This window comes from Streptomyces sp. XY431 (assembly GCF_001279805.1).
GTDB classification, from domain to species: Bacteria; Actinomycetota; Actinomycetes; order Streptomycetales; family Streptomycetaceae; genus Kitasatospora; species Kitasatospora purpeofusca.
The window spans coordinates 1-51,695 of sequence record NZ_LGDO01000402.1 but is presented as its reverse complement, the minus strand read 5'-3'; the positions used below and the strand labels follow the sequence as shown (position 1 = coordinate 51,695).

Below are 51,695 nucleotides of genomic sequence, written 5' to 3'. Positions count from 1 at the left end.
GCGGCCGGGGCGGGGGTGGACGGGGCGTCGCCCAGGCCCCCCCCCGCGTCGCCGCCCCCACCGACCCCGGCCTGCCCTTCGACCTCCTCGACATCCCCGACGTCCCCCACACCGCTTTCGGCTGGCCCGTCGTCCCCGACGGCCTGCGCCGACTCCTCACCGGCCTCCGCACCCGCTACGGCACCGCCCTCCCACCCGTCACCATCACCGAGAACGGCTGCTCCACCACCGAGGACCTCGACGACACCTTCCGCATCGACTACCTGTCCACCCACCTCGACGCCCTCGCCACCGCCGCCGCGGAAGGCGTCGACGTCCGCGGCTACTACACCTGGTCCCTCCTCGACAACTTCGAATGGGCCGAGGGGCTGTTCAGTCAGCGCTTCGGCCTCGTCCGCGTCGACTTCGCGACCCAGCGGCGTACACCGAAGGCCTCCTACGCCTGGTACCGGGACCTGATCGCCTTCCACCGGGCGCGCTGTGCGAAGGAAGGGGCGGTGCCTTCTCCGTGAAGTCACCGAGTCGGGTCGGAGGAGTGGCGCGAGGTCGAGCTCCGTCACGACCGTCGGCGGTGGTCGTCGGTCCCGTGACGGCGGACCGCGGGCGTCGTGGGGCGCCCGCGGTCTGCTGCTGCCGCTACCGGACCGCCGCCAGGGAGCGGGGTGCCTCGGGGGTGGGCTTCGGCTGGTAGTACTCCGTGTGTCCTTCGACGTGGAGGTGGGGCAGGCGGCGGTCCAGCCAGCCGGGCAGCCACCCGTCGGCGTCGGTGCGCAGGGCGCGGGATCAGTCCTCGTCGGAGAAGACGTGCGTCTCGCGGGTGAAGGGGCGGGGGACGACGGCCAGGCGGTCGGGCGGCCAGAGGTCGTCCCGCTCGTTGAGGCTGAGTTCGCCGCCGCGCCGCATGAGCCAGACGACCTCGTAGTGGTACTGGAGCACAGCGTCGCCCGGGACCCGGTCCAGGAGGCCCGCGACCACCCGGACGACGTCGTCCTCCTGCCCCGACAGGTCGGTGGTCTTGTCCAGCCGGAAGGCCACCGAGACGGTCGGGGTGATGCGGAGGTCGGTGACCAGTGGGTTCCACGGCCTGGGGTTGGGGGCGAAGACCCGGATCCAGGTGCCGTACCTGGTGACGACGCCGTCGGTGAGCAGGTCGGCCGCCGCCGTGGTCGCATCGAACAGCCTGGCGCCCCGTGCGACGTCGTCCAGCACGTCGGCCACCTCGGCGAGCGACAGTGGCGTGGCCAGGTTGAAGCTGTGGGAGATTGACATGGCTGGGATCCGTTCGGATGCGCTAGGGGTAGATGTGCAGGATATTGCCCTGCCGGTCGATCACCACGGCCTCCTGGAGCCCTTCGATCGGCCAGTCGTGGAGCTGGGCCTTGAGGGCCGAGACCTCCACCGGGGAATCGGCGAGGTTGACGACGATCCGGCTGGTCTGGCCTTCCAGGACCTTCTCCTCGATCCTCGAACCGACGTTCCGGGCGCTCCGGCTGCTGGGTGAGACGCAGTCGAAGATCTCGCCCTCGATCCGGTAGTCGGGATTCTTCGGACCGGGGACCGACGGGTTCTGCTCGACGTGGTAGCCCTGCTTCGCCAGGATCTCCGCCGACTCGTTCTCGCGCTGGAGCGCGAGCCGGTTCTCGGCGGCGTCCTCCGGGTTGATCCGGGTGGTGGACCCCTGCGGCGTGGCGTTGGGGTCGGGGGCCCTGGACGGCTGGGTGCGGACCTCGCCCGCGCCGCCGCCCCCGCCCCCGCCGTTCCCCTCCATGTGGACCCGGTCGGGGCCCGCCGCGTCCTCGATGATCTGGCCCGCGCCGATGCCGGCCATGCCCAGACCGGTGGCGATCACCCCGGCGGAGAGCACGTTCACGGGCACGCCGATCACCGCGCCCGCGCCGGTGAGGTCGAGGCCGGCGCCCAGCACCTCACCGCCGGCGCCCAGGGCGGCCAGGCTGAGGCCGCCCGCGACCTCCAGCACCGCGCCCGGGTCGTGGATCATCGCGTTGCCCACCGAGGCCAGGTCCTCGACGGCGGTCTTGCCGAGGTCCAGGGCGAAGTCGCCGGCGTCGGAGAAGAAGTCGCCCACCTTGTCCAGCCAGCCGGGCTCCTCGGGAGCCTTGTCGCGGGCCTTGGCGATCGTGCGCGCCGCGGTGTCGCCCGCACTCTTGAGCTGCTCCCGCGCGGTCTTGAGGGTCTGGTTCGCGGCCGCCCGGGCGCCCTCGCCGGGGTCGGTGAAGGGCAGTTCGTGCCCGGCGTTGCGCTCCGCGTCCTGGTGCTCGGACTTGGCGTTGCCCGTGGCGCTCTGGCCCTCGTTCCACTGCCGGACCGCGTCGGCGGCCCGTTCCTGGGCCCAGGCCAGCGTCCACCGGTAGTCGGCCAGCGCCGTGGAGGCGTCGTGGAAGCAGTCGCCGGCCACCAGCCACTTCTTGGGCTCGCCGTGGAAGGCGTGCCGGAACGCGTCGCCGGCCTTGCCTGACCATCCCTCGACGGTGTCGATACGCTTGAGGCCCTCGCCGGTCGAGTGCAGGGTGTCGCCGTAGCTCTTGAGCCAGGCGACGGTCGAGGCGATCGTTTCGGGGTTCCCCGGGACGAGTTCCCTGGGGTCGCCGGTCTGCCCGAGGTTCTTGGCCACTACTTCACCCCGGGGTCCTCGCCGCCCGGACGGGTCACCGTGCCGCCCGGCTGGCCGAACAGGGTTCCGTCGACCTCGCGGTAGGCCTTGACGCTCGCGGTCAGGCGCTGCGAGACCTGGGCGGCGTCCTTGACCAGGTGTTCGACGCCGATCTCCCAGCGGGTGCAGAACTTCTCCAGGACGTCGGCCAGGTGTCCGTGCCCGATCTCGTCCTTCCTGGGATCGAGGTCCTTCACCTTTCTGAACTGGAGCTTCGCCACCGTGCCGGTGATCCCGGAGGCGGCCTTTTCCAAGGCCGCCAGGTCCACCGTGAATCCCTCTGCCACAGGACCCCCTTTACAGCCCCTCGCCGGGTGTGAATCGACCGTCAGGACTCGCCCGCCGAAGCTAGCACGGCGGGTTTGCCCGTTGCACCGGAACGGCGCAGGAGGCGCCCGCGGACCGATCCCGGCGGGATCTACCGGTTTCGAGCGGGGAGGGCGGGGCCGGCCCTTCCGGGAATGAATTCCCGGAAGGGCCGGAAAAGGGGAGGCACCGGGAATCCGGGGCCGGCCGGAGCGGTTCCGGCCGGCCGTCGGTCGGGCGTTCGCATATTCGACCGGGCGCGTCATGGGACGCAGAACTCGTTGCCCTCCGGGTCCCGCACGACGGTCCAGGAGCCGTCACCGATGTGCACGTCGAGGGGCAGCGGGTCCCCCGGAGCCACCTTCGTCGTCCACTTCCAGCAGTACCCGGCCGACATGCGGGATCCGTATCCCTCGGCACGCCGGGCCTCGAGGAACGCCTCCAACTCCTGGGGGCTGTCGACGACCTCCAGGGCGACCTTGCCGTCGGGCTCCCACTCGACGGGGCCGCCGGGCTCGAGGTTCAGCAGACGTACCACCCAGTTCAGGTAGGCGTCACTGCCGCCGCAGCGGAACTGGCTGTCGAGCTCCACCACCTGGCACTCCAGGCCCTTCACCGCGGCGGCGGCCCGGATCTGGGCCACCGTGCCCATCTCGCCCGGCCGGACGACCTGGTGCTCGGCAATCAGGAACACAGGCACCCGGGCGGAGTCGATCAGCTCCTCGATCTGGGCCTTCCCCGTGCGCTGCGCAGCGCGCGTGTAGCGGTTCGCCGACGTCTCCCGGATCCGGTGCGCCTCGTCGCAGATCAGCACGTCCAGACCGTTGCGCTCGGCGGTCATGAAGCTGTTGAAGTACTTGAACAGCTCCTGCACCTCACGCTTCCGCGCCCCGGCGACCCGATGCATCGTGGTGGTGAACGAGCTGGACCCGGTCGCGTGCAGAGCCGTGACACCACGCCGGTACAGATCACCAAGGAGGGACAGCGCGATCACGCTCTTCCCGGTACCCGGACTGCCCGTGATGACGACGACCTCCTTGTGATCGGACTGCTGCGCCTGACGCTGCGGGGCGTCGGCAATGGGCAGCAGCCAGTCGGCCTGGGTGAGCGGGCGCTGCCGCGTGAGGGTCCACTCGGCCCCGGCGGCGTGCTGGTGCGCGCACGATCATCGAGTCGACCGCGACCACGCGGTCCAAGTCGCCCTCGGCTTCGTCCAGCGCGAGCAGCGCGGTGAGCGCGCGCTCCCACGTACCGTCCAGTGCCGACCTCCATGGCCGGTTGTGGATGCCCTTCCACGACCCCGAACCGCTCCGGCGGGTCCGTTTACGGCGTCCCGGTCCGGTACTTGAACACGATCGCGTCGATCACCTCCCGATGATCACGCCACCGTCCGCCCCCGCCGAGGCGCAGGGTACGGCAACAACGGCTCTGCCCGTGCCTACTGAGCATCAACCAACAATCGAATGATCCGCAGGGAACGGCCTACCCGGAGCCCCAGGCTTCAAGGGGACCCACCTCGTCATCGAGTCCCAGGCATGCAGAACATCCGCCAGGACATCCACCGAGGCCTCGGACTCGGGTCCGACGGTGCTCGCCGTGATGAGCAGCATTCCGCCGTACTGCTCCACCAGCGCAATGAACGCCTCGGTTGCCGGAGCGCTCCAGACCTCCCCGAACACTGCCACCGCGGCCTCGCCGGGGCCGGTGAGTGCCCAGGCGCGCCCGTCGGAGGACTTGGGCGGCAGCCCGGACCACAACGGTCGCAGGTTGAGCACCTGGGCGTTGGCCGACCGGGGCCCGTACGCCGCCGTGGCCGTCCAGCGGTCCTCGCCGCGGACCAACTGCGCGACCTCGAAGGCCGGGTTGACCACGAGGGCGGGAACGCAAAGCGGGCCGAATCCCTCCCCCATGGGCACTCCGGTGGTGAATGCCGTCCACCTCATGCCTGCGTCTTTGGCTATCTGGGTCAGGGCTGACTCGTTCCAGTGCGGATACCGGCACAGTCCGAAGTGGAACAGTCGCGCGTTGGCCGCTATGAAGGTGTCGTCCACATAGAGCGCAGGAACACCGTCGCCCAGGGGGTACCCGCAGTCCTGGCAGTCGCCGGCCCAGAGCAACTGCATGAGCGAACGGGCTTCCTCCTCTCCGAGTCTGTCCAGGCAGACCTGGCTGAAAGCCAGGTGCCGCAGTCCGGACGAGCCCTCCTCTGCCTCCAGGACCACCCACTCCGAGGGACAGCCACGTTTCCGCGCCCGGCTCCACCATTTCTTCCCCAGCCGGACGTCGCCGAAGGAGTACGCCGTCACGCCGGCCATCAGACAGCCGATCGGATCACCCAACTCCCCCTGCTCGACCGCTGCGGCGTAGGCACGCGACACATAGGCATTCGCCGTCTCGTGGTCCTTTCTATGCAGAAGGACGCCGGCATACGAGAGGGCGGCGAGCGGGATCCTGCCGTCGGCAGCAACTCTCAGGGCTTCGACGGCTTCGTCCGACTGCCACTTCGACCTCAGCCAGTCCGAGTAGTGCAGTGCACTCCCGGGATCTCCGGCCTCGGTACCGCGCTTCCAGAGCGCCACCGCCTCGGCCTGGTCGCCCAGTTTCTCGTGGACCAGGCCGAGGGCTCCGATCGACATCCGCTCCCCACCCTGGATCGCGCGCCTGTACCACTCCCGTGCCGCTTCCAGATCCCCCTGCACGAAGGAGATGGCACCCATATTGTGTGCCCCGATGGATTCGCCCAGAGCGACAGCGAGCTCGAAGCAGCGGGCGGCGCCGTCGTAGTCCTTCTCCTCTGCCAGCAGCGCCCCGAGAGCGATCAGGCCGTCGGGATCGTCCTCCTCTGCGAGGGGGCGGAGTACCTCCTTGGCCACCTCCGGCCGGCCCGCCACCTTGGCGACGGTCGACACCAGCACCCGACGTGTGTCGTCCACGACGCGCAGCGCCTCCTCCCACACCTGTTCCGGGAGCTCGCTCGGACGGGACCGGCGCGCAGCATCGGACACCAGGTAGTCGAACGGCTTCCACGTTCCGCCCCGGCCCGGCACCAGGGGACTGGTGACGCCCAGCACGATGCGGGACGCCCACTTCCATGCCTCCGCCATGCCCTCCGGACGCAGCGCCGGACCGCCTGCCAGGTCTAGGAAGTACTCGTGGAGGCGTTCCAGGGAATCCGGTGGCAGTGCACTGTCCACACCCGTGCGGGCAAGGGCGACCGCAGCCTCGACGAGTGCGGCCCCCCGGGGGTTGCCCCGCACCCGGGACGCGGCTTTCCACCGCTTGAGGACCTGCGGCCCCGCCGCCAGGTACTCCGCCACCCCGTGCGCCCGGTCGGCGCTCAAGGCCGCGACGACGCGCGGGTCCTGGCGCGTCGACGCGGCCTGCCGCTCGTCGTCGGTCCAAATCCGGTCCAGCGTGAGGTGGTGCGCAGCACGGATCACCCTGCCCGGCGAGGACGGCAGACGCGGCCCGGTGCCCTGCGAGAGTGACGGCCCGTCCTCCTCATCCGTGTAGTGCTCGTAGAACTCGGTGCGCAGCGTCGCGAGCACGACCGTGCCTCGGCGGACGAGCCGGTCGAGCAGGGACGGCGTCAGCCCGTCGGACCGCAGGTAGGTATGCAGGTCGTCGAGCCACACGACGCTCTCGTAGTCGCTTCCGGAGGGGGAGTGCAGCAAGGCCAGGTCGGCATCGGGATCCGGCTTGCAGACCGACCGGTCAGGGAGATTGCGGACCATGCCTTCGAACAGGGCCCGCGACTTGCCCGCCGCCGAATCCCCGGTCAGGAGCAGCATGCCGCCGGTCTCCGCCAGCGCTTCGAGTCGGGCGTCAAGTTGGGCGTCGACGTCGCGTGGCACGTACTGCACCACTTCCGGATGGCCGGCGGCGTCCGGCGCGCGATGGACTCCGAAGGAGATCGGGTCGGCGTCGACGATCCGGAGCCAGTCGCCTTCGCGAGAGGTCGCGGCCTCCTGCACCGCGTGCGGTGCCGACCTGCCGATCTCCACCACTTCCGGCCGCAGCCCTGCGGCTGCCTGCACGGCCCGCTGGAACCCGGGATCGGCCACCACGACCGAGATTGGAACGGCTTCCACCCGTGCGTGCGCCCACTGTCCCGGATCCCCGGAGACCACGCCGATCAGGAATTCTCCTGCGAAGAGCGCGGCACCCGACATCCCCTGCCAGGGCGACGCGCGGCGGGTGCCGGCCGTCGGCGGTGGTGTGTGGGAGCTGTCCAGAATGTAGCGGCCGCGCAGGATCGACGACCCCGGCTTCAGCGTGCCGACGATCTGCTCAGTGTCCGGCCTCGTCCCGTCCCGCAGCGAAATGAGCGGGTACCCCACGGCTTCGCAGTTCTCCCACGCGGCCAGGCCCACCGTCCGGCCCCAGCGGACATCGGAGATCCGGCATGTCGTGACGTCCCGGACCAGGTCATCGTCCGCTTCGAGCAGGGCCGCGTCGCACGCCTCGTCGTAACGGCGCCACCTGAGACGGCAGTTGCGCGTCCCCGCCCCTCCGGGGACAGCGACGCGAGCGGCCCCGCCATCCCCGTCGAACAGGTGCGCCGAGGTGAGCACCAGGCGGGAGTTCAACAGGAAGCCGCTGCCCTGCCGCGCTCCCTGGACGATGGCGACGCGTTCGACGGACCGGACGCTCATCCGCCGTACAGTCCGGACGGATGCCCGAAGTCACCCAAGTCGACTGCGACCTGACTGCCGATCTCCATCGGCCCGCCGAGGGCAGAATCCTTCGGCTTCAACTTCACGGACACCTTGTGGACAGCGTTCTGCGCGACCCCCACCTGGGCGTCGCCGGAGACCACCCAGGCCTTGAACCCCGCCTTGGCCGTCGCGTCGCGTCGCAGCTCGACCGAGAAATCCAGCGTGATCTCGTCGACCTCGAACCTGATGCGCTGACCGTCCGCAGCGTCCGCGGCGGCCATCAACTGGTCCCTCAGACCTTGTACGGCCTCGGTGAGTTCCACGTTCTCCAACGGATCGCGCACGTCTCCGACTCCCCCCGTTCGGCCCGCCGTCAACCGCTACTCCTATCACATCGCTTCTGGCACGGACGGGCGATCCGGACAACGCCGCCGAACGCACCGGAGCCCGGTGGGGGCGCGTCGAGCATCACCGACGCGCCCATGACCCGGCCCACCGCACAGCTACCGGCGCCAGCTCAGCGCTCGTGGCCCTGCGGCTTCAGTGGCGTCAGCGGCCCCTCCGGGGCGGGCAGGCGGGCGCGGGCGTAGCCATGGACCGCGCCGAAGCGGGTGCCTGACTGCCAGTCGGCGCGGATCTGGGCGATTCGCTCGTTGGTGCGGCCGATGAAGTTCCACCACGCGGCGATCTGATGATCGTGGCTCTGGTTCTGGGGTTGCGATGGCGCACCTGTGGCCGGTGTGGTCGGTGTGGCCGGGTGGGGTGATCGGTCCGGCGGCCCCTGAGGGCCAGGCCCTTGCGGGCTATATGGCACTCGGCTTTGGATTTGGGCCGCCGGCTCGCCTTGAAGTGAGCCCTGCTCGCATTTGTGGCTCGTGTTGTTTAAAGGGATTCATCCATGACGGGCCGTCGCGACCCGCCGCCCGGATTCCGCTGGGGCGTGTCCACCGCCGCCTACCAGATCGAGGGCGGGATGGACGAGGATAGCCGCGGCCGGTTGGTGTGGGACACCTTCTGCGACCGGGCCGGCGCAGTCGACACCGGCCGGGTGGCGTGCGACCCCTATCGCCGGTGGCCCGAGGACGTGAGGTTGATGCGCGGCCTGGGGCTCGACGGGTAACGGTTCTCGATCGCCTGGTCGCGCGTGCAGCCGGCCGGCCGGGGCGAGGTCAGCGGTGCCGGGCTCGACTTCTACGAGCGGCTGATGGACGGGCTGTTGGAGGCCGGCATCGCTCCGCTGCCCGCGCTCTACCACTGGGACCTGCCGCAGGCGCGACCGCCTGTCTTCGCCCTGGTCGTGCACTGGTTCACGCGTTTCCCGCCGCCCTGCAGCCAGCCGTTCAACTTTGGCGGCGGTGATCCTGTACGCCTGGGCTGCCACCATCAGAGGACGTCCCTGACGGCGAGCCGCGAGGAGCCACCGATGGTCAGGCCACTGCTGAAGCGCAGGCCGGCAGGCACGGCGACCACGATCTTCGCCGAGTCTTCGACCAATGGCTGCCCCGGCACGAGGTCGGGCCGTACCAGCTTGTTGCGGGCCGCTGACCTGGCAGACCACCGCCACGGACAGAATGACAGGGTGTCCGACGGGCCGAGGGCTACCACCAACGCTTCGGCCTCGTCCATGTCGACTTCGCGACGCAGGCGCGCACCCCTCGCGCCTCCTACGCCTGGTACCACGCCCTGATCGCCGTCCACCGGGCGAAGTCCGCTGCGCGGTAGCGGGGCCGGGTCCGATGGGCTGCGTTCCGGGGCGTTCGTGCTGCGGTGGCTGCGCTGCCGCCGGCGGCCCACGTCACGGTCGACGCGCCATCCGCTCCCCGCCTTCCCGCAATTCGACCGAATGCCGTCCTTGAGGGGGCGGCGGAAGGTGTGGGCCGATCGAGCGCTCCGCCCGCCGACCCTCCAGTTCCCTCGTGTCGGGCCTCGGCGGGTCAGCGGCGGGCGTCTCACCAGGCCGTGCCGTCACGTCGACACCGCGTAGAGGGTCGATCCGGCTGAGTTGTTGCCGCTGAGGAGGTGCACCCGTCCGTCGGCCACCGTCGGCGCAGAGCGTGACGTGCCGGTGAGCCCGGTCGTCCACTGCTGTCCGCCATGGGCGGCGTCCACCGCGTGCAGGGTGGTGTCGGTGTTGTCCGTTCCGCTGGAGAAGTACACGGTCGTGCCGACCTTGGTCAAGGACGGCTGGATGTCGTGGGGTGTCTGGACTCGCCACAGCCGTTCGCGGGACTCGACGTCCAGGGCGACCACGACGCTGCCGAAGCCGCTGGGGTTGTAAGTGGAGAGATACAGGACCCCGTCGGCGACGGCTATCGACCGGCTCTGGTTGGAGTCGTTGTCGAGACCCACCTTCCGCTGGGGCCGGCCGGTCGAAGAATCCACGAAGTAGAGGCCGTCCGAGCAGAAGGTGTGGATGCCGCCGGGGGAAGCCACCAACGGTGTGCGCGCATTGCCGGTTGCGAACTTCCAGCGCTGCTTGCCCGACTTCGCGTCGACCGCGTAGAGGGTGCCGAGTTCACTGCGAACGATCACCGTGCCGTCGTGGACCAACGGAGCGGCGCCCACGGAACCGTCGAGTGGGAACTGCCAGACCTTATCGCCCGACTGTGCGTCAAGTGCAAACAGCAGTGGCGGGTTCGGGTCGGTGCTCGTGCTGCTGGCGCTGGCCGCGAAGACCTGTCCGTCGGCGACGGCGGGTCGGGCCATCGACGCCCGGTCCAGGGCGTGCCGCCACCGCCGCTCGCCGGTGGCGGCGTCCACCGCGTGGACAGCCCCGCCCGGGGCACCCTCGTCAGTGCTGACGAACACCGTCGTGTCAGCCACGGTCGGCGGCGAGAGGTACCTTCCGACGGAAGGTGCTGTCCACAGTCGACGGCCGGTGACGGCGTCCACGGCGTACACTATTCCACCCTCGCCCTGGCTGACCTCAGTGCCGGTCCCGTACACGGTGCCGGCATCAACGGTCGGCGTCGACGATCCCGAGAGGGAGAGGGCAACACTCCACAGTGGCCGGCCGGAATGCCCGGAGGACCCCGGAGCGGCCGCCGGATGCGTGAGCCGCCAGCCGACGTAGCTGCCTCCTGCCGCGATCCCGGCGCCTCCGAGTCCCAGCAGCAGCCGGCGGCGGGGCACCCCGGCCGCCCCCGACACGGGCTCGTTCCGGTAGCCGGGGCCGGCCGGGGCTCCAGGGAGCAGCGGACCGACCGGCGGCCCGAATGTCCTGGCCGGGGGGTGTCCGCCGCCGATCGGGAGGTGCGGGACCGGTGGCGGGGCCGACGGCGGCTGCACGACCGTGTGCTCCCGCACGAGGTCGGCGACCGGACCGGGAATCCACCCGGACCCGGTCGCCACCACGGTCGCGGCGGGCGCGCCGGCCCCGGAGAACTCCGCCAACAGCGCGGCCACCGTCGGCCGCCGACCGGGCTCCTTGGCCAGGCACCGCACGACCACGGCCCGCAGCCGCGGGGGGAGTCCTCGGAGATCGGGTTCCTCGTACACGACGCGGAAGCTCAGGGCGTGGGCCGATCCGGTTCCGAAAGGACCTGTCCCGGTGGCTGCGAAGGCCAGCACCGCTCCCAGCGAGAACACGTCGCAGGCCGGGGTGAGCTGCCCGCCGGTCAACTGCTCCGGGGACATGAACCCGGGCGTCCCGACCACCGTGCCGGTCCGGGTCAGCGCGCTGGCCCCGCTCGCTGCCGAAATCCCGAAATCGATCACCCGGGGGCCGTCCGGGGCGAGCAGCACGTTCGACGGCTTCAGGTCCCGGTGGACCACGCTGGCGCCGTGGATCGCTTCCAGCGCTTCGGCCAGGGCGGCGCCCAGGGCCAGCACCGGACCCTCGGGCCACGGACCGAGCCGCGCCACCGCGGCACCGAGGTCCACTCCGGGCACGTACGCCGTGGCCAACCAGGCGGGCCGTCCCTCCGGATCGGCATCGACGACCCCGGCGGTGAAGACACCGTTCACGCGACGGGCGGCAGCCACCTCGCGGGCGAAGCGGCGCCGGAACTCGCGGTCCTCCGCCAGTTCCGGGCGCACCACCTTCAACGCCACCAGTCGTCCCCCGGGCGTTCGTCCCAGGTAGACCTGACCCATCCCGCCGGCACCCAGCCGCGCTACGATCCGGTACCGACCCACCCACTCGGGGTCCCCGGTCTCCAACGCCTCGAACGTGCTCATCCCCGTCACCTCTTCGGCATCCCCGCCCACGGTTGCGCACCATACTCAGCACATCCTTCCCGAAGCCCGGCCCGGGTGGGCGGCTTCTCCGGAAGCGGAAGCGGAAGCGGAAGGCGGCACGGCCTCGGCCGCCGGACCCTGGTTGCTGCCTTCGCCCGTCCGACGCCTCGGCGGTCCACCACGGCCGGACGGCGGAAATTCCGTGGGAGGAACCGGCCGCACCGTCCAGAATGGCCGCACGTCCTACGAAGCCGATCAGTTGCTCACCGACCTCGACCCGCTTTCCCACCCGCAGCGCCAGCGCCATGTCGCCCGCAGGGCCCGGGAAGTCGCCGTCGACGGCGAACTGGCGGCGTTGCTGGCCGGCCTGGAGCGATCCGGTGTGTACGGTCGTCGGCTGGCCGCGCTCGCCGCGTCGGCCGGCCGCGCCACCGGCTACCTCGCCGAGCGGCTGACCGACCCCGATCCGGTGGTCCGCGGCCACGCGCTGCGCGCCGCTCATTCCCAGGGCATTCCGGACGAGGCGATCGAGGCGGCCTTCACCGGCGCCTCCTGCGTGCTTCGCCGGGAGCTCGCCAGGGCCGTCCGGCGCGGCCGTCGGTACGGGCTGGCGGAGCGGCTGGTGGTTCGCCTGCGTGCCGAGTGGGGCGACACCGAGGCCGCCCGGCTGCTCTCCGCCGGCAGCCCCGGGTTCGTCGCCCGGATCCTGCCCGAGCTCGCGCACGCCGTGCCGCTCGCTCCCCTCGCCGCCCGCTTCCCGGACCAGGTGTTGGACCATCTGGAGCGGGTCCTCACCGAGCACCCCGAGGCGCTGCGGCTCGGGCAGCGGCACGCCTTCGCCGACGCCCTCGGCGCCGCTGCGCCGGCCCGCCCCGGGCGGGTCCTCGACCTGCTGGAACGGCTTGGCCCCCACCTCCCGCTGCGGCACGATCACCTGCCGCCGCTGGCCGCCACGGACGCCGAGCGCACCGTCCGGCTCCTCGCCGACCCGCGACGCGGCACGGTCGGCCCGTACACCACGCCGCCCTCGACCGGCACGCTCCGCCGGCTGGTGCACGCCGACCCGCCCTCGCTCCCCGCGCTGGGCCGCCGCTGGCTCGCCGCGCCCCGCTGCTTCGCCGCCCTGCTGCGAGCCCTCCCGCCGGGCCGGCGTGACGCGTTCCTCGACCTCGTCCACGTCGGAGCCCTCCCGAAGGAGGGTGAACTCTCCCTCCTGTTCCCGCTGTTCCCGCACGCCCGGCGCCATGCCGAGGCGCGGCGGCTGGTCGCCGCGCACCGCGCGCAGGGCCACCCCTGGGCGAGGATCGCCCCCGCCCTGGCGTTCCTGCCGACGGAGGAAGCCCAACCACAGCTGCGGGCCGCGCTCAGACGCCCCGACGCCGACGATCGGGCCGCCGCCTGGACAGCCCTGTTCGCCAACGCGGCTGCCTCCGCCGACCGCGCCGCCGTCCTGGACGCGCACGGCCTGTTGCCGCGGCTGCGCAACGAGCAGGACCCGGTGCGCCGCGCGGCGCTGACCGCGCTCGCCCAGGTGCCCGCCCGGCTGGTGACCCGCGAGGCGGTAGCCGTTCTCGACGCCGTCGTGGACGACGTGGTCGACGCCCGTGACTGCTCGTACGGCACCCGCGCCGCCCTGCAACTGCTGGTCACCGAGGTCCTGCGCGAGCACGCCGTAGCCGACGGAACGGAGCTGGTCGCCTGGGCACTGCGGAGCCTGCGGCGGATCGCCGGGCAGACCGGCACGGTGGAGCTCGGCCGGCTGGAGCACCGGCTGCGGCGGGGCCAGGAGCACGACGTGTTCGCGACCCTGCGGCCGTGGCTGGACGCGATGGCCGACACCGCGGACTACTGGCTGCTGTTCTCCCTGGCCCGCTCCCTCGGCCGACGCGCCCGCGGCGTCCCGGAGCTGCAGGAACTCCTCCTGCACGCCCTCCAGTTCGGGTCGGACAGCGCATTCGGGACCGCCGCCGCCCTGTGGTTGGACGATCCGCGCACCAGGGGAGCCCGGGTCGCCGAGATCCTGGAACTCGAGCCCTCCGCCGCCGTCCTGGCTCCGGTGCGCGCCGTCCTGGCCGAACAGCGCACCGACCTGCTCGACCCGCTGCTTGCCCCCACCCCGCCGTACGGGCGGTTCCTCAAGCGGCCGCACCGTGCGACCCTGCTGGAGACCCGGTCGGCGAGCCGCTGGACGCCGCGCCAGTGGCAGGCGGCCGCCCCCCTCGCCGCCGCGGCGGCGAACGACGCCACCCTGCCGCTGTACAGGCGCGCCGAGGCCGTCCATGTCGCCGCCGGTATCCCGGAGTACGGTGAGGTGGTTCTCCGCGCCCAACTGGACTCCTCCGAGGTGGTGCTCGTCGAGGCGGCGCTCGCAGCCCTGGCCTGGACGGACCGTCCGGCCGACGCGCTGGGTGACCTGCTGGCCCATGCGGGCGGGGACCGTGCCCGGGTCGCCGTCTACGCGGCCACCCGGGCCGCCCGCTTCGCCGCGCCGGGCGAGCTCGCCGAGCGGCTCGGCGACCTGTTCTCCGGGACCAGGGACAGCAAGGTCACCAGCCGCAAGGAAGCCGTGCGGCTCGCCGCGGAGCACCTGCCGACCCGGGCCGCCGCCGACGTGCTGGTCGCCGTGTACCGCGTCGAGGGCCAGCACCGCGATGTGCGGTCGGCCGCGGTCGCCTTCGCGACCGGTCTGCTGGACGCCGAACCCGTCTGGGAACTGCTCACCGAGGCCGCCGGGCCGGCCGAGGCATCGGTGCGCCGCGCCGTACTCCGGGGCGTCCCGGGCCGCCTCCCCGAGACCCACCGGGCCCGCTACGCCCGCCTGGTGGCCTCCGTCGCCGCCGCGCCGGATCCGGAAGTCGCCTCGCCCGCCATCGCCGCACTGTCGTGGTGGGCCGTGTGGGCCCCGGAAACCGCGGACGTGGCCCGACGAGCCGCCACCGATCCGGCGAACCGCGGCGCCTGGCGGGAGGCGGCGGGGACCGTCCGCGCGCTCGCCGCCTCCGGACTGCCGCACCCCCTCGGCGGCGCGGCCCCCGGAAGCCTGCTGCACGCCACTGTCACCGAACTCGCTGCCGCCGCGCGGACGGAAGCCGCCGAGGTCGGGGAGGACCGGGACCTGCCCGCCCGCCGGAGGTTGGCCCACCTCGCCGACCTGCCCGCGGACGACGACCACCGGCCGCTGCTCGCCGGCATCGCCGACCTGCTCGCCGCCGAACCCGACCTGGCGGGCATCAGGGCGGCCGCGCTGCGCGGGCTGGTCGATCCCGCAGCCGGTCCGCAGGCGCTGGCGACCGCGCTGGGCGCGCTCGCCGACGGGCATCAGGGCCGCCCGGCAGCGGCCGCGCTCACCGTGCTGGCACTGTCGCGCGAGCACGCCTCGGGACCGCTTCCGCCGCCCGGGACACTTGATGCGCTGGCGCGGACCGCCCGCCGGGACGGTGACACGGGCGCGGCCGCGGGACTGTTCGCCACAGCGCTGACGGAGGTGTTCGGGGGCCGCCTCGGCTGGCCCGGGGAATGGCAGGTCCTTCTGCACGAGCTGCGCCGCCACCCGTCGGCGGACGTCCGCGAGCGCGCCCACGCGGTCGTCACGCACCCGGAGTGACGACGGCCGGCTCCGGTGGCACACGAGGCCGGGCCGTCCCGCCGCTTCGCCGCCCGGGTTTCCGCTCGGGCGGCCCGCGTCCGCCAGAGCCCGGCAGCGGTGTTGGTGCCGGTCGGCGTCGCCGGTGGCGGGCAATCGTGATTCGTAGCAGCAGTCATTCGGGACCAGCCAGGGACCACCTGTTGCTCGTTCCCGTCGTCGGACAGGCCATCGGAGAACGAACAATGCGGGTTGTCTACTGTCTGGCGTGCAGTCATAGCCAGAGCCTGACAATTGGGGCAAGGGGTCAGTTCCATCGCGCAGGCGGGCGGCGGAGCCTCTGCTTCACATTCATGCCGGGGACACTGCAGGGCGCGGGTTGCGCGGCTGCAGTGGGAGGGCAGAGGGTCGCGACTGCAATGACAGCCTGTCCGGCGGGCCGAGGTGTGAGCGTCGCGGCGACGGCCGTCGGCTTCGGCCGGGTCATTGATGGAGCGAGCTTTCCATAGCGCAGGTGATCCCGTGGGAGGTGATCGTACGTGGACCACGCGGTGCCTTACCGATCGTCGTCTGGCTCCGGCATGCGGCGGGCGACGATCTCGGAGGCCTTCGCGCGAAGGTCGTTCCTCAATGCTCTGTCCCGGGCCAGTTCGGTGAGGAGGGCAAGACCGCTCTCGCGGTGGCCCTCGACCGCCGAGAGGATCTCGGCCGCCTCGATCCGAATACCTGCGCTCGTTCCGGTCAGGGTGGCGCAGCGGGCGAAGTCGGTGAGTGCAGCAACGGCCTTGCTCCGGTATTCCGCGATGTCTGCCAGCACACTGACAGCCATCAGCTGCATGTCCGCTTCGCGGGTGTTTGGGGAGGCTGAACGTGTTCGGTCATCGGTGTCGTTGAGGGCCTCGTTCGTGTCGCTGCCGAAGCCTTTCCTGGCGAAGTGCAGCAGCAGCTCCGCTCCGGTTGTCCGGTAGGCGTCCAGCCCGGCCAGTGCCTCGGCAGCCTGGACACGAGTGAATCCGTTGATGGACGTGTCACGAGCGAACTTGCCCAACAGCCGGGCGCCGTGGTCCCGATGCCGTCCAAGGCGGCTGAGGAAGGTCGCCGCTTCAACAGCAGGCTGCCCATGGGCCGCAGGGTGTTCCGCGAACATTCGGAGCAAGACCGCAGCCTCCTCCTGGTGTCCGTCCAGCACGGAAAGCGATCCGGCCGCGCGGACCTGACGCGGAGCTCCGATCGTGCTGTCCTTCGCAAGCCGGAGGAGGAGCGCGGCTCCCTCGTCCTGGTAGTCGTCCATCGCCGTGAGCGACTCAGCAGCCCGCGTGCGACTCCCGGCAACGAGTTCCGTGTCGAGGGCGATGCGGTGAAGTTCCCGGGCAGCGGTATCGCTGTGGCAGCGTACGGACCGGAGATAGCGGAACGCGGCGATCCGGGGAAGATCGTTCGGGCCCCTCTCTGTCGCCAGCTGCCCGAGAAGGGCAACGCCATGCTTGTGGTATCCGTCCGCTTCGGTGAGGAGGAAAGCCGCCCAGGCCCGGTCGATGCCATCGAGGCTCTCGTCCTGGGCAAGGCGTAGGAGGAGATGACAGGCCTCGGTGAACTGCCCGGGAAGGGTGGCCAGCGCCCTGGCGGCCCGTATCCTTTCGGGTCCGTCCACCGTACCGCTCCGAGCCAGGTGCGCCAGCCCACGTGCGGTGCTCGCATGCGGCAGCACCGTACGTAGCAGCGCCTGTTCGATCAGGAAGTGAGCGAGCTCCCCCACGTTCCCCCACTCGATGGCCCGCTCGACGGCGGCCTTGATCCCCTGGACCGCCGCCTCGGCGTACACATCCTGCCCGGTCAGTAGTTCGTCGACGAGGAAGCCCAGGTACGACGGCTCGGCGACCCGCGCGTCCGGCAGTATGTCGTTCCCGAACAGCTCCACGAGCAGAGCAGCGCGTGCCGCGTCGTCGCGTGCGGCGTGTCGCGCGGCACAGTGCTCCAACACGGTCTGGTGCAGGAAGTGGAAGTCCCCGCCCCGCTGCACCAGCATGCCCGTCGGCCGCAGTAGATCGCCGAGGAATGCGTGCCAGTGTTCCCGGGCGATGCCGCGCGGGCGGGCAAGGTCGGAACGGTTGGTGAGAAGCTCGATGGCAGGTGTGGGGTTGCCGGTGATGCGCTCGTACGCGAGCGCGTTGACAAGGGCGGGCAGGGTGTCGCGGACGTGCTCGGCGAGTGCCTCGGCGGCCCGGATGTCGGGCGGGTTCTGGTAGCGGGCGGCGAGGTTTCGAACTGCCTCCGCGTGGGTGCGGGCGATCCGCTTGTGGGTGTTCTGGTAGTAGAGCATTTCGACGAAGGAGCGGTATACCTCGGACCGCCCGGTGGGCAGTTGGCGGTCCGGCGCGGCTTGATGGAGACGGCAGAGCATTGCGGCCATCAGCGGTGTCCGAGCGAGGGTGCCGAGTCCGGACTCCCACAAGGCGGAGATGAATGCTTCGATGTTGCGCTCAGAATTGTCCGTTCCGCGGAACCAGCGTCTCGCGTACAGCGCGACGTCGGCTGCCTCGAACTGCTGGAGTTCGAGGCACGGGACCCCGCTCCCCAGCATGTCCAGGTCGGAGTTGGGCAGTGGCCTCGTCGCCACGACGAATCTCCATGGTGCGGTTGCCGAACGGGTCGCTGTGGCGATCAGATTGAGCACCCGGCCCCGCGCCCAGCTGTTGGCGACCTCGTCCAGCCCGTCGACGAGGACGAGCCACCGGCCGCCGGGCAGCGGAGGCAGACGGAACAGTTCCGCAGCGGGCCGGTCGAGTAGGGCGTAAGGTGCGAGATCGTCAGCGACGGCGTCGGCGATGGCCTGAGGAAGCACCGCCGTGCCGGTGAGCGCGGCGGCGTTGACCAGAACCGGGACGGTTTCCGCTCCGGCCTCCCCCCTCAGGAGGTGGGCTGCGGCTTCGATGAGGTGGTGGCGCAGCAGAGTCGACTTTCCGCCGCCCGGTCCGCCCAGAAGGACGCAGATGCTGCTGTCTGCGTCGAAGACCACCTCGGCGGGCGCGGCCTGAGCAGCCTCAGTATCACCGCTCGCGCCACGCACCTGCTGACGGACATACAGCTCGCTGACGGGCGGCACATCGAGCAACTCATCGTGATAGGGCACCCTGGCAGCCGCATCGCACACGGCGGTCAGGTAGTCCCGTATTTGCGCAGGGAATTCGGACTTGGCGGCGGCCGGAAGGGCCGCTGCCCTGGCGGCGCGCCACACCTGAGCCCAGACCGCCCGCTCCGCGAGGAGATGTTCCTTCAGCCGGCCGTCCGGCGCCTTGGCATTCCACGCGAGCAGGACTGAGACCACGTCCCACAGATCGACGAACTCGTTTGCCGGGCGCCCCTTGGTGAACCACTCCGAGACGGTCGAGGTGGACAGCGGGGCTCTGCCCGACCTTCGGCGGTTTGCCTCCTCGATGGCCGTCTTGCGTGACCTGCCCGGGGCTCGCACCGCTTCCTCCAGCGTGCGCAACCGGTTCTGCAGTGCCACACGTTCAGCTGTTGTCCGTTCCGCTCGACCTCTCTCCACGGGCCGAACCTATCCGATCGCATCCGACGGATCCGATCGGACGCACACCCGAATCCCGGTTGCCCGGTTTGCTGACCTCGCGGAACGCTGCCGAAGCGGCTGACAGGCACCCACCGGCTCCGACCAGTCCGATATCCGTACCGCCGATCCTGGCTACCCGGCTGACATGGAGTCCGCAAGTTCGTCCGAGGAAGGGAGTCATCCAGAATGAACCCGCTCACCCTGGCGGCTGCGACGCCCGTCGCCTGCCTGCTGATTGCCGCTGTGGCTACTGTCGTGCTCACGGTCGTTGCCCTGCGCGGCACCCCCGCCCGTGAGCGCGCCCTGATCATCAAGGCGCTGGCCGACCTGGTTCGCGCACTCCGAGGCGGCCGCCGCCCGAGGTGACGCGGCGCATGACCGCCCGATGCGGGCGCTTACCAATGTGTAATCGGTCAGGACGCTGAGGCCCGTTGTGCAGGGCCGAACCTCGTCGGGCGAATACAGAGACAGGCTGTTCGACGAGCCGAGGGCTACCACCAGCGCTTCGGCCTCGTCCACGTCGGCTTCGCGACGCAGCGGCGCACCCCGAGGGCCTCGTACGCCTGGTACCGCGACCTGATCGCGGCCCACCGGGCCCGGCACACCGGACAGTTGGCCCTCGCGGTGGGGGCGGAACAGCTCGGACCCGATGCCGGGCGGTGGGCCTTGTGGAACGGAGCCGCTCGCGGCCGCGCATCGCAGCCGCACCCGCCGTACCCGCGCCCTGCCCGGTGCGAGTCGCGAGCCCGAGGCCTGCCGCTCGCACCGGGCGGCTGCGGTCACTCCCCGTCGGCCTCGGCTCCGCGGGCGGATTCTTCGGGAGACCAGCGGAGCGTCACCTCGAAGTGGACGCCGGCGGAGCCGCCCGCCAGGATCACACCGACGCTGCCGTCCAGTTTGACGCCGAACTTGACCTCGATCTCGTCAGGTCGGCGTGGCAGGGCACGGAACGCCTCGATCACGTCGGACGCCGTGTTGACCGCGGTGTGCAGGGAGTCCCGCACCGTGGCGCCCGCTCGCTCCAGACTTCCCCGGCCGGCAGGCGCGACGCCTGTGCCGGCGCTCTCGCTCTCGACCACCAGCGTCCCGCCGGACGCGAGGGTGTATTCGGTACGTGTTGTCACTTGGCCTCCTGGCCTGGGGATCAGAATCCGCAGACGGAGCTCTGCGTCGGCTGCGGATAGGCGTCGGCCCGGACCTTGTCCAGCTCGGCGAGGATCGTCGGCAATCGGGTCGGGTCGTTCAGGTAGTCGACCACCGCGTGGTTGAAGGCGGCCGCCATGGTGCTGGGCATGCTGTCCGAGGCGTCGAAGCAGAGGGTGGCGGACGAGGTCAGCAACTCGCCGATCCGACGGGCGACGCTGCCGGTCGCGTAGCCGGACGCCAACCGCGTGGTGACGGCGCGGTTGGCGGAGAAGGCCGAGGCCGGCTGCCGGCTCGGCCAGATCTCCTGGGCCTCCGGGCTCGCGAGGAAGGCCATGAACTTCTCCGCCTCGGGCGAGTCGCGGAACATCGCGACGAGATCTCCCGACACCTCGTACGCCGGTGCCGGCGTCGGCGTCGGCTGGAACTCGGGGAACGGGACGAAGTCGTAGTCCCTTCCCAGGACGGGTTCGGTCGGTGCCGCGGGGTCCGGGGCGACCGGGGCGCCGTGGGTGAGGGAGCAGCCGGGCGGTGCGGTGAAGAGCGGACGGGCCCCCTCGCCGTAGCCGGTCAGGAGCGCGGTCAGCGGGCCGCCGTGGATCGCGCCCGGTGCGGCGACGATCCGGCCCCATGCCTGCCAGGCCTCTGCGACCTCCGACGAGCTCCACCCGAGCTTGCCGTCGACCCAGTCCGTGTAGGTGTCGGCACCCGACCGGTGCAGCAGGATGTCCTCGATCCAGTCGGTGCCCGGCCATCCCGAGTTGGGCGGGTCGGCCAGGGCCAGGCACCAGGGCGTCCCGCCCCGTTGGACCATCGACTCGCCGACGCCCACCAGGCCGGCCCAGCTGTCGGGCGGCCGGGCGGCGAGCTGCTGGGGGGCGTACCAGATGAGGCTCTTGACGGAGGCTTTGACCATGACGGCGTACGGAGCGCCGTTCACGGCCTCCCCGGCGCGGGACCACGGGGGGCCGTAGTCGGACTTGAGCAGATCGACGAGTCCGCTGCCGAGCTCCTTGTCCTGGAAGCGGTCCAGCCGGACCAGGTAGCCCTGCTGCGCGTAGGAGCGCAGCGCCCCGGGGTTGGCCATGACGGCCAGGTCCGGTTCCTCGCGCTTCTGTACGGCGGTCCGCAGCACCTGGTCGAGCGCCCGGGTGGGGGCGGCGCGGACGGTGATGCCGGTCCTGGCCTCGAAAGCCGTGAGCACTGCCTGGAAGGCGTTCTTCTCGGCCTCGGCGGTCCAGGGCGTCATGACGACCAGGACGCGCCGGCCGGACGAGCCGCCGAGGCAGGAGGCGGACGCCGCCAGCAGGGCGAGGACCAGAAGGAGCCGGAGAGCCGCCTGGCGCTTCTGCCGCATCACTGGCCTCCGAACCGGTACTCGTCGATGCGCGGGTTCAGCGCGAGAGCGGCCGCCGTGGCTGCGGCCGAGGTCAGCAGCACGAGAAGGGCCGGGAGGACGGCGGAGTAGGCGTCCGCCTCGGAGGCACCGCTCGTGAACGCGTTCTCCGCCTCGGCCTGTTGGTGACCTGTCTGCCCCGTCCCGACGGTCGCGGGTCCGGACGTCGGCGGTGCCAGGTGGGTTCCGCAGGAGCCGGCGGCCGGGCATTCCTGCGCGAGGACGGCGTACAGGTCCGCGTCGGCCCGGGCGGCGGACCGGCTCGCCTGCTGCTGTGCCAGGGTGACGGCTTCGGCGAACGGACCGTCCAGGGCCGAGCCCAGGCGTCCGTCCGAGACGCGGAGCGACAGACCGCACAACAGGGCCGTCGCGGCGAGGGCGAGCAGGGCAGCCGTCAACAGGATGTTCGACCGACGCCGGAACCGGCGGCGCAGCACCACCTGTGTCCGCGCGAACAGCACCAGCACCAGCGTGAACGGCACCAGGAACAGCAGGTCCGCGGCGCCCGCCAGCCACCTCGAGTCGCGCCGGGCGGTCAGCGCCGCGTTCTCCTCCTTCCGCAGCCGGTCCAGCGTGGCCGAGACCTCCCGGTACTGCAGGGTCGCGTACCACAGGGCCGGCAGGGCGCGGGTGAGGTCACCGGTCTGCTGGTAGTCGGCGGCGGCCTGTTCGAGCTCGGCGTTGTAGTTGACGACGAGCCCAGCGACGAGTTGCAGGTCACTGGCGCTCGCCGGGCCCGCCACGTTGTCCCCGGCCAGTTCCGCCAGGTTCTGGTTGATCGCGGCGATGTCGTTCCGGTAGTCGTCGCCGAGTCCGCCGAGGACCACGGTGCCCTGCTGGAAGCCGTGCACCGCCACGCGTTGGGCGTCCGCGAGCGCGCCGTACGCGGCTTCGGCCCGGAGTACCGCAGGGGCGGCCCGCTCGCCGATCGCGTCGGTTCCGGTGTGTGCCTGGCTGGACGCCACCAGGCACAGCGCCCCGGTCAGCAGGCTGCCCGCCACCAGCGCCCCGCGGAGCCGGCGCAGGGTGCGCGCGGTCGTGGAGGGCGTCGCCGGTTCGTCCGCCAGCGGGCCGTCCGCCGGCGGTCCGTCCGCCCCCGGTCCGTCCGGCGCCGCTCCGTCCGCCCCCGGTTCGGGCGCCACCGTGCCGGGGGCCGTCATCCGCCCGTCACCGCCGAGCTGTCGGTGAACTCGTGGTCGCAGTCGAGGTTCTCGCAGTACCGCGCGCCGGCCACCGCGACCCGGCCGCACCGCGGACAGTCGGGCCGCGGCGCCGACGGGTGCCCGGGCGCCGAACCGGCCCGCGCCGTCGGGTGGCGCGAGAGGCCGTACGAGGTGCTGGTGGCCGTGCCCATCATGGCCTGCAGGACATAGTCCGGATCGAGCTCCGGCAGCAGGCCGACCACGCCGCGTACGGCATCCTCGATCCGGACGACCTTGCCCAGCCGCCGGAGCGCGTCCTCGTTGCGCAGCTCGGTCGCCAGCGCCACGGCCCGGCCCCACGCCTCGCACGCCCCTTGGCGGTCCCCCTGGCGGAACAGCGCCCCGCCCCGCCATCTGAGGTCGTACAGCTCCTTCTCCCGCTCGTGGCGGCGCCGATCGGCCCCGAGGACGGTCTCCGGGGCCGGCTGGTCGAGCCAGCGCACGCTGATCACCTCCACCGAGCTGACGGGTGTGGCCAGTTCGGTGCCGATCGCGCCGGTGACCACCTCGACGGAAGCCAGGGTCTCCGGGTCGGCGCCGACCGTCCGGTCGCCGGTCACGGCGAAGGTCGCGACATACCGGCGTGCCTCGCTGCTCCAGGGGCCGGTCGGGTAGTCGGCCGCCGCCGTTCCGGCGAGCGGCAGGCGGTGGCCGACCAGGTCGGCCAGCGCCGGGTGGGCCTGTTCGAGCACCGACACCGACACCCCCGGTGCGCAGCGCACCCGCACGGCCAGGTCGGACAGCGTGCGGCCCATGGCGGCGCGGATCAGCGCGCGGAAGTCGGGCGCCAGGTCGGCCAGGTCGGGCACCGCGTCCGCCGTGCCCTGGAGTTCCTCGGCGATCCGTCTCAGCTCGGCGGGGTCCCAGTCCGCGCCGATACCGCGGGCGTCGCAGGTGAAGACGGAACGGCAGTCGGCGAGCACGGTCTCCATCGACCGCGCCGACCGGTCCTGGTGCTCGTTGCGTCCATCGGTGAGCAGGAGCGCGTGGCAGATCAGATCGCGGTGCGGTGCGAGCAGTTCACGGGCCTTGTCGAGCCAGGCGCCGATGACCGTGCCCTGGGCGCCGGGGGCGATCCGGTTGACGGCCTGCTTCGCCTCGGCACGGGTAGTGGCGTTCGCCGGGGCGAGGAAGGACTCCCGGGGGTAGATCATGGTTGCCTGGTGGGTACCGGCGACCACCGCGAAGCGGGTCCCGTCGCGCAGGGTGTCGATGGCGGCGCAACTCGCCTCCTTGGCTCGTTGGAGCTTGGTGCGCGGATCGCTCATCGACCCCGATTGGTCCAGCAGGACGACCTCGGCGAACCGCGCCTCGCTCGGCGGGCCCGCCCGCCGGTCGGCTGCGGTGCTCGCTGCCACGCTGAGGTAGACGTGCACCTCGCGTTCGTCCAGGGAGCGGTACCTGTCGTAGTTGGCCTCCAGGGTGACGCGCGGTGCTTCGGTCATGTGCCGATTCCTCGTCTGCAGGGAAAGGTTGACGCTCGGTCGACAGCGCTGGTTCACCGCTTGGTGACCGGTCTCACGGCGTTGGCCAGATCGACGAGCACGGTGTGGAGGTTCCCGTCCGGTGCCCCGTGGGCGAACGCCCGGTAGTCCTTCTCCAGTCGCAACCGGAGCTCGTGCTCGGTGACTTCGCCGTCGGACGCGGGTGGGCCCGGTCGGGGGGTGCGCCGGAGGTCGAGCCTGGCCTCCAGGATCAGGGCGCCGAGCCGACGCCGCTCGGGTTCGTCCAACGGCAGTGTGGCCAGGACCTGTTCGGCCTCGGCGAGGTCCGCGCGGTCGGGCAGGCCCGCGGGGCCCGTGCCGAGCCGCCCGGTGTGGATCCGCAGCGCGGCGATCCGCGCCGCGCGGTGGTGCGGTGAGGTGTCGGGTATCTGCCTCAACGCCGAGACCGCACCGGCCCGGTCGCCGCGGCGCAGCCTCGTCCGGGCGTGGCCGAAGGCGGCGCTCTCGTGCCAGCTGTCGTTCCGCCACACCGACAGGTAGGCCGCCGCCGCGGCGTCGAGCTCCTTGTCGGTCGCCGCTCGGTACTCGGCGCACAGTGCCAGCGCGAGCCGCGGCGCGAGTTCACCCGGCAGCATCCGGTAGCAGGAGGTGAACATCTTCTCCGCGCCGCCGAACTGCTGCTCGGCCAGGGCTATCAGCCCTTCGTGCCAGTTGAGCCGCCACCCGGGCCGCAACAGGCCCCTCGCCCGGTCCAGTGCGGCGCGCGCCGCCGCGAGGTCGTCGAGCCGCAGATGGAGTCGGCAGCGCAGCAGCTCGACCTCGGGCGAGGAGGCACGGGCGGAGGCCGGGGCAGGATCGGCGTAGGAGGTGAGCTGGGAGAGGGCGACCGCCGGATCGGTGCTGACCGACGCTCTGAGGAACCCGGCGGCGGAATCGCGGGCGTCGACCAGCGGCTCGGGCAGCCCGGCCGCTGCCGTGACCGGTGCGGGCGGCGCGGTGGCGAGCGGACGGCAGCTGCCCTCGGCCGCCGCCCGCAGCGCCGCAGTGCTCGTCCACCGGCCGAGCGGCGGCACTGCCCCGAGACCGGGGTCGACCAGCGTGGTGGAGCGGGCGAAGAGCAGGGACGGCGCGGTGTACTGGATGCCGTCCCGGACGGAGACCAACTCGCGCAGCACGCCGCTCAGTTGGCCTGCCATCTCGGTTGCCGAGGCGAACCGCAGCTGCGGATCGTCATCGGTGGCGCGACTGATGAGCCGGCGCAGCGAGGTGAAGCGGGCACTGTCCGGGTCGTCGGTGTACCACCGGAACAGCGACTCCAGGGTCCTGCCCACCGTATGGAGGTCGGTGGCGACGGTGGGTCCGGTGACCATCAGCTCCGGGGCCATGTAGTCCTCCGAGTACGCCCCGCTGCCCGGTGCCCCGGCCTCGCGCACCGCGCCGAGGTCGATCAGCTTGATCCGGGAGCCGTACACCATCAGGTTGCTCGGCTTCAGGTCGCAGAACAGGTACCGGCTGTCGTGGAGGTACTGGAACGCCCGGAGCACGCGCAGGACGTAGCCGATGACCTGCTCGGTCCCCAGCCGGCCGAACAGTTCCGGGCGCTCCAGGGAGTAGCCGGGTACGTACTCCATCACGAGGTAGCCGTGGTAGCCGTGCCGGGACCCGCGCGCCGGCTCGTGTGTCACGAAGTCGTAGATGTCGACGATGTCGTCGTGTCTGAGATCGATCAGGAACCGCTTCTCCTCGGCGGCCGCCTCGACCCGCGTGGGGTCCTCCGCGTCGATCAGGCCCTTGAGCGCCACCGGACGGTTGTTCAGGCGCTCGTCGTGGGCGAGGTAGACCCAGCCGAAGCCGCCGTGCCCGATGCAGCCCTCGACCCGGTAGCGGTCCGACAGCAGGTCGCCCCGGCTGAGTCGAGGCACGAACGAGTAGGCCGTCCCGTCGTACGGGCAGCGCCCCTCCAACAGGCTCGGCTGGCCGTCGAGACCTGTGCCCACGGGGCGGCGGCAGGCGGGATCGGGGCAGAGCCTGCGCTCCTCCGGGATTCGCGGAGCGGCGCGGACCGCTCGGTCCGGCTCCGGTCCGGCGATCGTCGGCAGCGTGACGAGGCCCAGTCCCCACCAGGGGTCGTCGCCGAACGGGCGCGGCGGCTGCACGAGCTCGGCGGGGCGCGCGGACGGCACCGCGCCGCGGTTCGTGGTCACCGGCACCGACTGCCGCGGGGCCCGCTCCCCGGCCGGCGGCCGGTCGCCGCCCTGCGGCGCGGTCACCAGCGGCGGAACCAGGCAGCGCCTGCAGTAGCCGGTCGCATCGAGTTCGCCACCGCAGCCAGGACGATTGCACCGGTTCATGCCTGCCTCCTGTCGATCTCGTGCCGAACGGCCCGGTGGTACTCCTCGACCCGGAGCTCGGCGAGCGGCAGGTCGCAGCCGCTGCTGTAGAGCAGCCGCCGGGCCGCCTCGTACGACTCGCCCAGTTCCTCGATCAGGCCGCGCGCCGCGGCCTCCGAGCGGTAGGCGTCCAGCCGCCCCCGGGCCCGGTTCCGCCGGGCGAGCAGGGCCGCGCACTCGGCGTTCAACCGCCGGGCCCGCACCAGCGACCGGGCGGCTGCCTTCTCGCAGGCGTCGAGTTCCCCCAGCAGCCATCCCCGGAGAGCGGATCCGGCGGCGGCCGAGCCGGTGTCCCGCAGCACCCGCAGGCGGACCGCGAGCGCGGCCGCGCCGGCGACCTGCGGCGGCGGCGCGCCGAGGATCCGCGGCGCTACGTAGTCGCGGCACACCCGGGCGTCGCGCTCGGCCGCCTCGACCTCCTCGACCGAGCGGTCGAGCCGCCCGAGCCGGTCGTCGAACTGCCGCTCTCCGCCGTGCCGACCGCTCGGCGAGGCAGTCGCGGCGGGCTGCCCGAGGCTCGCCGCGACCGCACTGCGGACATAGCGCGGAGGGTCGCCGTGGTAGGCGAGCAGCAGGCGCACGCCGATGCTCGACGCCCGTGCGGCGATCGGCTCCAGCAGCCGGTAGTACAGTTCGGCGGGGTCGGCCGCCAGGTCGACTGCGTTCACCACGACAACGATCGGCGAGCCCAACTCCGCCAGCTGCTGGGAGAGATCATCGCTGACGCGGTCGGTCAGCAGGCTCAGACTCTCCGCGAGCTGTTGGGCGACCTGCTCCGTCGTCCGCCCGGTCGCGTCGACGGCGGCGTCCACCTCGCCCAGCTGCGGGACGGTGCCGGGCGGGGCGCCGCTGACGGTTCCGTCGGGCGCCGTCCGACGGTAGCCCGGCACCGTCAGGCCCACCAGGCGGGACGTCAGCGCGACCGCGCCGCCACCGCCGATCGCACAGACCCCGCCCGGCCCGCCGGACGCCAGCCAGCCGACCAGGTGCCGGGTCAGCGCGAGCTGCACCGGGTCGTCCAGGACCTCCGGGACCTGCAGCGACGGCCAGTCGCCCGGTAGTACCCGCGAGGGCCGGCTCGTCAGATGCCCGTCGAGCACCGCGCTCGCGTACTTGTACAGCGTCCGGACCGCGATCATCCAGCTGCTCTCGGCGAGTGGTGCCCGGACAACCGCGATCACGCCGAGGATCTCACCGCCCGCGGCGAGTGCCGCCGCACCGCTGAACCCATGGTCCACGCGCGGCTCCAGTACCGCGTCGAGCTGTACCCGCTCCCCGGTGAAGTCGTACGAGGCGATCCTCGCACTGACCAGCTGGCCGTTGTCGGTTCCAGCCGGAAAGCCGAAGATCCGCACGATCTCGTCGTGCTGCCAGGTCCGTCGGATCCTCGCGCGCGGCGCGCCCGGCACCACGGACCGCAGGGCGAGGATCGCCACATCCCCGCGCTGGTCCGGTAGCGGCGGCTGCCAGCAGCTCTCGACCACGGTCGCCGGGTAGGCGTCGTCGGGACGTCCGGCGATGCGGACCCGGACCTCGCGATCGGCTCCGCGCCCGGCGCAGATGGCCTCCTCGACCACATGCGCACATGTCAGCACGTACTCGCCGTCGAGCATCGTCCCGGCGCCGTGCACGCGCCCCTGGATGTCCTCGATGCGCGCCAGCCAAGGATCCTCCCGCCCCATGGCTAAAACGCTACGCCAGAAGCGATCTGACAGAAAGTCATGCAACACGATCGGATCAAGTTGTGAACACCGCGGTCCCGACGCCTCCTAACGGGCCGGGGCGGGCCGGCCTGCGGTGGCCAGGCGGTGGAGCAGGTCGACGGTCTCGTCCTCGTGCGAGGCGAAGGCTCCGTGGTCGCTGTGCCAGGTGATCGCACGAGTTGCGCGGGAGGCGAACCGGCGTTGCAGGTCAGGGTGCATGACGCGGTCCTCGGTGCAGACGACGTAGGTGCTGGGGCGGTGGTGCCAGGCGGCGTCGGTCGTCGGCTGGTGGCCGGGAGCCATGGTCTGGGGGACGAGCCGGGCGGTGTGGCGGGCGCGTGCCTCGGCGCCGAGTTGGGCGTGGAACAGTCGTCCCGCGGCTTCCGGGGCGATCGTGGTGGTGCCGGCGGGGTCACCGACCATGCTGGACCGCAGGTCGGTGGGCGGTGCGCCGGCGAGCAGGCCGAGGGCGGTCTCGCCGCGGTCGGGCATCATCGCGGCCAGGTACACGAGGTGGTCGATCCTGTGCGGCGGAAGGCCCGTGATGACGGCACCGCCGTAGGAGTGGCCGCACACGACGGCGGGGCCGCCCTCGGGCAGCTGGTCCAGTGCGGTCTCGGCCGCGGCGGTGTCGGCCGCCAGCGACCCGCGGTGGAGCTCGGCGACGGCCACGGCGACACCGCGGGCCCGCAGCCCGGCGGCGACGCCGTCCCAGGCATGGCCGGTGTGCCACGCGCCGTGCACCAGCAGCACTCCTCGGGACGCGAAGGAGGAAGGGGAAAGGTTCATCAGGGGCCTCTCGGCGGTCGGGCGACGGCGGGAAACAGGGGCGGCGTGCGGACGGTGTCCACAGCTGCCGGACCCGCTCATAAGAGCCACCGGCGGGGAAAAGGATTCGGCCTCCGCCGGAAATCCCTCGTCGGGGTGCGCCCGGTCCGACGACCTGATCGCCGCCCACCGGGCCCGACGGACGCGACGGTTGAGGCCCCGGCCGACCTCGGTGCCGGCACCCCGGGTGTGACATCGGCCACACCGCTCCCGTCGGGTGGTGGCCAACTGGCGCTCGAAGCGGCCGAATCCGCAGGTCACGGGCACAATCCGGAGCTCCGGACGAACCGGGGCCGGTCGAACGAAATAGCTGGCCGGGCGGGTTTGGGCCTAGCCTGCCCGCCATGTCCCAGAACACGAACACTCCCGGCTTCCCCGGGCAGCCGGCCGCTCCGGCCGGCGATTCCGCCAAGGTGCAGCGCCAGGTGCAGCAGCAGGCGGGCGTCGGACCGGTCTCCGGTGGCGGCGGCACCCTCTTCTCCGAGCCGGTCCTGGTGGTGAACCAGAAGGCCAAGCTGATCGAGCTCACCAACGAGTACGCCGTCTTCGACCAGCAGGGCGCCACGCTGGGCTCGGTGGTCCAGGTCGGTCAGGGCGCTCTGCGCAAGGCGATACGGCTGCTCACCTCCCTCGACCAGTACCTGACCCACAAGCTGGAGATCCGGGACGCGCACGGCACCCCGGTGCTGCTGCTGACCCGCCCGGCGAAGTTCATCAAGTCGCGGGTGATCGTGCAGCTCCCGAACGGTCAGGAGGTCGGCCAGATCGTTCAGCAGAACGCCATCGGGAAGATCAACTTCGCGCTGGAGGTCGGCGGGCAGAAGGTCGGCGCCGTCAAGGCCGAGAACTGGCGGGCCTGGAACTTCTCCATCGTCGACGCGACGGACACCGAGATCGCCCGGATCACCAAGACCTGGGAAGGCCTGGCGAAGACGATGTTCACCACGGCCGACAACTACGTGCTCCAGATCCACCGCCCGCTCGCCGAGCCGCTGCTCAGCCTCGTGGTGGCGACCGCGCTGACCGTGGACACCGCGCTGAAGCAGGACGCCCGCGGCCTCGGTTAGTCGCGACCGCGACCCGTGCGTTGCTGCTGCCCCGCCCCTCCGTCCAGGGGCGGGGCAGCAACAATGCACGGCACGAACAACACACGGCACGAACAACGCGCGGCACGAACAACGACGGGAATGGACTCAGCCTGGGCGGCGGCGGGTGAACTCCGCGATCTGGCCGCGCCGCAGGGCGTCGAACTTGAGGTCCTCGCGGCCGGGGTCGGGGAGGATGGCATTGGGCCAGACCAGTGCCAGTTCGTAGCCGAAGTCGGCGAGCCAGTCCAGGCGTTCGGTGAGGATGGCGTTCGGTGCCTGGGTCTTGCGGGACTGCTGGAGAACCGGCCAGAGGTTCTGGGTCCGGCGCATCGGTCCGATCTGGTCGAGGACGACCTTGTCGCCGCGGGCGGCGGCGTCCCGCTGCACGGCGTCCAGCTCCGCGCCGGTGATGCAGCCGAACTCGCCGAGGAACGGGCGCGGGCCGCTCAGACCGGAGAGCACTGGCAGGGCGTCCAGGCCCGGGACCGAGGCGTAGTAGTGGAACTGCGGGCGGGTCACCTTGACACTGCCGAAGACGTTGCTGATGTCCCGGTAGTAGCGGTGCCCGATGGTGGACGGCAGGCCGACGGCCTCCACGGCGGCGACGCAGTCCTTCATGAGTGCGACGAGCGCGTCCTGGTCGACGGTCGGGCCGAAGAGGTCGCCCGTGAGCGGACTGACGCACCAGTAGGGTTCGTTGACGACAACCACGGCGTGGACGACCTTGCGGTGCTTCGCGATCGCCGCGACCAGCGGCTTGACGGTGCCGTTGACGAACGTCGCCCGGCAGTTCGGGTCCTCGGCGACGGCCCGTCGGCCACGGCCGTAGTTGAGGTCGGTGGGGGCGGCAGGACCGGGGCCGAAGTACTTCAGTGACCAGGCCTCCGGGCCGTCGAAGAAGCCGTAGTCGAGCAGCACCGGCACGATCCGCAGACCGGCCTTCTCGACCTTCACCAGAAGTTCCTCCACGTCGTCGAGGAACTTCTGGTGCACCCGGTTCGGCGGCTCGAACCGCCAGCGGTTGCCCCCCTGGAAGGCGGAGACACAGGACACGGTGCCGTCGTAGTTGACGCCGTGCGCCATCAGCCACATCCGCACCACGGTGACGCCGAGGCCGCGCAGCGTGGCCAGGTTCCGGTCCAGGCCGGAGCCGGCCGCCTGCCACGGATGCGGCTTGCCCTTCTCGTGGATGTTGGGCCCGATGGTGATCGGGTCGTTGCGCATCCAGGGGTAGTTGACCCCGACTTCCATCGCGGCCTCCGCCGGCTCAGCTCATCTGCGGGAGGTTGGTGTTGAGCTGGATGTCGGTGCCGGAGGAGGGGGTGTACTCGTTCCACTCGGCGATCAGCTCGCCCTTCTCCCCGGGCTGGACGACGGGAACCGGCGTCACGGTGCCGTTGTGCCGGTGCAGCAGCCGGTCGAGGGTCAGCCGGCCGGGGTCGGGAACCGCCACGACCGTGCAGGTCTCCTGGAGGTCGCGGTGGCGGGTGGAGTCGATCACGACCGGTGCGCCGGGGGTGAAGCCCCGGCTGGAGGTGACCGGGATGGTCACCGGCAGTGCGGGGTTGACCGGGTTGGGTCCGATGACGGCCGAAGAAAGGCCTGCCGGGTGGGGTCGGGGTGGCGGATGTGGCGGATGAAGTCCCAGGAGTCGGGGGCGTCCCAGAAGTAGGAGTAGAGAAAGGTCACCACGTTCTCCCACTCCACGGCCTGGTTGACGAACCGGACCAGGTCCTCGTGACGCCTCAGCCTGGCCCAGGCGCCGTCCGGCGGATTGAGCGCCCCCGGTGCGAACCCGGCGCCGTGCGCGGTGTCCACGCCCGCCGCGCGGAGCGCGTCCACCGCGCCGGGGGCCATGAACTCGTACTCGGTGCCCAGGAGATGGCGGAGTACGCACTTCATGATCTCGTCGTTCTCCTCGCGCCGCAGGGTGAGGGTGTCCACCCCGGCGAGGCGGTCCTCCAGGACGGCGATCCGGTTGGCGATGTCCTGCTGCTCGGCGAGGTACCTGGTCTGCGCGGCGTCGTGCAGCATGTTCCACACCTGGGACTGCCAGCGGGAGAACAGCTCGGGCGTCCGGGCGGTGGTGACCTTCAGGCCCACCCAGGCGGGCCCGACGTCATGGAGGAAGATCAGCACGTTCTGCTCGCCGGTGCGGCCCTTGAAGGCGTTGTACGGCGGGTCGCTGAGCACCACGGCGTCGTGCAGGGGATCCCCGGAGTCCTTCTCGAAGCCGCTGCCCTCCACGCCGTAGTGCATCCGCGGGTTGCCGCTGAGCATGCCGAGGTGGAACTCGGCCGTCACGGCGGAGACGGCGTAGCCGTCCTCGATCCGGAAGCGCATCGGGTAGAAGTGCCAGCCACCGCCGGCCGGCACGGTGTCGTTGGGGAAGATCTCCTTGGTGGCCTCGGGTGGGTCCGGCACCTGCACGCCGTACAGGTCGCCGAGGTAGCGGTAGTGCTTGCGGTTCGGCGGAAATCCGGGCGCCTGGTCCGCCGGGCGGACGTCGTCGGTGATGTCGTCGTGCGGCAGGTTGAAGACGAAGGGACCGAGGGCGGCCCGCAGCGCGGCCAGCTCGACGTAGTCCTTGCGGATCGCGGCGGAAGGCTCCGGGACCACGATGTCGTAGGCCGCCCGCAGGCCGTACCGGTAGAGCCGGACCCGCCAGGTGCGCAGCAGGCTGAAGTAGTCGATCCGGACCGCCTGCGTCTGGCTCGGGTTCTTCACCGTCCGGGTGGTGGTCTCCTCGGTGCCGGTGACGGTCAGCGTGGAGATGGTGACCTTGTGCTCCTGCTTGGCCCGCGAGGACGCCTTCTGGGTCAGCCCCGAGGCGTGCTTGCGGCTCTCCGACGCGGAGGTGGAGGAGCTGTCCTGGGCGGTGAACCCGGACGAGGCCGAGCCGTTGATCACCGGAATGCCGCCGGACACGGTACCGGTGATGTTGAACTGGTTGGAGTGCTGCTGCTGGCTGGCGGTGGACTGGGAGAGCTCGGTGTTGTCGGTGACCCCCGTCTCGCTGTAACTCTCCAGCGAGTCCGTCACGATGGAGGTGAACTCCCGCGAGGTGACCGACCATTCCTTGTGGGTGACGGCCGTTTCCTCCAGCGGGGCCAGCGGGATGGTGGCGATCAGCTCACCGCGCTGGATGCCGGCCGGCGCCATCTCCAGTCGCTCCAGGTTGAGCATGCTCAGCCGGCTGGAGCGGGTGTTGAACACGAGGCTCTGGACGGCGACGAGGGCCCGGTCGGCGTGCGCATCCCCGGCCTCCCCGGCGTCCACGCCGCTCCCGGTGCGCCGCAGTTGCGCGACCGCGAGGCCGAACGCGACGAGTTCGTCGACCGGAACCCCGGCGAACGGCGCCGGCCCCGGAGTTTCCGCCGCTCCCTCCTCGTAGCCGGCGAGCAGCCGGACGAGCGGCGCCCCCCGGCCGGCTGGCCGGCGGCCCGCGCGGCGGCCTCCACCTCGCCCGGGCGCAGCGCCAGTTGATGGGCGAAGCTGTGCTTGAGCAACGCCTGGCCCCCGGACGGCAGCGTGATGTCCAGCGCCACCAGGGTGGCCTTGGGAATGTGCCGCGAGGCCGGCGCCAGCACGGGCGAAGGGTCCGCCGAAGCCGGGGGAGCAGCCGGGCTCGGGGCGCCAACTGCCCCCACCGGAACGGCTGATGGCGGGTGGCCGACGGTGTTGGCGGGCTCGGATGCGTGATCGGACATGGTCGTCCCCCCCGGACGCGTCGATCTGGCGAGCAGTCAGGAAGCAGGCATGCCAAGCCTAGGAATCCCGCCCCCACGATGGCCAGGCCCGACGTCCACTGTCACCTCATCGAGTGACACCATCACGGCCGGGCGTCATCGCTCTGCAGTTCGTCCTAACGGAGCTCAGTTCGATGCCGAGCGGCGATGGGGGCATGGAGGCGAATGTCACCCAATGTTTATCGGTCATTGCCGAGTGTTAATTCGGCCACCTTGCTGTGACCCTCCTCCAGCCCCGGCGCCCGCACCCATCCTGGAACGTTCGTCACCGACCGAGGGGAGAATGGTGAGCGTTCCACGACGCCATGCGAGTGATCCGGATGTCATCGGCCAGACCGCTGCGCTGGTCGGGTTCCTGCGCGAGGTCGTGCAGAGCAGTCATCAGCGACTCCGGGACACGCGTTCCTGGAGTCCGCTCTGGCTGGCCGACCTGCCGGCGAAGGTGCCCAGGCCGTCCGACGACGACCGACCGTTGCTGCTGCTTGACCACGTCCCGCAGGCCGCCGCACCGGAACTCCCGCCCGTGCTGGAAGGGTGGGTGGACGAGCGGTCGTGCCAGGATGCCGACGCCGAGGATCCGCCGTTGGCGGAGGAGGGGCCGTACCGGGCCTGGGTGCCTGGGGCGGGCGCCGCCGGTCGCTGGCAGGACGGCGAGGCGACCGTTGTGAGGGAGGGTGCCGAGGAGGTCCTGCGGGCCTACGGACCGTGGCTCGCGCGCTGGCGCCTGTGGGCCGAACGGGAACGGGCCGAGCGGTCGCATCGGGAGCTCTACGAGAGGATCTACCACTGGCACCAGCAGTTGGCGCAACAGGACGACCAGTACGAACTCGTCCTTGCGGTGGGCCTGTTGTCGTGGAGCGAACCCAATGGTGGCGTGATTCACCGGCACCTGCTTTCACGGCGGGTGGAGACGCAGGTGGACCGTCGGACCGCACGGATCACCGTGCGTCTCACGGGTGGCGGGGCAGTTCGTCTGGAGGACCGTGACTTTCTCGACACGGACGACGGATGGGTTCCGGAGCGCGCTGCGGCGTTCGACGAGGAGCTTTCCACGAGGCCCCTCCACCTCCTGAGTGAGGAGGCGTTGGACTGCCTCTCCCAGTGGCAGGACCTGGTGCTGCCCCGCCCGGTGGCGTTCAGCAGCAATTGGCGCCCGCCCGCCGGGCCGGAAATCGGCGCACGACTGACCTTCGCGCCGGCCCTGATGATGCGTCCGAGGGACCGAAACGCGGTTCTGGGCTTCTACGACCGTATCGCCGAGACCGTGGTGTCCGAACGGCAGGCTCCGCTCGGGCTCGCACAGTTGGTGATGTCGCTGGATGCCGAGGACCGACAGAACTGGGGCGGGAAGTCGACGCCCGCGCTGTTCGGCGACGAGCCGCTGTTCCCCGGGAAGACCAATGCCCAGCAGCGATCCGTCCTCCAGCGACTGCAGCGCGACACCGGCGTGGTGGTGCAGGGGCCGCCGGGAACGGGCAAGACGCACACCATCGCCAACCTGGTCTCCGCGCTCTTGGCGCAGGGCCAGCGTGTGCTCGTCACCAGCGCGAGGGACCAGGCATTGACGGTCCTCCGGGACAAGCTGCCCCCGGCCGTGCGGGACCTGTGCATCCTCCTGCTCAGCAGCACCAGTCAGGACGGAGCCGACGAGCTCGAACGCACCATCAACGCGTTGAGCGATCAGGTGGCGGCGGGTGACACCGATCAACTACGGGACGAGATCCGCCGCCTGACCCAACGCCGGTACGAGGTGCGCAGCCGGATCAAGCTGCTGACCGAGCAGGTGGTCGCGCTGCGGGAAGCCGAGGTCTACCAGCACCCTGAGGTCGCGCCGGGCTACTCGGGAACGCTCGCGGCGATCGTTCGGAAGGTGCAGGAGGAGGCGGTGCGGTTGAACTGGATCGGAAGGTTGCCGGACCGGGCGCCCGTCGCACCCCCACTGTCGCCCGTCCAGGCGGAGGAACTGCTCGCACTGCTGAGGGAGGGTGCCGGGAGCTGGACGGAGTCCGGGGTGTACCCGTCGGTCGAGACGCTGCCGACGCCCGGCCAGGTCGCGGCGGCCCTTGCGGCGAGCCAGCTGAGTGTCAACGGGCTCTCACCGGCAGCGGTCGAGGTACGGAACCTGCTGGCCGCGCTGGAGACCTCCAGGACCGACGAGCTGGCGGGGCTACTCGGTTCCGGTCGAAGCCGGTTGCACCGGTTGGGCGTTCCGTGGGAGGCCACGCGCTGGGGAACCGAGAATTGGGCGGCGCGTGCCCTGACGGATCGGCTCGCCCGGCACAATCCTGATCTCTGGCGACGTGTTACGGATGTCGAGGGTGTCCTGTCCGACGTCACTGATGCCCTCGAACGGGTCGGTCTGCGGACGGTCGTTCTCCCGGGTTCCCTGACACCGGATCGTGCCCAGCGTATGGCGTCCACGATTCCGGCTCTGGTGAACTACCTCTCCGGGGGCCGCCAGCTGCGTACGCGCTTCGCGTCGAGGGCTCAGCGGGAGGCCGACGAACTGCTCAGCACCTGTCGGGTGGACGGGAACGTGCCGGCCTCCGCGGACGACCTTCGCGCCGTGCTCGCGCACCTGCAGGCCCATGCGGCACTGGCGGCCGTCGCCACCCGCTGGGAGCAGGTGGGAGCGGCCCTGGCGGAGGGGCCGCTGGAAGTTCGGCTGGCCGTGCTGCGCGAGCGGTACCGGCAGCTGGCCGAGATCGACGCCTTCGGTCTGGTCCGCGAGCAGGTCGACGAGGTCCTCGTTCGTCACGGTGTCTACCTCGACCTGACCCGACCGGAGGGGTGGCAGGACTTCGCTGAGGCCGCGTCGGCCTTGGCAGGACGGCAGCGTGCCGAAGAGGCATCGACGCGGTTGGTCCGTTGGGAGGGTCTCCTGCGTGATGGGGACGACGGTTCGGCGCCGCCGACCGAGGCGATCGCCATGGCCCAGGCTCTCCGGGACCGCGACGTCGACCGGTATGCGAAGGAGCTCGAAGCCCTCGCGGCGGCGCAGCAGCGGGACCGGCGGAGGCGACGCTGTGCAGAGTTGGTCGATCATCTCCGCAGCGTGTCGCCCGGGCTCGCGGGCCGACTGGAAGCCGAGGCGGACGATCCGGCCTGGGACGAGCGGCTCGGACGGCTCCGCGAGGCCTGGGCGTGGGCGAAGGCGTGCGAGTTCATCGACGACGAACGCGCGCCGGGCCGGGAGCAGCGCCTGGACGGTGAGCTGACCGAGCACGAGGCGAAGCTGGAGGCGCTCACGGGGGACCTGGCCGCCGCGCACGGCCGACTCCACTGCCTCGTCCGGATGACCGCGGAGCAGCGCTCGGCGCTGCAGGCATACCGCACGCACATGGCCTCGTTCGGAAAGGGAAAGGGCAAGAACGCGGCCCACTTCAAAGCGGCCGCCCGCAGCGCGATGGACATCGCCCAAGGGGCGGTGCCGGCCTGGGTGATGCCCATCGCACGGGTGGCGGAGATGATCCGGCCGAGGCAGGACGCGTTCGACGTGGTGATCGTCGACGAGGCCAGTCAGGCCGGCATGGATGCGCTCTTCCTCCTCTGGCTCGCACCGCGGATCATCGTGGTCGGCGACGACAAGCAGTGCACGCCCCCGGTCACCGGATTCGGGCGCACCCAGCAGATCCAGGACCGTCTGACCGCGCACCTTCCGGAAGTTCCGGCACACCTGCGGCAGCTGTACATGCCGCACTCCAACTTGTACCAGCTGCTGTCGGCGCTCTTCCCGTCGACGATCCGCCTGCAGGAGCACTTCCGCTGCATGCCCGAGATCATCGGCTGGTCCTCCGCGACCTTCTACACACCGCCGGGCCTCATCCCGCTCAGGCAGTACGGCGGTGAGCGGCTCGACCCACTGCTGACGCACTACGTCGAAGGCGGGGTCGCCGAAGGACGCGACAGCCGGATCCGGAACCCCAAGGAAGCCGCGGCGATTGTGGACTGCCTCGCCGAGCTGACCGCAGATCCGACCTACGAGAACAAGACCATGGGAGTCATTGTGCTCCAGGGCACGTTCGGCCAGGTCAAACTGCTGGAGCAGCTGATCGAGCAGCGCCTGCCCGCCCCGGTTCGGGAACGCCACCGCATCCGGGTCGGCACACCGGCCCAGTTCCAGGGCGACGAGCGGCACGTCATCCTGTTGTCGATGGTCGTGGACCGGGTCCGGCGGATCGCAGGCGGCCTGCGCAGCGAACAGCAGGCCTACAACGTTGCGGCCAGCCGGGCCCAGGACCAGATGCGGCTCTTCTTCTCCGTGCCGCCGGACGCCCTCAAGTCCGGTGACCTACGGCTGAATCTGCTCAGCTACATGCAGAACCCGCCGGCTGCGCTCGCCGAGGCCGACGACATCGGTCCGGTGCTGCCCGACGTCCGGCGGGCACCCTTCGACTCGCTCTTCGAACAGCAGGTCTACCTGCGGTTGAAGCAGCGCGGGTACCACGTTGTGCCGCAGTACCCGGCCGGGAGCAAGCGCATCGACCTTGTGGTGGTCGGTGCCCGGGGCCGCCTCGGTGTGGAGTGCGACGGCGACCATTACCACTCGACCCTCGACCAGCTCAGGTACGACCAGCAGCGGGACCGTGAACTCCAGCGGGTCGGCTGGAGGTTCTGGCGTATCCGCGAGAGCGAGTTCAGGTTCGACCCGGACGAGGCCTTGGCGGGCCTGTGGCCGGAGCTCGACCGGCAGGGCATCCACCCGGCCGATTACTCCCGGCAGACCGTCATGTCGGAGGACACCCAGCCATGGACGGCTCTCGAACTGCCCGCCGGTGACGAGCTCCCCGATGAGGGAGCAGGGGATCACGAGCCGGAGAGAGTGCAGAGCGCCGACAGTCGCGTCGGAATGCCTGCGGGAACCACCCCTGAATCGAACGCCGAATCGACGGAAGGAACGACATGACCCAGTCCCGGACCCAGCAGCACGGTCTCGCCCTGGACGAGAACACCCTGCAGGAGCTCGCCCGTGTCGTCGCGGGTGATGACGACCTCTACTACCGCCGCGGCTTCGAGATCGCCGCCTTCCTCAAGCGGGCCGGCTGGCAGGAGGTACCCGAGTACGACGGCCAGTACCGCAGGGAGTGGGCGACCGAACTGCTGATCGGGCGGCGGGACCAGCCCGGCGAGATCGAGAAGGTACTGCTCAGGCTGGCAGACCCCCGCGAGTACCTCGACGAGCCCGAGCTGCTCGGCGAGGTTGTGGCAGCGGTGAACACCTTCCTCATCCACGAGGGTTTCCGGCTGGAGAACCCCGGTGGCGCCGCCCGGCTGGTTCCGTGCGACCCGGCGCTGGCCCACCCGGCGCACTACGGGTCCTCCGAGCTCAAGGTCGTGATGACGGACCTCATCGCCGACGAGGCGATGGCCGAGTTGCTCCAGTGGCGTTTGGACGAGGCCCGGACCTGCTACGCCAACGGGGCCCATGTCGCGGCGATCATCATGCTCGGATCGCTGATGGAGGGCGTGCTCCTCCGGACCGTCGTGGAGCGGGACGCGTCCCTCCTCGGGCGGGACTCGGAGGACAGCGTCAGCCTGGACAGGTTGATCAAGGCTTGCTACCGCGCCGGATGGATCGGCGCGGACGCCGAGAAGTTCAGCCACGAACTGCGCAAGTACCGGAACTTCGTCCACCCCAAGGCTGAGGCCCGTGAGAACCACCGGCCGGACCGCGACACGTTGGGCATTTGCTGGCAGGTGGTCAACGCCGCGCTCAACGACCTCGCCGAAACGCACCCGAACCGTGCCAGGTAGCCCGACCAGGGGCCTGCCGACATCAACGATGCGATCCACAACCTGATCAGGGGAGAGATGATGGGGAAGAACGCAGCAGCCGTCCTGAGGGACCTCGTCAAGCCGTGGAACGTCGCGATCCACTCGACCTCCGGCCTGGCAGGAAGCGTCGCCGAGGTGTCCGACGCGGACGACAAGGATCGGCGCGGGAAGAACCAGGAAGTGCTTCGCCGGAAGCCGGGGCTGCGCGCCGTGCCCGTGCGAGACCGCGGGCAGTCGATCGAGCTCACGCCGTGGACGTTGCTGCACACGCTCGGCAGGGCGAACGTCCTGGCCAGGCAGGGCGCCGGCAGGGGGCTGGCCGAACACTGGGCAAGCCTCAAGTACTGCCAGGCGCTCAACGGCAACCACGGGCGCTTCATGACCCTCTCCGACGAGGGTCGCAACCCGATCCGCCACTACAAGGCGGTCCAGTCGGGTGAGTTGGGCATCGGGTTCGCCCTGGCCGTCGCTCAGGAGGTGCTCCGGCGACGGCACCCCGACCACTCGGTGTCCGTCATCGACGCCGAGATCGCCCTGCGCGCAGGGTGGACGCTGACCGGCAAGGAGGACTCGGCTCTCCGGGCGCTCAAGCGTCCGCACTTCTTCCTGGAGGTCTGGAAGCCGGGCGCGCCCTCGAAGGTCGTGTTGGTCGCCTGCAAGGGAACGCACGGGAAGCCCGCGCAGGTGCACGCCCAACTGTCCACCGCGGCAGTGCACGTGGAGGCGGTCCACCTCGGCAGGCCGGACGGGACGCCGGCCATGGTGTTCGGTACGGAGATCCCGGGCAAGGACCCCGTCACTCTCCACCTGCTGGAGGCGGCCGGAAGCGGGTCGCTGCTCCGCCCCGCCGGAGTCGGCGAGGTCGATCTGGACACCCCGCCGGAGGACCGCGCCGTCGTACCGGGTATCGACCTCGCGTGGGGGACGGGTGATGAGCCGCGGATGGTGCCCGGATTCCATGTCCGGCCGGAGGACTACGGATGGTTCCGTCGTGTCCTCGCGCACGCGGACGCGGCTGGTCTGATGGCCTTCAGCGGAGGGGGTGAACCCACCGCGAAGTACCTGTCGAAGCGTCAGGGGAAGCGCCATTTCGAGCAGTACACGCATGCCGGCACGGGGATCGTCCAGGACATCGCGTACTCGGTGCATGGCGTCGACTTCGTGGGTACGGACCACGTCTTCCGGTTGAACGGCACGCGGGTGGAGGCGTTCTCCGGGATCGCGAGGGACCTGTTCAAGGACCTCGCGGCCGGCCGGGTCGAGGAGTACCGGCGAGGCGCCTACGCTCTCCGTGAGGAGTGGTCCGACGAACAGTGGGACGCCAAGTGGAACGGGCCGGTCTCATTGAGCCGGGACGGCTCGGTGCTGGCGATCCGCGTCCTGGGCTGACACTTGGTCGACGGACAATTAATTCGGTGGCTCAGGCGGGAGGTTCGGCCTCCCGCCTGAGTCACCAAGCGCCGGGAGGCTCGACAACGCGGGAGCGGAAGCTGCAGGACGGCTCCGGTGTCCTGCCACGCACCTTACTGCGGGCGTCAGTCAGGGACGCATGGTGCTGTTGCGGCGGTACGGGCGGGGCTCGGGTGCAATCATGATGAGGCCCAGGGGGGCGCCGGATGGTCGGAACGAGGTAGGAGTGGTACGTGGCGGACAGGCAACGGACCCTTCGCAAGCCCAAAGCCGTCCTCGCGGATGCCGAGCGACTCCACGCGGCCGCGCTCGCGGTCACCGAGGATCACCGGAGTGCCGTCGCGCAGGTGACCCGGGCAGCAACCGCGCTGAGGGACCGGCTGGTTCGCGACGAACTGGAAACCGTCCCCGTTGCCCGACTCAGGGACGTGACTGCGGGACGCCTCAGGGTCGGTGCGTTGGAGGCCGCGGGTTTCAGCACCGTCCAGCGGATCGTTGATGCCTCCGCGTACTCGCTGCAACTGGTCCCGGGAATCGGTGCGCAGACGGCTGCCCAGACCATTGCCGCTGCTCGCCGGATCGCCGAGGCGGCCGAGCAGAGCGTGGCGGTCCGGCTCGACGTCGACCACCAGGACGCCACGAGCACGGCACTGGTCACCGCGCTTCAGCGGCTCGTCGTCGCCGGTCCCGAGGCGGCCCGCGCCGATGAGGTCGCGCAGCGCGTTGTCGGCGAGGTCGCCGCCCTCGTCGCCGCGGCTCAACCGGCCCGGGGAGTCATCCGCGGTCTGTTGGCCGGGCGGCAGCGCAAGCAGGAGGCCCTCGCCGCCGTCGAGCAGCTCACGGCTCTGCTCGCCGAGTCGGAGGCGCAGGCGATACCGATGCTCTTCGCACAGGCTTCGGCGGACCTCCTGCGGCCGCCGGCGTCCGAGGTCGAGGCGTGGACGGACTTCGAGTACCGCTCGGCCGAGTTCTACGGCGTTCTCGGCGAGGTCGCGGGACTCGCTCCGGATGAGGTCAGCGCGTCCGAGGGCTTTCTGCCCGAGGAACTGTCCAACGGCGTCCGGGCCGAGCCGCTGGACGAAACGCAGTTCAAGGTCTCACTCCGCGGCTACCAGGCCTTCGGAACCCGATTCGCCCTCAGGCAGAAGCGGGTGATCATCGGCGACGAGATGGGCCTGGGGAAGACCGTTCAGGCGATCGCCGCGATGGCGCACCTCCGGGCGCGAGGGAGCACACACTTCCTCGTCGTCTGTCCGGCGAGCGTCCTCATCAACTGGACCCGGGAGATCGAGACCTGGAGCAGTCTGCGCGCCTACCGGTTCCACGGCCCGGAGCGGGAACCGGCACGGGCCGAGTGGATCCGCGACGGAGGCGTCGTGGTGGTGACATTCGACGGCCTCCGCCAGCTGGAAGTCCCTCCGGAACAGGCCGTGGGAATGGTCGTGGTCGATGAAGCCCACTACGTCAAGAACCACGCGGCGCAGCGCTCCCAGGCGGTAGCCGCGTGGACCGACCGTGTCGAGAGGGTGCTCTTCCTCACCGGTACTCCGATGGAGAACCGGGTCGAGGAGTTCCGCAACCTGGTGCACTACCTCCAGCCCGAACTGCTGTCCCGGATCGACAACGGCTCGACCGCGGTCGGTCCGAAGTCGTTCCGGAAGGCGGTCGCTCCGGCCTACCTCCGCCGCAACCAGAAGGATGTCCTCACCGAGCTTCCTGATGCCGTTCACGTCGACGAGTGGGAGGAGTTCACGCCGGCCGACTTCGCGGCGTACCGGGCCGCCGTTACCGCCGGGAACTTCATGGCCATGCGCCGCGCCGCGTACGCGGACCCCGCGCGGTCGGCGAAACTTCAGCGACTGCGGGAGATCGTCGAGGAGGCTGCCGACAACGGCCGGAAGGTCGTGGTGTTCTCGTTCTTCCACGATGTCCTGGCGGCCGTCCGGGGATCACTGGGCCGAGGGGTGTTCGGTCCGATCGACGGCAGTCTCCCGGCGGTGCGGCGCCAGGACGTGGTGGACCGGTTCGCCGCGGTGGCGGGCCACGCGGTGCTGCTGAGCCAGATCCAGGCCGGTGGTGTGGGGCTGAACATCCAGGCGGCCTCGGTCGTCATCCTGTGCGAACCGCAGGTGAAGCCCACCTTGGAGAGCCAGGCCGTGGGCCGGTCCCAGCGCATGGGCCAGGTCCGGCGCGTCCAGGTGCACCGGCTGCTCGTCGCGGACAGTGTCGATCAGCGGATGCTGGAGATCCTGCGGGCAAAGGACCGGCTCTTCGACGAGTACGCGCGTCGGAGCGAGGTGGCGGAGTCGACGCCGGAGGCTGTGGATGTTTCGGAGCAGTCGTTGGCGGTTCGGATCGTGGAGGAGGAACAGCTCCGGCTGGCTGCCCTGCCGCTTGACTGAGCTCGGCGTCCACACCGCGGCCGCCACGGGGTCGGCAGAGGCACGTGTTTCCGCCGACCCGGGCAGGTCGGGGCGGACGGGTTGCCATTGCCGGGATCGGGAAGTGCGGTGACCCGTCGGCGGTCCGGGCGCGGCGGGCGGGTGGTCAGGCCGGGGTCAGGGCGGATTCGTCGAGGCCGTCGAGGATGAAGCCGTTGTCGAAGCGGACCCGGTAGCTGGTTCGGGTGCCGGTGCCGGTGCCGGGGGCTCCGGCGGCGATGACGCGTTGGCGGAGGTCGTCGATCAGACCGGCCGCGAAGCTGTCCAGGCGGGCGCCGCGGAGTTGTTCGTCGAAACTCGCGCGGAGGGCGTCGGAGGCGCCGGCGGAGTCCTGGGCGGCGCCGGTGACGGTGCCGGTCAGGCCGGTGGCGAGGGAGAGGGGGCCGGGGGAGCCGATGCCGGCGGCCCTGCCGTCGGCGGTGACCGGAACGTCCCTGGTCAGCTTCACCCTGGCACCGATCGCGTACGGCATGGTGGTCCCCCCTCGTTCGAACACTGTCCTGTCCGGGCAAGCGTAGTCGGGGTGTTGTGGGGGGAAAGGGTGTTCGGTGTCGTTCGGTGCGGCCGGTCGTGCCGCCAGCCCCGGGGGCCGGCGGCGAACACCCGGGCGTCGGCCGGGCGGGTGCCCGTCGGCGCGGGAACACCCCATGGGGCCGTTCCAACCGCTATCCAGGGTTCATGCCGCTCTCGCACCCCAGCAGTACCGGAGGATTCCCCGGACGGCGCTCCGCGCCCGGCGGCGGTGCGGCATGTCGGTGAGGCGGCCCGGCCCCCGGCGCCCGGACCCCCGGAGTCCGAGTGCCCCCGCGACCGGTGCGGGCCCCGTGCTGCGCCGGCTCTCCGACTACGCCTGGCGGCTGCTCGCCGTCGCGGTGGCCGCGTACCTGGTGCTGACGGTGCTGGGGCGGTTCCACCTGATCACGCTGGCCGGCTTCCTCGCGCTGGTGATCACCTCGGTGGTCCGGCCGCTGGTCGATCTGGCCGGCCGGGTCGTCCCCCGCCCGCTCGCCGTGCTGATCGGCCTGGCAATCGCGATCCTGGTGCCGGCCGGCCTGCTCGCCCTGATCGGCGAGACCGTGGCGAACGACGTGGACCGCCTGAGCCGGGAGTTCCAGGGCGGTCTGGACCGCCTGGAGAAGGCGCTGGAGGGCGCGCCGCTCCACCTCGCGCCCGAGACCTTCGACGACCTCCAGCGGAAGGTCGCCGACTTCGTCTCCGAGCACCGCTCGACCCTGATCAGCACGGCCCTCAGTGGTGCCGGGCGGCTGGTCGAGGTGGGGACCGGCGCCGCGCTCGCGGTTTTCATGTCGGTGTTCTTCCTGCACTCCGGGGACCGGATGTGGCGGTGGACCGCCGCCCAGTTCCCGGCCGCCGCCGGGGAGCACCTCGACCGGGGCGGCCAGGTGGCCTGGCGGACCTTCGCCGGCTACACCCGGGGCATCTTCGTCGTCGCCGCGACCAACGCGGTGATGGTCGGCATCGCCCTGTACTTCCTGGGCGTGCCGCTGGCCCTGCCGTTGACCGTGCTGGAGTTCTTCGCGTCCTTCGTCCCGCTGGTCGGCTCGCCGATCGCGATGCTGGTCGCCTCCGTGGTGGCACTGGCCGCCCGGGGGCCGGTGATCGCGGTCGTGGTGCTGCTGCTGATCGTGGTGATCGGCCAGATCGAGGGCCATCTGCTCCACCCGCTGGTGATGAGCAGGGCGGTCAGCCTGCACCCGGTGGTGGTCGCCGTCTCGGTGCTCGCGGGAAGCATCGCGGCGGGGGTCATCGGCGCGGTGGTCGCGGTGCCCCTGGTCTCGGTGCTCTGGGCGGTCCACGCCGACCGGCGGGGTCCGGCGCGGTGACCCGGGCCGGGCCCGGGGCGGTTCAGCGGGCGCTGCCGAGGTTCCGGTCGGCGTCGCTGCCCTCCAGCATGAGGGTGGTCTCCTCGATGCGGCGGAAGCGGCCGTCGGGGGCGAACTCGGCGAAGAGGTAGACCTCCATCCGGACGGTGGAGCCGTCGGTCTTGACGACCTCCATGGTGTGTCGGTCGGCGTAGCGGTCGCCGTCGGCGAGCTCGTCGTGCACCGCGACCGATCCGCCGGCGACGACGGTGCGCAGGTGGGCGATGTGGGCGAGGAACTCGGTGCGGTCCGCCCAGCTGCCGTCGGTGCGCTGGCGGTAGTCGGGGGCGAAGTGCCGGTCGGCGGCCTCGTCGAGGTCGAGGCCCGGGGTGAGGAGGAGATCGGTGAGGGCGGCGCGGATGTCGGTGCGGGTGGTGGTGGCGGCGGTGCGGTTCATGGGTTCCTCCGGTGGGGTGACGGGTGCCCTTGCGAGTCCAATGCGTGCTTGAAGCACGCTTGTGACTGTAGCAGGGGAAGCGTGCCCCGCGCACGCTAATCTTCAGGGGTGACCGATACGACAGGACAGGACATCGCCGACGCCCTCGGGCTGCTCCTCCGGCGCAGCACCCGCACCAACCTCCACGCCCGGCTGACCGAGGGACTGGGCGAGGGGGTCGACGACCTCACCTACCCGGTCCTCAGCGGCCTCGCCCGCACCGGCCCGCTCAGCGCCGCCGACCTCGGCCGCGAGATCGGGCTCGACCGCACCACCGTCACCCGCCGCGCCGACCGCCTGGAACGCACCGGCCTGCTCGAACGCCGCCCCGACCCGGCCGACGGCCGCGCGACCCTGCTCGCGCTCACCGACGACGGTCAGGACGTCGTCGCCGTGACCCGCCGACGACTGGCCGCCGACATCGAGACCTCCCTCGCCGACTGGCCGCCGGCGGAGGCCCGGACCTTCGCCCGCCTCCTGCGCCGCTTCCTCGACGAGGGGCCGTTCGCCCCCGACCGCGACTGACCCCGCCGCCCGACAGCCTCTCCGCGGGGATCGGCCGATGCGACGGGGTGTCATGACCGGGGCTCTCGATCCGGAGAGACGCTCCGGACGGGCCCCGGGTCCGGGTGGCCGCGCGCTACGCCGCCAGGCTCCGCGCCGCGTCGCGGATGACGTCGAGCACGAAGTCCGGGTGCGACAGCATCGGCACGTGGCTGCTGTCGACGGCGTAGGTCTTCGCGCCCATGCGTTCGGCGGCCGCCCGCTCCAGGTCCGGGTTCACGGTGCGGTCGTTGTTCGCGACGATGTACCAACTGGGCTTCGTGCGCCAGGCGGTGCCCGGGACCTGCTGGCCGAACAGGTCCGCGACGGGCACCGCGCCCGTCGCCAGGACGAGCTTCTGCTCCTCCTCCGGCAGATCGCCGCAGAAGTCGCCGATGCCCGCCTCGGTGAGCCAGATGCGGCCGCCGGAGATGTCGAGGCGCTCGAAGACGGGTGTGCTGGGGAACTTGCTCTGCTGGTCCTGCGAGGTCTCGTCCTCGTCGGGGGCGAGCGCGGCGATGTAGACCAGCGCGCCCACGCGGTCGTGGACGCCGGCCTTGGTGATCAGGGTGCCGCCGTAGGAATGCCCGACGAGCACCACCGGGCCGGGCACGTGGTCGATGGAGCGGGTGACGCACGCGACGTCGCCCTCCAGCGAGTCCAGGCCGTGCTGCGAGCACGCCACCGTGTGGCCCTCGGCCTGGAGCGTGGGGACGAGCCTGTTGAAGCACGAGCCGTCGGCCCAGAGGCCGTGGGCGAAGACGATGCTGGCCTTGGTCGTCATGATGTCCTCCTGCGTCGATGTTGAGCCATGACGGAAACCGTTGGGGCCGAAGCCCACTCCAGCCTCGGGTGTGCCCCCGACTTCCGCGCCCCCAGCCGGGCGCACGGTGCATCCGAACGGGTGGCCGGACCGGGGCCGAGGACACCCGGCGGTTACCGTGACTGCAGCGCTGCTCCCCACCGCACCCAGGAGGCCCCGCATGGCGATCCGGCGCATGGACAACGTCCTCATCGTCGTCGAGGACCTCGACGCCGTCGTCGCGTTCTTCGTCGAGCTCGGGATGGAACTGGAGGGATCGGGGCCGCTGGACTGGCCCGGGGCGGAGCGTGTCATCGGCCTCCAGGACGTCCGCCAGGACGTCGCGATGCTGCGGGTCCCGAACGGTCCCGGCCGGGTGGAGCTGGCGCGGTTCCACCGGCCGAAGGCGATCGCCCCCGAACCGAAGGACGCCCCGGCGAACACGCTCGGCCTGCGCCGCGTCATGTTCGCCGTCGACGACATCGAGGACGTCGTCGCCCGGCTGCGCACCCGCGGCGGCGAACTCGTCGGCGAGATCGTTCAGTACGAGAACGTCTACCGGCTCTGCTACGTCCGCGGCCCCGAGGGCATCGTCGTCGGCCTCGCCGAGGAACTCGGCTGACGTCCACCGAGTGCTTCACCCGGGGTAGTCGGGCGGGACGTCCGGCCGACGGCCTCGGGCGTCACTGACCGGAGCCGGCCGGAGACGTCATGGTCGGGGGCGCGGTCGAGGGACGCCGCCGGCCAGGCGCGGAAGGCTCCCCGGGGCTCAGCACTGCCAGAGGAACACCGCGTCGGTGCAGGGGGAGCAGACGAAGGCGTAGGCCCGGCCGCTGCCGAAGTTCATGGCGGTGAGGGGATCGGGCCCCTCCTGGAGCTGGACGGCGAGCCGCATCGGCTCCGCGCAGCTCGCGCAGCTCGGTGTCTGGTCGTACTGGAGCCAGGCCGGTGTGCCGTTGAGCTGCCCGAGGACGTGGTTCCGGGGGCGGCCGGCCCGTGCCGCCCAGGCGGCGCGGGCACTGTCGAAGTCCTGGGCTTCCGGCAGGAGTTGGGGTTCGGCGGCGCGGGTGGCGCCGAGGAGCAGGACCTCCTCCTCGAACTCCTCCTCGAACTCGTCCTCGTCCTCGTCCGGGGCGTCGAGGTCGTCGTCCTCATCGTCCTCGTCCTCGTCCTCGTCGAGGTCGGCCGGCACCGGAAGGGGGATCGGCGCCAGTCCCCGGGCCGGGAGGATCAGCGCGAGGTTGGCACCCGAGCGGGCCTCCCAGTCCTGACAGACACCCGGACGGTTCTGGCAGGCGAACAGCACCAGCACCCGGTCCTGTGGCCCCGGAGATCCGGCGACGGCGGCGCCGGACCCGTCCAGCACGATCTGCGCGAGGAACTGCAGCGGGCCGCCGCAATCGGCACAGGACGGCCAGGCGGTGCCGGGCGGGGCGAGCGGTACGCCGCCGGTGCGCGTGACCGTCGCGTCGGCCGCGACCGGGCCGCCCTCGGTGATCAGGGTCGTCATACGGCCCGACTGTAGGACACCGCGCCGACAGTGCCGGGCCGCCGTCGGCCCCGTCGGCCCCGTCCGACCGCAGCTCAGGCACCGGGGGCTTGGCAGGTGGGAGGGGGAGTCTTGTATCGTTCTTCGCGAATCATCCAGAGGGGTGGAGGGACCGGCCCTACGAAGCCCCGGCAGCTCCCCGTTCGACCCGGCGTCCGAAGTACGCGCCGTGCCGTGCGGGATCAGTGCCAACTCCGGCCTGTCGCCAATGTGGCGCGGGAAAGATGAGGAGACACGGTGCTCTCTGTGCTGTCCTTCCCCCGGGCGCTTCCCGTCCCGGACCTTTCGCGTACCCGTCTCGTGCCCGGCGCAGGCACTCGGCCCACTTCTGCGGCTCGCCCTCGCTGACCACCCCCCCGGCTCCCCACGGGGGGCCTCCGTGAGCGTGCCCCCGGGCGGCTCACGGGATCTGAGACGGAGACATCCATGGAGAACACGAGCGGCGTCGGCGTGCTCGACAAGGTCACCTCGATCCTCGGCACCCTGGAGGCCGGTCCGGCCACCCTGGCCGGACTCGTAGCCGTGACCGGCCTGGCCCGGCCCACGGCGCACCGGCTCGCCGTCGCACTCGAACAGCACCGGCTGGTCGCCCGGGACGTGGAGGGCCGGTTCATCCTCGGCCCCCGGCTCGGCGAGCTGTCGGCGGCCGCCGGGGAGGACCGGCTGCTGGCCGCCGCCGGCCCGGTCCTCGCCCGGCTGCGCGACGTCAGCGGGGAGAGCGCCCAGCTCTACCGCCGGCAGGGCGGCGTCCGGATCTGCGTGGCCGCCGCCGAGCGCCTGTCCGGCCTGCGCGACACCGTCCCGGTGGGGGTCACCCTGCCGATGAAGGTCGGCGCCGCCGCCCAGGTCCTGCTGGCCTGGGAGGAGCCCGAGCGGCTCCACCGGGGTCTCCAGGGGGCCCGCTTCACGGCGACGGCGCTGAGCGGTGTCCGGCGACGTGGCTGGGCCCAGTCGATCGGGGAACGCGAGCTCGGGGTCGCCTCCGTCTCCGCGCCGGTCCGGGGGCCGGCCAACCGGGTGGTGGCCGCCGTCACGGTCTCCGGTCCGATCGAACGGCTCACCCGCCACCCCGGCGCCCTTCTCTCGCAGACGGTCGTCGAGGCGGCCGACCGTCTCACCGAGGCGCTCCGCCCCACCTGACGGGCCCCGGCCGCCCCGGCCGCGGGGGGTGTCCGCCCCCGCGGCCGAGGGTGGGTCAGCGCAGGCTGTCCAGGTCGATGCTGTCCGCCATGACGCGGTATCCGAGCGGCCCGGGGTGGAGGTGGTCGCCGGCGTGGTAGCCGTCCGGGATCGCGCCGGTGCCCTCGGGGTCGATGGCGCGGTCGAAGTCGGCCACCGCGTCGTACGCGCCGGAGGTGCGGATCCACTCATTCAGGTCGCGGCGCAGCCGGTCGGTCTGCGCGGTCCAGAACGGTGCGCCGCCGAAGGGCATCAGGGTGGCGCCGACTGCCTTGACGCCCCGGGCGTGGGCGGCCCGGATCAGGGTGCGGTGGGCGTCGATCAGCCGCTGGAGGGTCACCGGCGGGTCGTCGCGGTCCACGCCGCAGATCTGGTCGCCGCTGCGGAGGATGTCGTTCATGCCGTGCGAGACGATGACCGTGCCGACGTTCGGCCGGTCGAGCACGTCGCGCCGGAAGCGACTCAGGGCGCTGTCCCCGGCGCAGGCGGAATCGGCGAGCATCTTGTTCGAGCCGATGCCGGCGTTGAGCACCGGTCGCGGCCGGCCGGCGGCGGTGAGCCGCTCGGCGAGGAGGTCGGGGTAGCGGTCGTCGCCGTCGACGGTGGCGCCGAAGCCGTCGGTGGTGGACTCGCCGAACGCCACCACCGCCCTGCCCACGGGCCGCCCGCCGGTGACCTCGACCCCGCCGAGGTAGTACCAGGAGCCGTACCCGGGCCGGACGGCGTCGGTGAACGCCGCCGCGCCGGTGTCCCCGCGGTGGTCGCCGTCGGCCCGGTAGGTCGTGGTCATGGACAGCTGGTGGTAGGTGGCCGGGCCGGTCGGGCCGTCGAACCAGAGGGTCAGTGCCACCCGGTCGCGGGCCGCCACCGGCAGCGGCACCGGATCGCTGACGACCTCTCCGCCCGCGGGGACGACGACGGAGTCCCGGTGCCCGAAGCGCAACGGCAGCACCGTCCCGGGGACGACGGCCGCCCCGTCGGTCGCCCGGCCGACACTGGCCCCGCTCAGCCGCAGCGGCGTCGTCCCGTAGAGATTGGACAGCCGGAACCGGACGGCCTTGCCACCCGTGCCGAGTCGCACCACCTGCCGCACCGACTGGTGGTCGAAGCCCTGCACGGCCCAGGTCCGGAACCACGGCGCCGCGGAGGGCCGCATCATCGGCGCGGACCACGCGGCCGACCAGCGCTGCGGGTGCGCCGAGGCCGCGCCCCCGGTGGTGGTGGCGGCGGTGGCGGAGGCGGAAGTGGGGACGGAGGTGGCGGTGACGGACAGGGCGGCGGTCAGCGCGGCGACGGAAGCGGCGCGGGCGAACGGGTTCATGGAGCGCTCCTCGGGAAGGTCGGTAGGTCCTGCACCCCTGACCCGGGCAGGCGCGGGAATGTGACAGCGGACCGGCCCGGCCGGCCGCGATCCGGCCCGGGCGGGTGCGATTTGTTCTGGGCGCGCAGGAGGAGTACTGTCGCCCAGTCGCCTGGCAGGGAGCACCGGACACGCAACAGCGCGGACGGTCCCGGGGCGGCCAATCCTCTGGAAATAACATCGTCACCCGGCTTCGGGTTTCTTTGACGTGTCCATTTGTGGGGATTGCGGCCGGATTCGCTTTTCGGAGCGGGGATCGGCTAGAGTTTGAAACGTCGGACGGGGCGTCAAGCCGCAGAAGACACCAGTGAGTTGGATGAAGGAAGCGCCGGGAACGGCACGGAAAACATCTGATAAGCTGGGAACACGAAAGAACGAAGCGCCCGGAGGGCCGGTGTGAAAGCCGCC

36 protein-coding genes, 4 pseudogenes and 1 riboswitch are annotated in these 51,695 nt (G+C 71.5%); of the genes and pseudogenes, 16 read left to right on the top strand and 24 right to left on the bottom strand.

What is annotated here, in order from left to right; genetic code table 11:
• The coding region (locus ADK60_RS27445) for a family 1 glycosylhydrolase (RefSeq protein ID WP_159400606.1) at nt 1-512 on the top strand (512 nt) is incomplete at its 5' end.
• Between the two features lie 271 nt (nt 513-783).
• Here the strand turns inward: ADK60_RS27445 and ADK60_RS27440 are convergent.
• From ADK60_RS27440 to ADK60_RS27415, 6 genes and pseudogenes are all read right to left on the bottom strand, one after another.
• A complete protein-coding gene (locus ADK60_RS27440; RefSeq protein WP_053649539.1) occupies nt 784-1,269 on the bottom strand; it encodes a SitI3 family protein in 486 nt (161 codons plus the stop codon).
• 22 nt (nt 1,270-1,291) lie between these two features.
• A complete protein-coding gene (locus tag ADK60_RS27435) occupies nt 1,292-2,632 on the bottom strand; it encodes a putative T7SS-secreted protein (RefSeq protein ID WP_053649538.1) in 1,341 nt (446 codons plus the stop codon).
• Nucleotides 2,632-2,958: a hypothetical protein gene (locus tag ADK60_RS27430; protein WP_093859931.1), complete on the bottom strand. Its 327-nt coding sequence runs from the start codon at nt 2,956-2,958 to the stop codon at nt 2,632-2,634. Before ADK60_RS27430 ends, ADK60_RS27435 begins: the two co-directional genes overlap by 1 nt.
• A gap of 335 nt (nt 2,959-3,293) precedes the next feature.
• A pseudogene (locus ADK60_RS27425) lies at nt 3,294-4,037 on the bottom strand (DNA/RNA helicase domain-containing protein); the annotation flags it as partial.
• Nucleotides 4,038-4,425: 388 nt separating this feature from the next.
• On the bottom strand, nt 4,426-7,632 hold the full coding sequence (locus ADK60_RS27420) for a tetratricopeptide repeat-containing S1 family peptidase (protein WP_053649533.1): 3,207 nt from the start codon (nt 7,630-7,632) through the stop codon (nt 4,426-4,428).
• On the bottom strand, nt 7,629-7,979 hold the full coding sequence (locus ADK60_RS27415) for a trypco2 family protein (RefSeq protein ID WP_053649531.1): 351 nt from the start codon (nt 7,977-7,979) through the stop codon (nt 7,629-7,631). The genes ADK60_RS27420 and ADK60_RS27415 overlap by 4 nt, the downstream gene beginning before the upstream one ends.
• A gap of 554 nt (nt 7,980-8,533) precedes the next feature.
• Here ADK60_RS27415 and ADK60_RS46990 point away from each other — a divergent pair.
• A pseudogene (locus ADK60_RS46990) lies at nt 8,534-8,908 on the top strand (family 1 glycosylhydrolase); the annotation flags it as partial.
• A gap of 110 nt (nt 8,909-9,018) precedes the next feature.
• Here ADK60_RS46990 and ADK60_RS45910 read toward each other — a convergent pair.
• The gene (locus tag ADK60_RS45910) at nt 9,019-9,261 is read right to left on the bottom strand and encodes a hypothetical protein (protein ID WP_053649528.1); all 243 of its coding nucleotides are present in this window, start codon (nt 9,259-9,261) and stop codon (nt 9,019-9,021) included.
• 12 nt (nt 9,262-9,273) lie between these two features.
• Here ADK60_RS45910 and ADK60_RS48510 point away from each other — a divergent pair.
• Nucleotides 9,274-9,357, top strand: a pseudogene (locus ADK60_RS48510) (hypothetical protein); the annotation flags it as partial.
• Between the two features lie 243 nt (nt 9,358-9,600).
• On the opposite strand, the gene ADK60_RS27400 reads toward ADK60_RS48510, so the two are convergent.
• Nucleotides 9,601-11,814, bottom strand: a complete 2,214-nt coding sequence (locus tag ADK60_RS27400; RefSeq protein WP_053649526.1) for a serine/threonine-protein kinase — start codon at nt 11,812-11,814, stop codon at nt 9,601-9,603.
• Nucleotides 11,815-12,016: 202 nt separating this feature from the next.
• On the opposite strand from ADK60_RS27400, the gene ADK60_RS27395 reads away from it, so the two are divergent.
• Nucleotides 12,017-15,418 carry a hypothetical protein gene (locus ADK60_RS27395; RefSeq protein ID WP_053649524.1) on the top strand — a complete coding sequence of 1,134 codons (3,402 nt, stop codon included), beginning with the start codon at nt 12,017-12,019 and terminating at the stop codon, nt 15,416-15,418.
• A 535-nt stretch (nt 15,419-15,953) separates the two neighbouring features.
• Here the strand turns inward: ADK60_RS27395 and ADK60_RS27390 are convergent.
• Nucleotides 15,954-18,905, bottom strand: a complete 2,952-nt coding sequence (locus ADK60_RS27390) for an NACHT domain-containing protein (protein WP_053649522.1) — start codon at nt 18,903-18,905, stop codon at nt 15,954-15,956.
• Between the two features lie 246 nt (nt 18,906-19,151).
• Here ADK60_RS27390 and ADK60_RS27385 point away from each other — a divergent pair, with 246 nt between their 5' ends.
• Nucleotides 19,152-19,331, top strand: a complete 180-nt coding sequence (locus tag ADK60_RS27385; RefSeq protein WP_053649520.1) for a hypothetical protein — start codon at nt 19,152-19,154, stop codon at nt 19,329-19,331.
• A 117-nt stretch (nt 19,332-19,448) separates the two neighbouring features.
• Nucleotides 19,449-19,559 (top strand): annotated as a pseudogene (locus tag ADK60_RS43865) (family 1 glycosylhydrolase); the annotation flags it as partial.
• Nucleotides 19,560-19,744: 185 nt separating this feature from the next.
• Here the strand turns inward: ADK60_RS43865 and ADK60_RS27380 are convergent.
• The 7 genes from ADK60_RS27380 to ADK60_RS27350 form a co-directional block, all read right to left on the bottom strand.
• Nucleotides 19,745-20,089: a CU044_2847 family protein gene (locus tag ADK60_RS27380; RefSeq protein WP_159400605.1), complete on the bottom strand. Its 345-nt coding sequence runs from the start codon at nt 20,087-20,089 to the stop codon at nt 19,745-19,747.
• A 20-nt stretch (nt 20,090-20,109) separates the two neighbouring features.
• Nucleotides 20,110-21,465, bottom strand: coding sequence for an ABC transporter substrate-binding protein (locus ADK60_RS27375; protein ID WP_053649517.1), 1,356 nt, complete (start codon nt 21,463-21,465; stop codon nt 20,110-20,112).
• Complete coding sequence (locus tag ADK60_RS45100) at nt 21,465-22,664, bottom strand: GlnX family signal transduction membrane protein (RefSeq protein ID WP_053649514.1); 1,200 nt, start codon at nt 22,662-22,664, stop codon at nt 21,465-21,467. The genes ADK60_RS27375 and ADK60_RS45100 overlap by 1 nt, the downstream gene beginning before the upstream one ends.
• Complete coding sequence (locus ADK60_RS27365; RefSeq protein ID WP_053649512.1) at nt 22,661-24,151, bottom strand: vWA domain-containing protein; 1,491 nt, start codon at nt 24,149-24,151, stop codon at nt 22,661-22,663. The genes ADK60_RS45100 and ADK60_RS27365 overlap by 4 nt, the downstream gene beginning before the upstream one ends.
• A 53-nt stretch (nt 24,152-24,204) precedes the next feature.
• Entirely contained in the window at nt 24,205-26,502 is a 2,298-nt protein-coding gene (locus tag ADK60_RS27360; RefSeq protein WP_053649510.1) for a serine/threonine-protein kinase, read from the bottom strand.
• Entirely contained in the window at nt 26,499-28,223 is a 1,725-nt protein-coding gene (locus tag ADK60_RS27355) for a trypsin-like peptidase domain-containing protein (protein ID WP_079008720.1), read from the bottom strand. Before ADK60_RS27355 ends, ADK60_RS27360 begins: the two co-directional genes overlap by 4 nt.
• A gap of 87 nt (nt 28,224-28,310) precedes the next feature.
• Nucleotides 28,311-29,033 carry an alpha/beta hydrolase gene (locus ADK60_RS27350; RefSeq protein ID WP_063783276.1) on the bottom strand — a complete coding sequence of 241 codons (723 nt, stop codon included), beginning with the start codon at nt 29,031-29,033 and terminating at the stop codon, nt 28,311-28,313.
• Nucleotides 29,034-29,266: 233 nt separating this feature from the next.
• Here ADK60_RS27350 and ADK60_RS27345 point away from each other — a divergent pair, with 233 nt between their 5' ends.
• Nucleotides 29,267-30,139 carry an LURP-one-related/scramblase family protein gene (locus tag ADK60_RS27345; RefSeq protein WP_478331252.1) on the top strand — a complete coding sequence of 291 codons (873 nt, stop codon included), beginning with the start codon at nt 29,267-29,269 and terminating at the stop codon, nt 30,137-30,139.
• 126 nt (nt 30,140-30,265) lie between these two features.
• Here the strand turns inward: ADK60_RS27345 and ADK60_RS27340 are convergent, their stop codons facing one another.
• The 3 genes from ADK60_RS27340 to ADK60_RS27330 are packed head-to-tail and all read right to left on the bottom strand — an operon-like array spanning nt 30,266 to nt 33,439.
• Nucleotides 30,266-31,411, bottom strand: a complete 1,146-nt coding sequence (locus tag ADK60_RS27340; RefSeq protein ID WP_053649505.1) for a hypothetical protein — start codon at nt 31,409-31,411, stop codon at nt 30,266-30,268.
• A gap of 16 nt (nt 31,412-31,427) precedes the next feature.
• Entirely contained in the window at nt 31,428-31,712 is a 285-nt protein-coding gene (locus ADK60_RS45905) for a hypothetical protein (protein WP_053649503.1), read from the bottom strand.
• Nucleotides 31,709-33,439, bottom strand: coding sequence for a hypothetical protein (locus ADK60_RS27330; RefSeq protein ID WP_053649501.1), 1,731 nt, complete (start codon nt 33,437-33,439; stop codon nt 31,709-31,711). The genes ADK60_RS45905 and ADK60_RS27330 overlap by 4 nt, the downstream gene beginning before the upstream one ends.
• Between ADK60_RS27330 and ADK60_RS45900 the strand changes: the two genes are divergently transcribed.
• From ADK60_RS45900 to ADK60_RS27305, 5 genes are all read left to right on the top strand, one after another.
• The gene (locus ADK60_RS45900; RefSeq protein WP_199839775.1) at nt 33,410-33,646 is read left to right on the top strand and encodes a hypothetical protein; all 237 of its coding nucleotides are present in this window, start codon (nt 33,410-33,412) and stop codon (nt 33,644-33,646) included. The genes ADK60_RS27330 and ADK60_RS45900 overlap by 30 nt on opposite strands.
• 549 nt (nt 33,647-34,195) lie before the next feature.
• Nucleotides 34,196-38,815 (top strand): PDDEXK-like endonuclease domain-containing protein, encoded by a 4,620-nt coding sequence (locus ADK60_RS27320; protein WP_502687464.1) that lies wholly within the window; start codon nt 34,196-34,198, stop codon nt 38,813-38,815.
• A complete protein-coding gene (locus ADK60_RS27315; RefSeq protein ID WP_053649496.1) occupies nt 38,812-39,663 on the top strand; it encodes a hypothetical protein in 852 nt (283 codons plus the stop codon). Before ADK60_RS27320 ends, ADK60_RS27315 begins: the two co-directional genes overlap by 4 nt.
• A gap of 57 nt (nt 39,664-39,720) precedes the next feature.
• On the top strand, nt 39,721-41,073 hold the full coding sequence (locus tag ADK60_RS27310) for a hypothetical protein (RefSeq protein WP_053649494.1): 1,353 nt from the start codon (nt 39,721-39,723) through the stop codon (nt 41,071-41,073).
• 254 nt (nt 41,074-41,327) lie between these two features.
• Nucleotides 41,328-43,496, top strand: a complete 2,169-nt coding sequence (locus ADK60_RS27305; RefSeq protein ID WP_053649492.1) for a DEAD/DEAH box helicase — start codon at nt 41,328-41,330, stop codon at nt 43,494-43,496.
• 145 nt (nt 43,497-43,641) lie between these two features.
• Here ADK60_RS27305 and ADK60_RS27300 read toward each other — a convergent pair whose 3' ends face one another.
• The gene (locus tag ADK60_RS27300) at nt 43,642-44,007 is read right to left on the bottom strand and encodes a hypothetical protein (RefSeq protein ID WP_053649490.1); all 366 of its coding nucleotides are present in this window, start codon (nt 44,005-44,007) and stop codon (nt 43,642-43,644) included.
• A 352-nt stretch (nt 44,008-44,359) separates the two neighbouring features.
• Between ADK60_RS27300 and ADK60_RS27295 the strand changes: the two genes are divergently transcribed.
• Nucleotides 44,360-45,379, top strand: a complete 1,020-nt coding sequence (locus tag ADK60_RS27295; RefSeq protein WP_053649488.1) for an AI-2E family transporter — start codon at nt 44,360-44,362, stop codon at nt 45,377-45,379.
• Nucleotides 45,380-45,401: 22 nt separating this feature from the next.
• On the opposite strand, the gene ADK60_RS27290 is transcribed toward ADK60_RS27295, so the two are convergent.
• Nucleotides 45,402-45,815, bottom strand: a complete 414-nt coding sequence (locus tag ADK60_RS27290; RefSeq protein ID WP_053649485.1) for a nuclear transport factor 2 family protein — start codon at nt 45,813-45,815, stop codon at nt 45,402-45,404.
• A gap of 108 nt (nt 45,816-45,923) precedes the next feature.
• Between ADK60_RS27290 and ADK60_RS27285 the strand changes: the two genes are divergently transcribed.
• Complete coding sequence (locus ADK60_RS27285) at nt 45,924-46,379, top strand: MarR family winged helix-turn-helix transcriptional regulator (RefSeq protein ID WP_053649483.1); 456 nt, start codon at nt 45,924-45,926, stop codon at nt 46,377-46,379.
• 115 nt (nt 46,380-46,494) lie between these two features.
• Here the strand turns inward: ADK60_RS27285 and ADK60_RS27280 are convergent, their stop codons facing one another.
• Nucleotides 46,495-47,181: an alpha/beta fold hydrolase gene (locus ADK60_RS27280; protein WP_053649480.1), complete on the bottom strand. Its 687-nt coding sequence runs from the start codon at nt 47,179-47,181 to the stop codon at nt 46,495-46,497.
• Nucleotides 47,182-47,380: 199 nt separating this feature from the next.
• On the opposite strand from ADK60_RS27280, the gene ADK60_RS27275 reads away from it, so the two are divergent.
• The gene (locus ADK60_RS27275; protein WP_199839774.1) at nt 47,381-47,821 is read left to right on the top strand and encodes a VOC family protein; all 441 of its coding nucleotides are present in this window, start codon (nt 47,381-47,383) and stop codon (nt 47,819-47,821) included.
• Nucleotides 47,822-47,968: 147 nt separating this feature from the next.
• On the opposite strand, the gene ADK60_RS45095 is transcribed toward ADK60_RS27275, so the two are convergent.
• Nucleotides 47,969-48,709 carry a DUF1963 domain-containing protein gene (locus ADK60_RS45095; protein ID WP_053649479.1) on the bottom strand — a complete coding sequence of 247 codons (741 nt, stop codon included), beginning with the start codon at nt 48,707-48,709 and terminating at the stop codon, nt 47,969-47,971.
• A gap of 127 nt (nt 48,710-48,836) precedes the next feature.
• Nucleotides 48,837-48,979, top strand: a riboswitch (SAM riboswitch).
• A 195-nt stretch (nt 48,980-49,174) separates the two neighbouring features.
• Between ADK60_RS45095 and ADK60_RS27265 the strand changes: the two genes are divergently transcribed.
• Entirely contained in the window at nt 49,175-49,888 is a 714-nt protein-coding gene (locus tag ADK60_RS27265; RefSeq protein WP_045939772.1) for an IclR family transcriptional regulator, read from the top strand.
• A 55-nt stretch (nt 49,889-49,943) separates the two neighbouring features.
• Here ADK60_RS27265 and ADK60_RS27260 read toward each other — a convergent pair whose 3' ends face one another.
• Entirely contained in the window at nt 49,944-51,248 is a 1,305-nt protein-coding gene (locus ADK60_RS27260; RefSeq protein ID WP_079008715.1) for an SGNH/GDSL hydrolase family protein, read from the bottom strand.
• Nucleotides 51,249-51,695: the final 447 nt, after the last annotated feature.

What these genes read in the sequence shown, in the direction of transcription:
- ADK60_RS27440 (WP_053649539.1), bottom strand. Translation starts at nt 1,269, where the DNA reads ATGTCAATCTCCCACAGCTTCAACCTGGCCACGCCACTGTCGCTCGCC.
- ADK60_RS27420 (WP_053649533.1), bottom strand. Translation starts at nt 7,632, where the DNA reads ATGAGCGTCCGGTCCGTCGAACGCGTCGCCATCGTCCAGGGAGCGCGG.
- ADK60_RS45910 (WP_053649528.1), bottom strand. Translation starts at nt 9,261, where the DNA reads ATGGACGAGGCCGAAGCGTTGGTGGTAGCCCTCGGCCCGTCGGACACC.
- ADK60_RS27400 (WP_053649526.1), bottom strand. Translation starts at nt 11,814, where the DNA reads ATGAGCACGTTCGAGGCGTTGGAGACCGGGGACCCCGAGTGGGTGGGT.
- ADK60_RS27385 (WP_053649520.1), top strand. Translation starts at nt 19,152, where the DNA reads ATGAACCCGCTCACCCTGGCGGCTGCGACGCCCGTCGCCTGCCTGCTG.
- ADK60_RS27375 (WP_053649517.1), bottom strand. Translation starts at nt 21,465, where the DNA reads ATGCGGCAGAAGCGCCAGGCGGCTCTCCGGCTCCTTCTGGTCCTCGCC.
- ADK60_RS45100 (WP_053649514.1), bottom strand. Translation starts at nt 22,664, where the DNA reads ATGACGGCCCCCGGCACGGTGGCGCCCGAACCGGGGGCGGACGGAGCG.
- ADK60_RS27365 (WP_053649512.1), bottom strand. Translation starts at nt 24,151, where the DNA reads ATGACCGAAGCACCGCGCGTCACCCTGGAGGCCAACTACGACAGGTAC.
- ADK60_RS27360 (WP_053649510.1), bottom strand. Translation starts at nt 26,502, where the DNA reads ATGAACCGGTGCAATCGTCCTGGCTGCGGTGGCGAACTCGATGCGACC.
- ADK60_RS27355 (WP_079008720.1), bottom strand. Translation starts at nt 28,223, where the DNA reads ATGGGGCGGGAGGATCCTTGGCTGGCGCGCATCGAGGACATCCAGGGG.
- ADK60_RS27350 (WP_063783276.1), bottom strand. Translation starts at nt 29,033, where the DNA reads ATGAACCTTTCCCCTTCCTCCTTCGCGTCCCGAGGAGTGCTGCTGGTG.
- ADK60_RS27340 (WP_053649505.1), bottom strand. Translation starts at nt 31,411, where the DNA reads ATGGAAGTCGGGGTCAACTACCCCTGGATGCGCAACGACCCGATCACC.
- ADK60_RS27315 (WP_053649496.1), top strand. Translation starts at nt 38,812, where the DNA reads ATGACCCAGTCCCGGACCCAGCAGCACGGTCTCGCCCTGGACGAGAAC.
- ADK60_RS27310 (WP_053649494.1), top strand. Translation starts at nt 39,721, where the DNA reads ATGATGGGGAAGAACGCAGCAGCCGTCCTGAGGGACCTCGTCAAGCCG.
- ADK60_RS27300 (WP_053649490.1), bottom strand. Translation starts at nt 44,007, where the DNA reads ATGCCGTACGCGATCGGTGCCAGGGTGAAGCTGACCAGGGACGTTCCG.
- ADK60_RS27290 (WP_053649485.1), bottom strand. Translation starts at nt 45,815, where the DNA reads ATGAACCGCACCGCCGCCACCACCACCCGCACCGACATCCGCGCCGCC.
- ADK60_RS27280 (WP_053649480.1), bottom strand. Translation starts at nt 47,181, where the DNA reads ATGACGACCAAGGCCAGCATCGTCTTCGCCCACGGCCTCTGGGCCGAC.
- ADK60_RS27275 (WP_199839774.1), top strand. Translation starts at nt 47,381, where the DNA reads ATGGCGATCCGGCGCATGGACAACGTCCTCATCGTCGTCGAGGACCTC.
- ADK60_RS45095 (WP_053649479.1), bottom strand. Translation starts at nt 48,709, where the DNA reads ATGACGACCCTGATCACCGAGGGCGGCCCGGTCGCGGCCGACGCGACG.
- ADK60_RS27265 (WP_045939772.1), top strand. Translation starts at nt 49,175, where the DNA reads ATGGAGAACACGAGCGGCGTCGGCGTGCTCGACAAGGTCACCTCGATC.
- ADK60_RS27260 (WP_079008715.1), bottom strand. Translation starts at nt 51,248, where the DNA reads ATGAACCCGTTCGCCCGCGCCGCTTCCGTCGCCGCGCTGACCGCCGCC.